Source organism: Nodularia sp. LEGE 04288, assembly GCF_963896525.1.
GTDB lineage: Bacteria > Cyanobacteriota > Cyanobacteriia > Cyanobacteriales > Nostocaceae > Nodularia.
Window position 1 is genome coordinate 56,556 of record NZ_CAWQOY010000160.1, and the last position, 53,369, is coordinate 109,924.

Sequence of the window (53,369 nt, forward strand, 5' to 3'; positions counted from 1 at the left end):
ACACATCGGCCGATCTGATTCTTCGTCTTCCAGATTAATGCCAGTATTCCCTAATTCCGGATAGGTAAAAATGACAATCTGACCACAATAACTAGGGTCAGTCAGGACTTCTTGATATCCAGTCATGCCGGTGTTGAAGACCACTTCCCCGATTTTGGTTCCCGTTGCACCAAAAGACCAACCGTGATATGTGGTTCCATCGGCCAAGACAAGTAGAGCAGGTATTGAGTCAGACAGAGGCATAGGTGATTAAAACAAAAGAATGAGGTTTAAATATTAAACATAGGGCATAATCGCGGTTTCAAAGGAGGCAATTCCTTGATCCACACCCACGTTAGCGGAGGAGGGTGTTAGCCCAGTGTAGCAAAGCTTGACTTTGGGTATAGTGGAAGAGTCATTGTTGTGATTGTTGACCTGGATTTATTTAGCCGTCAGCAGTTAAGAGTTAATAGTCAGCAGTCTTTAGCCCCCAATTTAGCTAATACTGTCAAAATTAATTATCCCATGTGACACTCTACACTTGATAGATTTGCAGTCCCTTACGTATGTAAAATTGAAGTTAATTATGCTTCAGTCATTTTTATCTCGTGCAACCCTGATTTTTCTCTCCAGCACTCTCGCAGTTTTGGGTGTTGCCTGTAATGAAAAAAAAGACACTTCTGGGACTATTAGCAAGGAAATTTCTGTAGGAACTGACAATTTGGCACTGTCGCCTCCTGTTGAACTGCTCGCACCACCAGCGCAGCCAGCACCGAAAGCACTACCACCGTCAGAACCGGAAATAAATTTTTTTGAACTGGGTTTAAATAAAGCTGTGGGAGCCTGGAGCATCAGTCAATCGGCACAATCGCCAGATGATTGGAAATTGGTAGCGAGTCAGTACCAAGATGCGATCGCGCTCATGGAAAAAGTGCCGCAACAAAGCCCAGAATTTGCCACAGCCCAAGGTAAAATTTCCGAATACCGAGGCCAAGTCAAAACTGCCCGACAAAAAGCGACTCCTCTCTCCGTCCCCTCAGCACAGGCGGATAATCAGCGCATCGTAGTGGCTGTTCCCCAACCTCAAACTCAGCCCTCGATTCCGATCTTAACTCCCCCACTATCCCCAAAACAGCCATCAGTCAAACCCGTTGCGCCGAAATCAGCATTTCTCACCCCAGAAAAACCAGTATTTACTGCTCCTATCAAACGACGCATGGGTGGAACGCCAATTGTCGAAGTCACCTTCAACAACCAGCAGAAATTTGACATGATTATTGATACAGGAGCCAGTGGCACAGTCATCACCCAAGAAATGGCCAAAACCTTGGGAGTGGTACAAGTGGGAACAGTCAAGGCAAATACTGCCAGTGCCAGAACAGTAGAATTTCCCATTGGTTATGTTGATTCCATGGCCGTGGCTGGGGTGATGATCAATAAAGTAACAGTGGCGATCGCCGGGGCAGAACTAGAAACGGGATTATTAGGACACGACTTTTTTGGCAACTATGATGTCACCATTAGACGGGATGTTGTCGAATTTAGCCCGCAATCACGCTTAGAAGTTAATTCTGTAGAAACTGGACAAGTTGTGCCAATTTTTCCCATGCAGAACCACTCTGAAGAATTTCCCTAGACACACTGACACCTTGAGCATGGTCTAACAATGGAATGGCCCCCGCTACTTGCAGTGCCAAAGAAGCATTTAATGCCACAGCGTCCTGTTGTGCTTGAGTTCCCTTTCCTTGTAACACTGCCTTGAGAATCACGGCATTTTCTTGGACATCCCCACCCCGGAGTGCCGCAATGGGAGCAGAAGTTACACCCACTTCTTGGGGATTGAGAGTAGTTAACTGCACTGCACCCTCTGATAAAACTGCCAAATCAGTGATATCTCCTAACCCAGCCTCATCAAGTCTTTCTCGCCCATGCAAGACTATTGCTTTTTGTTTGCCCAAATTATGTAACGCTTGGGCAACAGTAGTTAAAAGTGTGGGAGTAAATAGCCCTACTACTTGCCCATTAGGATACAAAGGATTTACTAATGGCCCCAGTAAATTAAATACTGTTCGGACTTTGAGAGTCCGTCGCAAAGAACCAACAGCTTTGAGCGCCGGATGCCACCCAGGGGCAAACAAGAAAGTGATTCCTACCTCTTGTACTGCTGCTTGCACCTTTTCAGGGTCAGCACTCAGATTGACTCCCAATGCTTCCAAGACATCGGCGCTGCCTGTGAGACTGGAGGCGGAGCGATTGCCATGTTTAGCAACGGGTATACCATAAGCAGCCGCCACAAAAGCCACGGCTGTGGAAATATTAAAAGTTGACGACCCGTCGCCACCAGTACCACAGGTATCGATGAGAGTGGGAATTGGGGATTGAGTCGATTCTTGCCCAGTCCCCAGTCTTGATTGAGATTGTAATACTTCAGCCATTCCCGTCAATTCTTCGGCGGAAATGCCTTTAAAGTTGAGCGCTGTTAAAATTGCCCCCGATAACTCTGGGGGAACAGCTTCAGTTAACCACCCTTGCATCAACTCAGCAGCTTGAATGCGAGTCAATGATTGACTATCCATTAATTGTTGCAGGAGGAGATGCCAGTTACCAGAGATTGGGGAAGTTGTCATAGTATTACTTTCTTGTCGGTATAGCTCAGTTGAGGATAGGAGCTATCCTACCGAAAAATTGGAACCTAGCAGTCAAAAAAGAGGAAAGGGGCAGGGTGCAGGGTGCAGGGGAGAGGAGGAAAGGCAGGGGGACAATGCATGATTTAAACCAAATTTAGTTAAGAAAAGGTTATAAAGTACACAAATTTTAAGTAAAATAAAATAATTATCGGATCTCACTCATATAATTTCATTCTGAAAATGCAGAATTTATAGGAGCAATTTTGTATACCTCAAAGAGCGTTCAAGTCGGGGATAAAGTTTTGATACTACGTCCAGCATACGTAATTGGAAAAGTTGGCGTAGTTTGTGGATTCGAGTCAAACTCGGACAGTCAAGCTAGCAGGCGTTGCATTATTCAAATAGAATCGGAAAATATCGTGGTGTCACTCACCCCGGATGAGTTTCAGGGACTAAGCCCGGAATTTAAATAATTTTAGGGTGTTGTCGGTGGTTCTAGTTTGTTAGCAATGTTCAGTTGTTTTTTGCTGCGTTTCAACTGTTTCCACAGAATTTTAATTTTTTTATACGCTTGTTGGGGAGTCAGTTTCCCAGATGTTTCCAAATTGGAGATGTAGCCGACTCTTTGAGCAAATTCTTGGAGATTGGCATTAAATACTAAATGTTCTGGCTGAAATTGACCATAGTAACGACTGCGGGGGTAAATAAATTTGTTTTTATCTTCCTGATTCGGCTCTGCCATCAGTTAACACCCTATTAATTACTTTTTATGAATAATTCACTAATGTAACAACTGCCGTGACGAATGGTGTGCCAATTTGTCAAAAGTTTTTGTCTCTCAGCTGAACTTCTGTCTAATCGTTGCTGAATCGATGTCACTTTACCAGTTTGGGGTTGCATGAACTCGCGTCAGTGTACTTTTAGCTTTTTTGAATCGGAAAATTCTTCTCCAGGTTAAGCGATCGCACTTGCTCAGGTGTTATGAGTTAATGATGGAATAGTTGTTGTCAAATTTTGAATCGGAAAGAGAGAATATTAGCAAAAAGCTGACCCCATGCCCAAAAAGTTCCGTAGTTCTGCAACTAACGATATATTTTTAAAATCTAACCCAGACAAAATCACTGTTTTTTGTTGAATCTATGAAGTCTTATTTAGCCGCCGCTATTCAAATGACCAGTGTATCCAATGTACACAAAAATTTAGTCCAGGCAGAAGAACTAATTGACCTGGCTGTGCGTCGAGGTGCTGAATTAGTTGGGTTACCAGAAAATTTTTCTTTTATGGGAGAGGAGAAAGACAAACTCGCACAAGCAGCCGAGATTTATCGTGAATCTGCCCAATTTCTCAAAAAAATGGCGCAGCGCTACCAAATTACCATCTTGGGCGGCAGTTTTCCAGTTCCTGTAGAGAATACAGGCAAAGTTTATAACACTACAATCCTCATTGACCCCAGTGGTGAAGAACTCACCCGCTACTATAAAGTACATCTATTTGATGTTAATGTCCCCGACGGCAACACCTATCGAGAATCTAGCACCGTTGTAGCTGGTAAAGAACTCCCCGCAGTTTATTTCTCTGAACAACTCGGTAATATCGGACTTTCTGTTTGCTACGATGTCCGCTTTCCGGAATTGTACCGACATTTGTCAGACAAAGGAGCGGATATCATGTTTGTCCCGGCTGCTTTCACTGCCTTCACTGGCAAAGACCACTGGCAAGTATTATTACAAGCAAGAGCCATTGAAAATACTGCCTACGTGATCGCCCCGGCTCAAACTGGCAATAACTACGACCTGCGCCACACCCACGGTCACGCCGTGATTATTGACCCTTGGGGTGTAATTTTAGCTGATGCTGGTGAACAACCGGGAATTGCGATCGCCGAAATCAAACCTTCTCGCTTAGAACAAGTTCGCCGTCAAATGCCCTCCCTAGAACATCGAGTATTCTAAGTGCTGAGTAGAGACGTGATCCATCGCGTCTCTATCAAAGTGCAGGTAGTAACTTCAGCCGCGTCTGCATTCAAAAACTTTTGTTAAAATTTATAAAAAATAATTGCATTTCAACATGAAGCTGCCAAAAACTATCAAACTCTCGTTGATTAGTCTTAGCCTCATGGGGCTTGTATCTTGCAACGGTACACCAACCGAACCGATAAGTGCCAATGATAGAGAAGAAACCACATCACCAGTTAATGCCACAGATGTGTCTTCAGAAACTCCAGCCTGTAAATTTGTCGCAGACGGTGTTGGTTCTCCCGGAAAGGTGAAAGTACGAGCTGAGGAAGTAGTCACAGGTTTAGAGGTTCCTTGGGGAATTGCCTTTTTACCGAATAACAAAATGCTGGTGACGGAAAGACCAGGGCGGGTGAGACTGGTAGAGAATGGAGAATTAAAGCCGCCTGTTGCTAATCTCAAGATTACAGCCTCCGGTGAGGGTGGGTTGCTGGGAATTGCGGCACACCCAGATTTTGCCACTAACCGATTTTTTTATTTATACTACACCACCGATAAAAATGGCTCGCCAGTCAACCGAGTTGAACGTTGGCAATTATCCTCAGATGGATTGACTGCATCATCAGAGCGAATGATTATTGATGATATTCCAGCTGCTCTTTATCATAATGGCGGTCGTTTGCGCTTTGGCCCCGATGGAATGCTTTATATTGGGACTGGTGATGCTAGAGAACCGCAAATTTCCCAAAATGTTGATAGTTTAGCGGGTAAAATTCTGCGCTTAACTCCAGAGGGAGAAATTCCCCCAGATAATCCCTTTCCAGATAATCCCGTTTTCATTACTGGTATTCGCAACACCCAAGGTTTTGATTGGTACAATCCATCGACGTTGTTTGTGACAGACCACGGCCCTAGTGGAGAATTAGGCAGAAGAGGTGAAGACAAAGTTTCTGTACTCCAAGCTGGTGAGAATATGGGCTGGCCGGCTGTGGAAAACTGTGAAGCTGAAAAACAATTCGTGCGTCCCTCACTGGTTTGGCGTGAAGCTGCACCTCCAGGCGGAGCGGCAATTTATACTGGAGATTCTATTCCAGAGTGGAAAGGTAATTTAATTATTGGTACTTTGGGTTCCCGACATCTGCATAGAGTTGTATTTGACTCAGCTAACCCTAGACAAGTGCAAACTCATGAAGTTTACTTTCAGGGAAATTCCCCAGATGGTTTTGGGCGAATTAGGGATGTGATTATGGGTAAAGATGGTGAGTTATACATCACTACCAGTAATTGTGATGGTCGTGGTAATTGTCCCCAAGGTCAGGATAAAATTATCCGCATCACTCAATAAAATTGCCTATCTTGCATCAAGTTAAGGCTCAGGATTTAGCTGTAATTGGCTACTACTATTGAGTTTAATAAAACTATCAAAGGCATACCAAGCCAAGACATACCAGGGAATAATTTCCAGTTGCAAACCCTGGACTATAACTTGTCTAACAGCCCAAAGACTCAATCCTAGAGGAAAAAGAAAGCGCAAATCAACTTCTCCACTTGTCGCCTGCTCCAATCGTTTATTTAAGTTGATAATTGTGCTTTTCATATCTTCTGCTGCTTCCGAATTACCTTCAGTAATATCAGCAAAAGTCACTCCTAAATCCAATAGAGTAGTCAATACATTTTCTAATGTGCCATCTTTACCATCATGATTGATGATGATACTACCGTGACTAATATTTGTTCGTACTTGACTGATATGAGATTGTGCTTTGAGTACATGAGCAATGCGTTGGATTTCTCTAGGGTGACGATGAGCTTGAGAAATCCTCAACCTTAGTCTTCCTGGAGTATCACTGATGATTTTAGTAGATATAGGTTTGGGTGTGGTTTTGAAGCTGGCTTTCTCAATGGTTTTAGCTAGCTTTGTAAGATTACCATGACTATTTGTTAACACACTATAGCCCTCCTGAATTATATTTCTGCTCGTAGTGAGGACTTACGCCAGATGATGAAATTATCCACCTCAAATGAGAGTTTTAGGGAGTTCCGGCGTTAGTCCTATTTATTTTGAGGACTGAAGTCCTCACTACAAACTTTTAATCGCGTTTAGGGAACACCAAAAAATAAATTACCCAAAAATTGTAGGGTGGATATAGGGAGGCATGGCTTTGCTAAAGCACAGGGTAACCCACTATAAACTTAAGTATAATGGTGGGTTACGGACTATCGTCCTAACCCACCCTACGTCCTAACCAACCTGACAACTCACTACAAACTTTTAATCGCTTTTATCCGCCATGTTGAACTGTGTTGTCAGCAGATGCTTCAAATGTTGGTGTTTCTCTATCTTCGGCAATTTCAGCTTTGGCTTCGGCGATGATGTCTTCCCAGGTTTCGCCTATTTCTGCAAATGCGCCACGGCTTTTTTCATAGGCGACAATTCCACCTTTGACTAGTGACTTGGCTATGGGTTTACCAATTCCCGCAACTACAGGAATGAGGACAGGTGCTAGTAATATTGCTCCTATGCCGGCGATAATTCCAGGAGCGCCAGCATCTTCAACGAAATCAGTAATTTTAGGTGCCATAATTAATTAACTCTATTAGATGTAAGTAAGCCTTTTAGCTTAATCTGCGTGGGATTGTCTTCTCATCTTGCTGATGGTAGAGTTTGATGAGACGCTGGTTTGAGGATAGGGCGCAAACCGTTGACTCCGGCAATGATGGTTGAACCGTTGTTAATTACAGTTGCGGCTAAGGGGTTCAAACCAAATAAAACTGCGATCGCCATTGCTGCTAAGTTAGGAATAGCCACGATGTTGGTGTTTTGCTGAATTAGTTGCTTTGTCTGACGCGCGATCGCGATCGCTTGTAGTAAACTATGTAAATCGTTCTGCATTAACACCACGTCTGCTGTCTCACGGGCAATTTCTGAACCATCACCAAAGGACACTGACACATCAGCGTAGGCTAAAGCTGGCGAATCATTAATTCCATCACCGACAAATGCAACTGTTTTTCCTTGTTCATGCAGCTGACTGACAATTGCGGCTTTTTCTTCAGGAAAGGCTTCGGCGTGAGTATGAGTTGGGGGAATACCTAAATCAGCAGCTACAGCTTGAGCTGTGCGCCTGTTATCTCCGGTCAGCAGATGAACTTCTACGCTTTCAACTGTCAACAAGCTGTTAATTACTTCCCGACTTTCTGGGCGCAGAACATCACTATATTTAATTATACCTTGGAGTTGACCGTTACTAGCGACATAAATCACCGAACTTGCTGATTTTTGTTCTCCATCTAGTGACTCCATATTAATGCCTTGCTGACGCAAAAAGCGATCGCTTCCTACATACACAATTTCGCCTTCAATCTCGGCTTCAACCCCTAAACCAAGTTCATAGTTCCACTGACTGCGGCTGGGAATTTCCACTGACTGGGCTTGGGCGTAACGAATTATCGCCTCGGCGACTGGGTGTGTCAAGCGCTGTTCAGCTGCGGCCGCTAGTGCGAGAACTCGCAAGCTGGAAAGGTGGGGATTTCGACTTTCCACTTCAATTACAGTGACTTCGCCTTTGGTCAGCGTCCCGGTTTTATCAAAGACAATGGTATCAACTGCTGCTAGTTGTTCTAAAGCTCTACCACTACGAATGAGAATACCTTGGCGGGCGGCGTAGGAGAGTGCCGCTAAAACTGATGTGGGAATAGATACGCGAATCCCTGTACATAAGTCTAGAGTGAGGACGCTGGCTACCCTGGCTGGGTTACGTGTTGCGGCAAATACTGCCCCACCTAGTAACAAAGTAGGCATCACAGCAAGTTCGGCAATTTTAATTGCCTGGTTTTCCATGCGGGTATCATGGACTGGGGCGGCTTGGATTAACTGAATACTCTGTCCAGCACGCGTGTTATTACCTACCCGCTCTGCTAAAATATAAACTCGTCCTTCCCGGACTAAGGTGGAAGCAAAAACAGTTTGTCCTTGATTTTTTAAGACTGGGATAGATTCGCCAGTGAGTTTCTGTTCATCGAATAAGGCTTTACCCCGAAGAATTTTGCCATCGATGGGGACTTGTTCACCAGGATAGACAATGACTATATCGCCTGGTTGTACATCTTGGATGGGAATTTGTTGCTTTTCCCCATCGCGTTCTACCCAAACAAATTGTCCTAGAGAGTTGAGTAAATCCAGGGTTTGCAGTTGCGAAGACCGAGCGGTGCGATCGCGAATATTTTCCCCAATTTCAATTAAACTCAACATCAGAGCTGGTGTGAGAAATCGTCCTTGGAATGTGGTGATGGCGATCGCAATCAAATCCAAAAAGTCAATATTCAGTTTTCGCTGTGTTATGATTCCAACCAGCGCTCTTTGCAATACGGGAAATGTGGCTAGAGCAATGCTTCCCATTACCATAATTGGCGGTATGGGTAATCCTAAAGTTCCTTGTAGAACAGCTAAACTGGTAGCCATCACAGACAACTGCATCCCAGGCCAAGAGTCAGTGTTTGCAAGTGCAGTTGATGACTTTTGAGCATCTGTGATCACTATTCCCGCTGGAATCGCTGCTAAAATTAAACAGCTTAAACGCGATCGCATTTTGCTATCTGTAACTGCACTGGATTTATAAGTTACAACCAGTGAAGCCGCCGCAGACTTGATTCTCACACTTGTGACGAGCGGATCTGATGTTAGTAAACTTTGCAGGCGATCGGCATAATCTGCATCATAGCGTAACCGAGGCACACGTAACCGCACTCTTCCCCGAATTGTATGAATCACATTGAAGGAAACTTGGGAAATTTCCCTCTGGGAGTCTCTATGATTTTCAACTGTCTCTACAGTCTTTTCCAGATGTGGCGTTAAAGGAATTTCTCCATTTTGTTCCTCTACAGTCTCCTGAAGAATTTCTACTGAAGGCGAAGCTATTTGAACGGTAACTTGTGTCATTCCTTCTCACTCAAGGTTGATCAACTTGTTGATTAACGGTGAAAATTAGATAGCTGATTGCAGATTTGCGGTGATTTGATATTGTGGCGTTGCTGAATCAAAGTATGAAATGCCAAAATTACCTTTCTTTTTCTTCGTTCCTTTGCGCCTTTGCGCCTACTCTACGAGAACGCCTAGCGGCGAATGCGTGAAACAAATTCATATTCTCAATCAGCAATGACGTGTTATAAACCTTACATCATAACTCTCTAAAACACTCATTTCTCAGTGTACTCTGTGCCTCTGTGGTAGCCTGCGGCAAGCCGCTAGCGCGTCTACCTTATTTCCATCTACAATGAAAACTTCGCCATATAACCCAGAGAAAAAGACATCCCAGAAGACTTCATCTCAGCCCATCGGCTGGATGTATTTTGCTGAATCACTTCAGTTGATTGACTAGACACGTTCACAGAATTTGCATCTGGGTGAGTTTCCCCAGCCAATTCCATTAAACTCACCCAATGAGTTACAGCCACTGTAGCAGGTTGATAGGCGATCGCAATTGATCCTGCATGATCATTAACCCGCACGTTCACCACTTGGGGATCTCCTTGCAATAACTCTTTCAGTCGCCGCCCATAGGCGCTATCTTGGACGAGTCGAGGTAAATGAAATCTGATTCGTCCAGGTATGGCATGAACCACAGTATAAGCAAGGGTGGGATGATCAGATAATGGCGTTTCCAGAGAAGATTCGGTAACTTTTTCGACATCTGACTTTGAAACTTTTGGTTCCAAATAGTCAATTACCCGACGAGTCGCATCAGCGGTAATCATATATACTGGAATCGAGGCTAAACCACTGATTCCCAATCCTCCCGTCACCGCCAACCCTGTGAGCAAGGGAATCAACGAAACAGATTGCTCTTGCCAAAAATCCGCAGATTTCCACGCAGCGAAGGCATCTACATTACTGACTGGGACTTGTTGAATGTCAAACTCTTGCAGTATACTCAGCATTTGTGGCATTGACAGCAGCGTGGGATCAAACGTCACGACCAAACTACCTGTTTGCTGATCAGGAGAAACTTGTCTCACTCCTTCATACGTCCGTAAATCTTCAGCTATAGTCTTTAACTTTGGGTGAAAACTAGCGTCAGTAGCGCGGATGCGGACGCGCCCGTTCGTTGCATGAACAATTTTTAACCCGCCCGAAACAACTTGCGTTTGTGGCTGTACAACTTCTTGGCTGATATTTTGATTTATCTGCGAATCACACCCACTACTACTGATATTCCTGCTCATTTAATCAATCAAATACACTCAAGACTAAGGTTAACAATAGGTTAAATATAACCATAGGCTTCAGTGTCCAGTCTCTTCCCTGAGAGATATCTTAATTTAAGTATGATTCATTACTTTTTTTTGGTATTCATCCTCGCTGATCATCTCCAAAGAGTTTTCCACACGATCTACAAACAGCACACCATCGAGATGATCATATTCATGTTGAAAAATCCGAGCCACAAAATCAGTTAATTTTTGCTTTTGTAACTTGCCATTGCGGTCAGTATATGCAACTTCCACTGCTTGATATCTTGGCACTAAACCTCTAATACCAGGCACACTTAAACAACCTTCCCAACCTTTGACAATTTCAGTAGAATGAGCGATGATTCGCGGATTAATCATGGCGGTAGGCTCCATAACCGGGGCGTGGGGATACCTCAGATTCGGGCGGGAAGCCACAATAAATAAACGATAGTTTGTGGCTACTTGAGGCGCAGCAATGCCCACACCGTTAGCTTTGGCAACTGTTACCATCAAGTCGTCAATGAGCTTTTGAATGTGTTGATCTTGAATATTCTCAACCCAAGTGGCTTTTTGGCGCAGTTTAGGATCGCCCAATTGGATGATAGGGATTAATTCAGCCATGTTCAGGAAACTTAGCCTTCTGTTCGCGGTGGTAAAGGTGCAGGACTCACAGCTACTGCGATAACTTGGCCATTGCGTTCCACTTGTATTTGTAAAGGGATACCAATTTGGCTCTTTTCTACCAGTTTTTGTACTTCTTCAATTTTAGTCACAGGTTGGTTATTAATGCTTTGAATCAGATCACCAAATCTGAGTCCAGCCACAGATGCGGGCGAGCGAGGTACAATATCAACCAATAAAACACCCTGATCTGCCCGAAGATTCAAGCGATTGCGTGTATCTTTATTGATTGTGGCTTTCACTTCTGGGGTCAGTGTCATCATTTGAATACCTAAGTAAGGATGATCGACTCTGCCTTTAGTGATTAATTCCTGAGAAATTCTTTGGACTGTATTAATGGGAATGGCAAATCCTAACCCTTGTGCGCCGCGAATAATGGCTGTATTCATCCCAATTACCTGACCACGGGAATTGAGTAATGGCCCCCCAGAGTTACCAGGGTTAATGGCTGCATCTGTTTGAATATAGTCAACGCGTTTGTCGCTTACCCCAATATCACTACTAGAACGTCCCGTCGCGCTGAGTATCCCAGAGGTAACGGTATTATTCAACCCTAAAGGATTACCAATGGCAATTACTGCTTCTCCTGGTTGCAAGGTATCAGAGTTACCGATGGGTAAAATTGGCAGATTATTAGCCTCAATTTCGATTAAAGCCACATCTGTGACCGGATCTTCCCCCAGCACTCTACCATCAAAAGTTCTGCCATCCTTGAGAGTCACAATTACAGAATCAGCACCGTCTACAACATGGGAATTAGTCAAAATTTGACCAGAGGAATTGATAATAAATCCAGAACCGCTACCCTGTTCTACTCGCTGTCTAGGCTGTGATGACTCGGAATTGCCAAACCGCCGCAGAAATGGATCGGTTGGTACACTTCGAGATTGTACGGTTCTAGACGCATCAATCCGAACTACTGCATCTCCCACTTTTTGTACAACTGCGACGACAAAGTTAGGATCTGTAGCAGATGAGGAGCTAATTTCTGGGATAGTCACAGCCGGACTTTGATTATTTGTATTTTGAGTCACCACCTGAGACTGAGGCTCATTTTTCTGACTCTCAAAGATTTTGGCTGGTAAAAACGAGCAGCTTCCCAGGGACACCACTGTTACCCCACTCAGCATCAACTTGATCATACTGCTTGATTTCCTCCTGTGGGGCAAACCCCAGATATTGATACCTGGGTCTTTCAAGTTATGCTCTGTTTTTTTCATGTTTCTTTGCTTCTCCGTGCTAGTCAGTGGGTGGTAGGATATTGCCTACCGGGTATATCCTGTGAATGATCACAACTCAAAAGCTGGTTTCAGGTCTAGAACTTATCAATACTAAATTAGTCCCTTCCGACATCTTCTATTGTGACGATTAGTCGCAAAGGTGGTAAATAATGGAAATTCCCATTGACAATCTGTGGAGTCAGGTGCTGAAACGCTTACAGCTAGAATTATCCCGTCCCACTTTTGAAACTTGGATAAAAACTGCTCACGCCGAGCGATTAGAAAATAATTGCTTGGTAATCATTACTCCTAATCCTTTTGCTCGTAATTGGTTACAAAAATATTACATCAACACCATTGCTAATGTAGTCCAAGATATTTTGGGTCATCCTCTGGAAATCTACATTACAGTTGCTCAGGGTGATGAGGTGACTAATTTGGGGGAACCGGAAGTTACTTGGGACTTACCTAGCCCCAAGCTGAATGATGCAAGTGTGACGCAAAAAAAGCAACCCATTACAGACTTAAACTCTAAATATGTATTTTCGCGATTTGTTGTCGGTGCTAACAATCGCATGGCTCACGCCGCTGCTTTGGCTGTTGCAGAATCGCCAGGGAAAGAGTTCAATCCCTTATTTTTATGCGGTGGTGTGGGTTTGGGAAAAACTCACCTGATGCAAGCTATTGCTCATTATCGCTCTCGAATTTGCCCAGATTCTAAAATCTTTTATGTATCTACAGAGCAATTTACTAATGACTTAATTACAGCTATCCGTAATGATCGGATGCAAAATTTTCGGGAGCATTATCGGGCGGCTGATGTTTTGTTAGTCGATGATATTCAGTTTATTGAGGGTAAGGAGTATACTCAAGAAGAATTTTTTCATACTTTTAATACGTTACATGAAGCTGGGAAGCAAGTGGTGATCGCTTCTGACCGTCCGCCTCACCATATTTCTCAGCTGCAAGAACGTCTGTGTTCGCGGTTTTCTATGGGTTTAATTGCTGATGTGCAAACTCCAGATTTAGAAACTAGGATGGCAATTCTCCAAAAAAAGGCTGAATACGAAAATATTCGCCTCCCCAAAGATGTAGTTGAGTATATTGCTGCTAACTATACGAATAATATTCGCGAGTTGGAAGGAGCTTTAATTCGAGCGCTGGCTTATATTTCTATTTGGGGTTTACCGATGACGGTGGAAAATATTACACCTGTTTTAGAAAGAGAAAGCCAGAAAGTAGCAGCTACCCCGGAGGTGATATTATCAGTTATTGGTGATACTTTTGCGATCTCAATTGAAGACCTGAAAAGTAACTCTCGGCGACGAGAAATTAGTTGGGCGCGTCAAATAGGAATGTATCTCATGCGCCAACACACGGCTTTGAGTTTACCGAGAATTGGTGAAGAGTTCGGTGGTAAAGACCATACAACGGTGATTTATAGTTGTGATAAGATTGCCCAACTCTTGCAAAGCGATCGCGGTTTAGCACAAACCCTTGGTCAATTGAGCGATCGCATCAACATGAATAGCAGACAACAGCGCAAATAAATTACTTTAGCCTAGAGGCGCTAGCTGCTCCCCCAAATCCTCTGGAGAGCAAAAAATTGTTTTCCACAACCATCACTGCCATAATTGTTGAGCGGTTCACAAAAAATATTAAGGAAAGTATAAAAACTGATTAAATTTAAATTTATCTGTGGAAAAATCATTGTTTGTTGGGGAAAACTTCGTGAAATATGATCAAACTGTGGAAAAACTAGTAAAGTTTTCCACAAGTTTTCCACAGATAGTAACTTAGTCAAGCATTTTTTCCAGTGACTTGTGGGGAGTTTTCCACAATTTCCACAATTGCTCTATTGATGATTTAATCACCAACAATTGACGACTCTATTTAATTGCATCTCTACCTACTTCCTTATGAAATTAGTTTGCACCCAAAGCGATCTCAGTACCAACCTTTCACTCGTCAGCCGAGCCGTACCCTCACGCCCCACTCATCCAGTACTGGCTAATGTGCTGCTACAAGCAGATGCGGAAACGAACCAAGTCAGCTTAACCGCCTTTGATCTGAGTTTGGGTATTCGTACCAGTTTTAATGCTGAGGTATTAGAAGCCGGTGCGATCGCACTCCCAGCTAAACTACTTGTAGACATCACCTCACGCCTCCAAGAAGGAGAAGTGACTCTAGACGATGAATCAGCCCTAGACTCGGACACAGCCACAGGGGAAGGTTTAATTGTCACCCTCACACCCAAGAGTGGACATTATCAAGTCCGAGCCATGAGCGCTGAAGAATTTCCCGAACTCCCAATAATTGAAAATACTGAACCCATTCAACTCACCACAGCCGCATTAATTGAAGGATTACGCGGTTCATTATTTGCTACCAGTGGCGATGAAACCAAGCAAGTCCTGACGGGAGTGCATTTAACAGTTAAACAAGACACCCTAGAATTTGCGGCTACCGATGGACACCGCCTCGCTGTAGTGGAAACGACTAACGAGCGTCCCTTGGGGGATAGTAATCAACTAGAAGTGACTGTTCCAGCCAGAGCCTTACGGGAACTACAAAGGATGTTGGCTCATAATGCTGCCGCCGATGAAGCGATCGCCTTATATTTAGATCAAGGTCAAGTCGTATTTGCGTGGCAAAATCAACGCTTAACCAGCCGCACCTTAGATGGTCAATATCCTGCCTATCGCCAACTAATCCCCCGCCAATTTGAGCGCCAATTGACAATTGAGCGCAAACAATTGATTAGCACTTTGGAGCGCATCGCCGTCTTAGCCGACCAGAAGAATAATATTGTCAAAGTCAGCATTAACAACGCCGCACAGGAAATTACCTTATCCTGTGAAGCTCAAGATGTGGGAAGCGGTAGAGAATCAATACCTGCACAAATATCTGGGGAAGATATCGAAATTGCTTTTAACATTAAATATTTAATGGAAGGTTTGAAAGAACTACCATCTTCAGAAATTCAAATCCACCTCAATCAAGCCCTAACTCCAGTAATTTTTACCCCCTTGGGAGGTTTGAAAATGACCTATTTAGCTATGCCAGTACAACTGAGAAGTTAGCCTGATTTTGACAAGCCTAAAATAGTGTAAGCATAAATATTGTGGGGTGGGCTTCTAGTCCCCCCAGAACAGGCAAGACTTGTACTGAGCTTGTCGTAAAGCCTACGGCATAGCTGCGCTTACCGCGTAGCGTGGCGTTAGCCATAGTATGCCTGTTCCACAAGAGAAACATAATGCAATACAGTTCAGTTAAGCAATTTTTTCCAACTCTTTCTGATTTCTCTGTGTCCTCTGCGCCTCTGCGGTTAGTAAAAAAAATGACTTTGACAAAAAGTGTGGTTCCTTAACTGAACCGTATTGAAACATATAGCACTATTTTAAGCTTGTCACGCCACTAGTACCGCAAGGCGGAAGTCAAAAGTCAAAAGTCAAAAGTCAAAAGACAAAAAGCTTATAAAATGGGCTTTTCATGGATTTTGAATGGTCTGTTTATTTACGCCAACTTGTACTAGTAATAATTTATTTTAATTCAAAGACACTGACCGATAGTTGCTTAATGGTACAATCCTTTGGATTTATTAGTGAGTCGAACCAAAATCTAAAATCTAAAATCTAAAATCTAAAATTGTTTCACTGAGTAATTCGATGACAAATGGGAATTTCAATCCAGAATTCTGTCCCTAAATTTGGTTGAGAATTACATTTAAAGATGCCGCGGTGCTTATCCACAACAATTTGATAACTAATAGATAACCCCAAACCAGTACCTTTTCCGACTGGTTTAGTTGTAAAAAATGGGTCAAATACTCTTTTTTGCACAGATTCGGGGATTCCTTCGCCATTGTCGGTAATACGAATCACCACACTTTTAACTTTGTGATCAAGTTCATTCACAGCAGTATGGATCATAATTTGACCAGGATGATGCTCTGATTTATGCTTTTTTCGATATTCTATAGCATCAATGGCATTGCTCAAAACATTCATAAATACTTGATTAATTTGTCCGGCATAGCATTCTACCAGTGGCAAATTACCGTATTCTTTGATTAACTGAATATTGGGGATTTCCGGTAATGCTTTCAAACGATGCTGTAAAATTAGTAGGGTGCTATCAATGCCTTCGTGAATATCCACAGCTTTCATTTCTGCCTCATCGAGTCGAGAGAAATTTCGTAAAGACATGACAATCTGACGGATACGATCAACGCCGATTTTCATCGAAGATAAAGTTTTGGGGAAATCCTCGGTGACAAATTCTAAGTCAATCTCTTGCGCCCGATTAATAATGTCCTGACTGGGGTGGGGACAGTGCTGCTGATAGAGCGCTAACATACTAGCTAAGTCTTCAGCATATTGACTGACATGGGCTAAATTGCCATAGATGAAATTGACTGGGTTGTTGATTTCGTGAGCTACACCCGCAACCAATTGACCCAAACTAGACATTTTCTCAGTCTGGATGAGTTGGGTTTGAGTTTGTTGTAAATTCCGCATAGCTTGCACTAGCTGTTCTGACTGCTCTTGGCTCTGTTTCAGCAATTCAGCTTGTTGGAGTGCTACCCCCAGCTGCAACGCAATTTGAGCCAGGAACTGAATTTCTGAGGCTGACCAGTGGCGGGGTGCAGAGTTTTGGTATGCTGCCAGCAAGCCCCAAAGTTTTTGCCCAATAAAAATTGGCGCGATCGCATAAGCTTTCGCCTGGAATTGCTCCAACAATGCAAGATGACATTCAGAGTAGCCAGCTTGATAAATATCATCCACCGCCAAGGTTTCATTGTGGCGATATCGCCCGCCTTCCGTTTCTTGCAAATAGGAATCTTCCCAAATTGTATTCATATCCACAGTTACCAGCTTCATCCATTCCTCACCGACAAACTCAGCGATAAACTCGCCACTCCAATCAGGTTCAAAGCGGTAGACAGCCACGCGATCTGCTTGCAGAGAGTGACAAATTTCCTGAGTCGTAGTCTGAAAAATAGCTTTTAGATCCAGAGATTCCCGGATTTTGGCCACAACTTCAAACAATACCCGTTGTTGTTCAGATGTCCGTTGCAGTTCCAGAGTCCGCTTTTGGACTTCATTTTCTAAGTTGGCATTGAAGGCTTGTACCTGTTGGTATAATTCACGTTGCTGAATCGACGATGCGAAAATATGACCAATGTCTGTAGCTAGTTCAATTTCTGTGAGCTTCCATGTCTGAGCTTGTGCCTTTTTACATTCCCGCCAAACTTCAAAGGACAGCCGGGGATATACTTGTCTTTTATCGAGGTCAAATTGACCAGCCCACAGGGTTTCTGTGTCTATTTCCTGGCGAAAAATACTGAGATAGCCGACTAACTGCTGACGATATTCCAGGGGAATCATCAAGATGCTGCGAATTTTAGTTGGTTGAAACGCAGGTTGCAAGCTTCGTAAGTAGGGCATTTTATAGATGTCGGTAATTGCCCAAACATCGTATTTACCAGACTTGTAATGTTCGTGCCAAACACTGTACTGCTCCATGAGTGGATATATACTTTGTGCTGGGATGAGGGGTTGTTCTCCACAGGTATAAACTTTGACGCAATCATTTCCAGGCATTAAGCATTCTGTTAAACTGGCAAGTTGGTCATTTTGGAGATTAAAAGCTTGATTTTTCATACAAAGCCTACCACCACAGCCATCAAAGGCCGCAACAGCTGCTTCTAATGCTGGTTGGAAGATAATTGTGGGCAGTGAATGCAGTAGAGTAGAAATTCGGTTAATAATCGTTTCCCGTTCGGCTTTTTCACGAGCCTGAGTCAAAAGGTTACTTTGAGCGATCGCGATCGATAGCTGATCTACTACCATCTGGATCAGTGTGAATTCACCTTCGGAAATTGCCCGTGACTCAGAATGATGAGAAGCCAATAGCCCCCACATTTCATCTTGATAAAAAATAGGCGCGACTAAAGAAGACTTCACCCCCATTGCCGTTAAGTATTCCAGATGGCAGGGATCTACAAGGCGATAACGGATATCCTCAGCTAAATTTTCGCCATTTTCCCCCACGTGCAGGGGACTTTGACCAATCACTTGTTTTTCCACATTGACAACAGAGCGCACCCTTAATTTCATCAATAATTCACGGGCGTAGGGGGGAATGTCATCAGCTGGAAAATTTAGCCCCTTTAATGAGGGTAATCGCTGCTCATGAATCGACTCAGCAATAACTTGACCACTACCATCGGCCTGAAATTTATAAATCATTACTCGGTCAGTTCCTAGTAATGAACAGACTTCCGCCGTTGTCGTTGTGATAATTTCTTCTAGTTCTAAGGTTTGGCGGATACAATTGGTAATGCGTCTTAGTACACTTTCTTGATCAATGCTTGCCCGCAAATTTGGTTGAGATACGTCTGACATTGCTGTTAATTAAATAAATTTCCGAAAAATTAATAATGAGACTACCCATAAATATAAAAACATTTTGTATTTTATCTAATTACTTTGTCCACAGTTTGACACTCCCCGGCGTGAACGCACGGGGATTCTTGGATCTAAGACATAACTTGCTCATGCAGGTTTTCACCAACAAGAGTAGAGGTTTCATCTCCCCAAGCGTTGCTTGCGTCTAGCGCAAAGGTTCCGGTATGCCCTACCGTACCCAACCCTCGACTAAGGATGATCCTAGCTGCGTTTTCATCCCTATCCATCACACAGCCACATTTACAAACGTGTGTCCTAGTGGATAGTGTTTTCTTCACAACTTCACCGCAGCTAGAGCATTCCTGGCTACTGTATTGCGGATTAACCGCCACCGTGACCCGTTTAAATACCTTGCCAAAATATTCAATCCAGACACGGAACTGATACCAAGATGCGTCATTAATAGACTTAGCAAGACAATGGTTTTTCACCAGATTTTTAATCCTCAAATCTTCATAGGCTATCAAGTCGTGAGACTGAACTACGCACCGTGCTAACTTCACAGCATGGTCTTTACGTTGCCTACTTATTTTGAGGTGGCGTTTTCCTAAAACAAGTCTTGCCTTGCCTCTGTTCTTTGAACCTTTTACCTTTCTGGAAACACGACGTTGTGAGCGCTTGAGAACTTTTTCACCAACACGAAGAAACTTAGGGTTTTCAACCATCGTGCCATCAGAGTCAGTGTAGTATTCTTTCAGCCCAACGTCTAACCCAACCGTATTACCCGTAGGTTCTATGTTCTGGGAACGGTTTACATCAATGCAAAACTGAACATACACACCATCTGCACGTCTGACCAATCTTACCCGTTTAATTTGGTTGATCTGGTAAAAGTGCAAATTACGAGTACCTTTGAGTTTTAAGCGCCCAATGCCTTTCTTGTCGGTGAAAGTTATTGATTTACGGTCATCGGCAATCCGCCATCCTGAAGTTTTGTACTCAACCGAGCGGCACTCCTTCTGGAATTGAGGATATCCTTTTAACCCTGGAATACCCTTTTTGCAGTTGTCATAAAACCGAGAGATAGAAGACCAAGCTCTTTCCGCAGAAGCTTGACGAGCCATTGAGTTGAGTTCATTAGCAAAGGGAAAGTTCGCCGCCAGTACAGCACAATATTTCTGCAAGTCGTTTTTACCCATGCCTTTAACATCCATCCATAGCCGAATACAGCTATTACGAATGAACTTGGCAGTACGAATTGCTTCATCTACCGCAATGAATTGTGCTGGCTTTCCATAAGCTTTGAACTCAAAAACAAGCATCTTTCTACCTCCTGTCTTATACTACCACGTTTGGTATAAGATTAATTAAAATACCATAAAAAGCCGTCGTATAACGACGGGGCTTTAAACCCATTTCTTCGGTAAGTAGGTGGGCGTAAATAAACTTAACTGGCGGGTGTCGTCATTTGTCTTTTGTCATTGGTAAAGGTTTTATGGGTGTTTACGATTCGTAATATAGTTTGGTTTTTCCGAGTCCCAACTAATTAACTACGGGCAAAATATTGCTTAAATAATTTATTTTTTAATAAAAATTTACATGGCAAAATCAAAAATCAGCCATTGCTAAAAATCAAGTATTTTTTTGATCAAGCTTTCCCTAAATTATAACTCAAATCTTAGCATAATTAGAGATATTCCAGGTCAAAAGTAGAGTTTCTCAGCTAATTCAGTCTCTACTTTTGACCATTTATCTGTGAGTTAAGCTATCCGCAAAATTCAACTTTTACATTGTCGTAAAGGAAATTTTCAGATAGTCTTCTTCCATCTTGGCTCCACCTGGTTGTAGTGCTGCCAAAGCTTGTGGCAATACTAAATTACGGCGATGATTACCAATAGTAATATTTAATTCATCTCCATTTTTACTCAGTTGAATTTGGTTTTTGGGAATCCCAGGCAAGTAGATTTCCAAACTATATTGGTTCTGCACTTGCACAACTCTCATAGTTGTTTCTTTGTAATATATTTGAGTTGGATCTTCATCTTTGTAGAGAGTTTCTTTCAGACGTTCCAAGGCAGCTAAACCACACATTTCTTCAGAAAAAAGTGGCACTTCTTTTACAGGTAGAGGCAGAAAGTTGTCATGTATTTCCTGGCGATATTGCTCCTGGCTTTCCTTCCAACGTTGGAAAAATGGGTCTTGGACTTCCTGGGGAATGATCCGATTAGCAATCACTAAGTCTGTGGCTACATTATATAAACTTAGATAAGCATGGGCGCGCAGAGATTCTTTCAGCACCATTTTTTCGGGATTAGTGACCAGACGCACTGAGGTTTGAGTATTATCAGTTAATACTTTTTCCAGAGCTTCAATTTGCTCATAAAACTCATAAGGTGCATCCATCACTTCTTTATCTGGGAGAGAAAAACCGACAATTGGTTTAAAGAAAGGTTCCACCAACGGTCGAAGCGCCACTGAGATATTTTGAAATGGCTTGTAAAAACGGCGCATATACCAGCCACCAACTTCAGGTAAACTCAGCAGGCGTAATGCTGTGCCGGTAGGGGCTGAGTCGATAATCAAAACATCAAATTCGCCTTCGTCGTAGTGGCGTTTCATCCTGACTAAGCCAAAAATCTCATCCATACCTGGTAAGATGGCTAATTCTTCGGCTTGCACCCCTTCTAGGCCTCTGGCTTGTAACACTTGGGTGATATAACGCTTCACCGCACCCCAATTTCCCTCTAGTTCTTGCAGCGCATCGAGTTCTGCACCCCACAAATTCGGGCGAATTTCTCGCGGTGCGTGTCCCATTTCTAAGTCAAAACTGTCTGCCAAAGAGTGAGCTGGGTCTGTACTCAAAACCAGTGTGCGGTAGCCTAGTTCTGCACAACGCAGACCAGTAGCGGCAGCAACGGAGGTTTTGCCTACGCCGCCTTTGCCTGTCATCAAAATTACACGCATGGATGATTACGTCCTATCTCAGCATTATTTACATTTATTTACATTATCAACTGTTTAAAGAAAATAAATACTGTTCGCGCAAGACATGGAAAAAGAGGCAGGGGGCAGGGGGCAGGGGGGATAATTCCACCTGAATAGTTCATTTTGTTTATTTTGTAATTAATAATGCAATTGCCCTGACTAACTCTTCGGGTTCGATGGGTTTGGAAATATGCTTGTGAAATCCGGCTTGGAGTGCTTGTTGTTGGTTAATTTCACCCGCATAAGCAGAAAGTGCGATCGCCGGAATAGTTCCTCCCTCTGGGGGTGAGTATTTTCTAATTTGCCGAATCAGAGAATAGCCATCCATTTCTGGCATCCCGATGTCAGACAACAGCAAGTCAGGGATAGATTGATTTAAGAGGGTCAATGCCTGTAATGCTGAAGCGGCTGTACTCACTTGTGCGCCAGCTTGTACCAGGATGAATTCTACTAACTCACGCATATCTGGGTCATCATCCACAACCAATATCTGAATACCTGTGAGGTCGATTAAAGTTTCTAAATGACTATGATCAGAAGATAGCTGCTGTTCAGCAAGGTTTAACGGCAACCTGACTATGAATGTTGTTCCTAAATTCTGCCCCGGACTATCTGCGTGAACGGTTCCTCCATGCAGTTCCGTTAAATTGCGGACAATTGCCAGCCCCAATCCTAATCCCCCGAATTTTCTGGTGGTTGCGCCATCTTCTTGGCGGAAGTATTCAAACACATAAGGTAAAAACTCTGGAGTGATACCTTTACCAGTGTCTTTGACTTGGATTTGAGCATACATCCCCACCTGCTCTAGTTGCACTTCTACTCGCCCTCCCGATGGTGTGAACTTGACGGCGTTAGAGAACAGATTCCAGAAAACCTGTTGTAAGCGGTTGCTATCGCCGGAAACGTTTCCAGAAGTCAGGTTGAATTGGGTGTGGATGTGAATATTTTTGACTTCTGCTGCTAGTTGGACTGTTTCTAAGGCGGCTTTAATGGTTGTAGCTAAATTAACTGGCGCGACGTTTAAGGTGATTTTGCCTTGGAGGATGCGTGAAACATCTAACAAGTCTTCAATTAATTGCGCTTGCAACTTGGCATTGCGTTCGATAGTTTCTAAGGCTTGTGTGGTTTTGGCGGCATCTAAACGCTTTGTTCGCAGGATTTTTGTCCAACCCAGAATGGGATTGAGAGGCGATCGCAATTCGTGGGAAAGTACTGCCAAAAACTCATCTTTGATGCGGTTCGCTTGTTCCGCCTCGGCTCTAGCTTGGCTTTCTGCTTCATACAATTGCGATCGGGCAATCGCTTGAGCGCATTGACGACATAATGCCAATATAAATTCGCGGTCGTCCTGACTTAGGTGCTTTAATTCTCGAAAATTCAGCGATATTCCGCCCACAGACCGTCCCTCAGTCACGAGAGGCAGCGATACCCATGATTGGAAATCGTATTGATCGTAAACTTCAGCTAAGTGAGGATAACTAGCAATTCTCTCTGCTGAGGTTTCTAACCATATAGGTGCTTCAGTTCTAATGGCTTCTGCTAAGGGGGTAGCGGAATTAATGGAAAATTTGTGCCAGGATTCCAGTAAATCGGGATTGTAACCGACGGCTTTGATTATTTCTAATTCTTGTCTATCTTTGCTCACCAAAACTACCATTGCCGAAGTCGCTGCCAAAACTGTCATACTTTGTTCGACAATTACCTCTGCAACTTGCAAGGGTGTGAGAGATTCGCAAAGGGCTGCTGTGACGGTTTGCAACCTAGCAGTGAGGTCTGCGGCTTTTTCGGCGGCTTGCCTTGCTAGCTGTGCTTCATGATAAAGATAAGCATTATCAATGGCGTTTGCAGCTCTACGAGCTAAATCTTCAGCCAAAGTCAAATCAGTCATGCTGTAGTGGCGATGAGACTCGGCAAAGATAAAGGAAATGCTGCCAAAAACTCGTTCCCGTGCTTTTAACGGCACAATAATGCACGATTTTAAGCTCAGTTCGCGTAAGAGTTGCAAGTATTGAGGATCTTGAATGGTCGCTACTAACTGCTCATCCGTAATTTCTACTACAATTTGACTTTGCCCAGTTTTCATCACCTGAGAAATGCCATAGCCATCATCCAAATAATTGGGATAGAGTTGGATCACTTCCCATCCTAATCCCACCTTTTCCGCATCAGCATGAGCAACAGCAACACGGCTAATGGCGAGATCATCATTGAGCAAATCAACACAACACCAGTCGGCAAAGTAGGGTACAACTAAATTAGCAACGCTTTGAAGAGTTTGTTGATAATCTAACGAAGATGCCAGCACAGCACTGATTTCTGCTAAAAAAGACGATTGTTGGTGTGCCACTTCTACGACTGCAAGAGCTACTTGCTCCCGCGCCAGTTGCACTCGTTTTGCCTCAGCTTGTTTGCGTTCGGTAATGTCGATTAATGTTCCTGAAGTCCCCAGGATTGTACCATCGTCGTCTAAGTTCAAGTGGGCAAATACCTCAATCCAACGAAACCCTCCAGTTTTCGTCAGGTAACGAATTTCATGATGGCAATCATCTTTTTCTCTTTGCATTAAAGATTGAAAGAGTTCTAAATTATGCTGCCGATCATCGGGATATACGTAGTTTAAAAAATGAGTACAGATACTTTCATCAACTGAAAATCCAGTAATTTCCGTCCAAGCCGGGTTGAGAAATGTCCATACCCCTACGGCATCGATTTGGAAGATGACTTCTTTAACATGATCCACTACTGAGCGGTAACGTTGCTCAGTTTTGCGGAGCGCTTCCTCAGCTTGCTTGCGTTCGGTGATATCGTGCATGACTACCACTGCACCCTGTTTTTCACCATGCCAATCGACAATTGCTTGACCTTTGGCGCTGAGGATGCGTGTGACTCCTTGCTTGGGCATAATGATCATTTCGACATTATCAACCTGCTGCCCTTGTAATGCCTGAAACAAGGGAATGTCGGCTGTTTCCATGAGCGTTTTGCCATCCGGCAGATACAAATCATAATGTTCTGCCCATTCTTCTGGAAAAAGCGGTTTTTCAGACAATCCATGCAATGATTGCGCTGTTTTGTTAAATAACTGTAATCTTCCCTCCGCATCGCAGGCGACAATGCCGGCTTGAACGTTATCCAGCAGGACTGTGAGAAAATCTTGTTTTTGACGCAGTGTTATTTCTAATTCTTTTCGTTCTGTAATATCGAGAAAATATGTTAATAGACTATTTCCACTCGGACAAAGCCGCACCTTCAACCATCGATTTAACGCCGGATAGAACTCCTCAAATTCAACGCATATTTTTTCGACAATTACTTGATGACACTGTTGATAAAACTGAGTTGTCGCCTCTACGGGAAATACATCCCACAACAGTTTGCTGCATAAATCGTCTGTGTTTTTATTTAAAAGCTGTGTTGCTTGATGATTCGCAGAAGTAACACGCCACGCTGTGTCAATCTCCATAAATGCTTCAGCCATATTTTCCAAAATGGCTGTTAGCCTTTCTTCTACAGATTTATCACCTACAGGGAATACTTCTGAAGCCACTTCAGAAAACTCTTTTTGTAAATTAGATAGTTCTGGGGGATCGCTGTTCAGATAAACCTCCTTAATTTACAGGCTGTTTTGCCACAATATTCTGAAGTGTTTTGTTTAACTTGGACAAACTTCGTACCATTCTGTGAATCATATCATTTTGACAAAATCTCTGCCTAAAGGCGATCGCCTCAGCATCTCTCTAGAGAGGGGATTCTAACTTCACAGCCGAATGTAAAATTAAGTATTTTTTTATACTAATGAATAGGGTAAAAATGCTGTTTAATTACGTCTAGGCGTGAACAGTGCCAATAATCGATGTGGGAAATAATTAAACCAGCAGAGTTTAACCCTAATTCACTCCACCCGGAGATAGAAATGCGGGGTTTCCAAGGGATGGGTGTATTCCAGCTAAGTGTCCACTCTGTTTTGATGGTGTCTCCTAAATTTTGAAGATCATGTACGTCCATCTGGGGATTGATAAACCATGTCTGGATGAATTTTATCATCTGCTGATAGCGTTTAACACCCCGAAATTTAGTTAATGGGTCTTGAAAATAAACGTTTTCGGCGTAAATGCTGTATGTTTGATTTTCCGGAAATCTTTGATAGTCTTGTTTGAGGATTTCAATAATATCCATAAGTTGGCTGGCATGAGGTATGTTGACAAGTTGTCATATAGTTTGGTTTATTCGGTGCTTATCTACTTAAATTGAAATTTTATTCAACTTTAATGTCGATTTCATTCCATAAGCGTTCTAATTGACGCTGCCAAGCTGTTAATACTTGTTCTCTGGTTTCTGCGGTTTGGTCAATTTCACCCAACAATCCTTCTGCATAAAAACGTTCTAGATTTTGCATGGTTGCTGCGAGAGATTGTCCTTGCTGTTTTGCTGTCTGGATAATTTGCCGGATGCGACTTTCAATCAGACGATTGAAGACATGATCTAACCCGGCTTCGGACAAAGATACCAGTCGGGCGATCGCACTGGCAAAGTCTGCGCTAACCAAAGTCTCGCTATTGTGTTGATACACTGCCCAAACTACACCATCAAACAAAGCATAACGGACTTCTTGCGTCTCATCAAAGTTGGCTTCTAAAAACTGTGCTAAAAACGGTTGGGCTTCTTGGATGGGGACAATAGGCAGGAGAATCCGTAACCAAGTATTATCTTCAGATAGCAGTACCAACAGCCGAAAACTAGAGGTGTCCACTTGCCACGATCCAGGGGCGATCGCGTTTACTTCTGTTGTATCAAATAATTTTGTGAGCGTACCTGCAATTTCTTCTGGTATCATTGTCTGTTTTGAGTTTCTAGGATCTAGGGTAACGCTTTGCGGTCTGTTGCCGGCGATGATTGCTTTAGAGACTTCTAATGAATAAAATCCCCAATTTTTAGTCGGGGTTAGGACGATACTCCGTAACCCACCAATATCCTAAATTCTTCTGTCTACTGGCTAAAATTGTCTAGATGCAGGTGAGCAGTCAATTATTTTTTGAGAGTTGCATATATGAAAGCAGGATTTTTTAGCAAAGAATAAATATTTTCTCACATTTAAATCAAGACAAAATACATGAAGATATGTCTATTTTAATTTTTTTCCGCCTTGATTTTTTTATATTTTATGACTAAAACTAGCAGTAACAGTTCAGCAAAAGATAGCTTAATTGTTTACCAAGTTAATCAACGCGCAACATATAATCGAGGAGCTAATGATATGGCAACTATCAATCTTTACGAACTAAACGCTACTGGTTCTGAATTGTTTCAAGATTCTGAAAGTTTTCTCAATGAATTCCAAGATGTAGATTTTATCTCTGGTGGAGACAGTTCTACAGCCTCTACAGATGCTAGCGTTGCCCCTGCTATTAGCGATCTCTCAACACTGAATAAGCTGGCTGAGGCATTTGTCGCCACCTATGCAATTGGTCATATTACCGTGCTAGCTAAGTCATTCAGTTATGAATACTAAGGGCTTCATGTAAACATAGTAATTTTCCATAATTGCTAAACAACTAGATTCCCGATTTCTTGAGAAGTCGGGAATTTGAACTGATTATATAATCAGGATTTGTTGAATTTAAATTAGCAAATAAGAGGGAATTGTCTGAGCAATAATCCTAAATTAAATATTTTCTAAACTCAAGAATCATTAACACCTAAATTACCGCAGAAGTAAATTATAACGAGAAACGACGATTAAATCAGTGCGCCTGGTGATCGACAAACCTAATTTGGGAATACTCAAATCAGTAGGTGTGAGGATAGCATAGTGGAAGAAGAAAGAGCATATTGGCTAGCTTGGACGCGAATTTCTGGGGTTGGCCCGGTGTTACTGCGACGACTACACCAGCATTTTGGCACGCTAGCCACTGCTTGGAATGCTACCAAAGCCCAGTTAGGAGAAGTTCCAGGTTTTGGGTTTCAGACATTAGGGAAAATAGATGAACAGCGATCGCGTCTGCATCCAAAACAATTACTGATCCAACACCAGCAAGAAAACCCCCATTTCTGGACACCAGGCGACGCAGATTATCCCCGGTTGTTGCTGGAAACGCCCAGCCCACCGCCAATGTTGTACTATCGCGGTGAAGTTGAACTACAAGAAAATTTGGGACAAAAACCCCTGGTGGGGATTGTCGGGACACGCAAACCTTCAGATTATGGTATTCGTTGGACGCGCCAGATTAGCACAGCTTTAGCTAAAAATGGCTTTACAGTTGTATCTGGGATGGCGGAGGGAATCGATACAGAAAGCCATCTAGCCACAATGAAAGCCGGGGGAAGAACAATCGCCGTGTTAGGGACTGGTGTCGATGTGATTTACCCACCCAAAAACCGGGATTTGTACAAACAGATTTTGAGTCAAGGCTTAGTCGTGAGTGAATATCCCAGCAAAACCCCACCCGATCGCACACACTTTCCTCGCCGTAATCGGATCATTGCCGGTTTAAGCCGTGCGATTTTGGTCATGGAAGCGCCTGTGAAGTCTGGGGCGTTAATTACGGCTACTTATGCGAATGAATTTGGCAGAGATGTTTATGCATTACCTGGAAGAATAGATGATTATCCATCTCAAGGGTGTTTAAAATTACTCAATCAAGGTGCTTCTTTCGTTCTCAGGGAATTAGACGAACTGCTAAAAATGCTGGGAGCCATCCCTAAAATTGATTCAATTGACACATTGCCAATTCCAGAACAGTTAAAGTTGCCGGATTTATCACCAGAACTGCAACAAGTCATGGATGCGATCGCCTGTGATGTTTCGCCCTTTGATTATCTTGTGCAAAAAACCGGGATGAATACTGGCTCAGTTTCAAGTGCATTATTACAGTTAGAACTTATGGGTTTAGTTTCGCAACTTCCCGGAATGCGATATCAGAAGTGTTAAAAAACAAGTGATTTACCAAAACTTATCTAGAGGGGAAACTTTGTGGAGTCGAGAATGGGACTGGAGTCACATTCGGCGGCATAGTGTTACCTATATTGGGAGGTGTGGGGGTATTGATCATGGGATTGGGTGCAATACTCTGGCTAAATTGTTTGTAAGCAGCGCTAGAAATCGAGCTAATCAGTTTTTCGGCTCCAGGGTCATTATTGGGGCGTTGTACCATGACAACAGCGATGTAGCGCTTGCCAGTAGGGATATCAATTAAACCCACATCACCCAGCATGGTGGCAATGTCACCCGTTTTATGGTGAATTCTTGCACCTGCGCCTAAACCAGAAGGTAACAGATGATTTCGCTCTGTGCGGCGCATAATATCCAGAATTAGATCGCGCGATCGCATACTGACTAAATTACCCTGATTGACCATAGCCAGCAAACTTCCCAATTCTCTGGGGCTAGTGGTATTTGTTCCGGCTAAATCTGGCAGAGGATTACGAATTGCTGTAGCTGACAATCCCCAGCTTTGGAAACGTTGATTCAGCGCCTCCATACCTCCTAGTCTGGCAATCACCATATTGGTAGCTGTGTTATCGCTGCTTGTACTCATGAGAGTTGCAAGTTCCAAGGCGCTGTACTGGGTTCCCACTTTTTGGTATTGCAGATTGCCCGAACCACCAGCCACCATCTCTTTTCCCATCGTCAGCATTTCATCCAGGCGGACTTTACCGGCATCCACATCTTGGAAAAAGGCGATTAGAATCGGCACTTTGATTGTACTAGCCGCAGAGAAACTGGCGGAGCTATTCACATCTACGTAGCCACCAGTCTCTAAATCCACAAAGAAAACGCCAGGTGTCAGAATCGGGTTTGCCGTTGCCAAAGTTTGGACGGCATCTTTCAAGGGGGTAATTTCTTGGGATAAGTATAAACCACCAGCCGGATTGGGGGTAAGTTGTGGCTGATTAGTCCCCAGATTCCCAGATGATGCTGCCGAATTACTGGGCATACGAGTAGCAGGGTCTAAGACTGATAAAATCGTACCCACAATGGCACCAATACCGACTCCCACAATCAACAATCTTAGAGCGTATAACATGGTTCTAGCCATTGGCTTTAACCGCGTTTTGCGCGATGCGCGTCTGCCCATTTTGGGCATTGCTGGCTTCTGTACCCGCACGGTCTTGTACTTGACTGTGTTGGGATAAAAGGGTGCTGTCGTCCCCACATACCCAATGGGTTTCACCGCTGCTGGCATCACTAGCCCTGGTTTTGACTTCCTGACCACAGTAGCACTAGGAGGCGGCAGCATATTATGGTTCAGCCGTGTTAAAGCTACTTCTTTTTTGGCAGGACGTTGCTGCGGATTGGGTACTTTAACTTTTTTCTTGCCCACTTTTTCGCCTTCATGCTGACGCGGGCGGCGGTTTGTGGGTTGTCGCCGCGAGAAATTTCTGCGTTTGTCACTTGACTCAGACACTGTTACTCCTTGTGACCCACTCGAATGTTTTCCAGCAGACTCCCGACCCACAACTCACTTCTGAAGCAGCTGGATGCGGAAATCACTCAGTAGCCTTTTTGTGTTTAGCTTAGGCCATATTAACTATTTTTGGGGGAATTAATTCCAGAGATTTTCCCGGATGAATCACAAGTTTTCCTGATTACTCTGATTTTTAAGCGCCCATTCTATTTGTCGTAAAATCCCTCGCAGCATAGCTACTTCCTTTGTTTGGAGGTGAGCGCGATTATACAATTGTCGGAATTTGGCCATGCGTGTCAGGGCTGTATGGGGATATAAATAACCAATATCTAGTAGTAAAGATTCTAATTGTTGGTAGTAGGTTTCGACAATATCCAAAGATGCTAGTTCAGTTTGGCTGGGGGGTGGTGTGGTCGGTGCTGTATATTGTGCCAGTTCATAGCAGCAGATAGCCACGGCTGAAGCTAAATTCAGGGATGAATAATTTTCACTTGTGGGTATGCGAACAAATCGCTGGGCATAATTTAATTCTTCGTTACTTAAACCCCGGTCTTCCCTGCCAAAAATCAGTGCGGCTGGTGACTCTGGTGACTCTAGTAGCCAAGGTAGGGCTATGCGGGGATTTTCTAAGGGTGTTTCCCAATCACGCACACGAGCTGTGGTGGCGATCGCTCGGACACATCCGTGCAATGCTTCTGGTAATGTGGTCACCAATACCGCAGATTCTAAAATCTCCTTGGCATGAACTGCCATTTTTAAAGCTTCTTCCCCAACAGGATCGCATTGGGGATTGACTAATACTAAATTATGTAAACCAAAATTTTTCATCACCCTAGCGATTGACCCTACATTAATCGGGCCAGCTGGTTCCACCAACACAATTCTTAACCCAGCCAAACCCATTTTTTCCCTCCCTCTATAGCTAGCGCTGACTTGTAAGTTACCATCTGTGAATAGTTGATGCGGATGGAAGTAGCATCAGGACATATCCCCAAAGTTACCAGATGCCATACTGGCATGGCAATCTGCCCAGAATTTTTCCTGTGGGAAAATGGTGTGTAACATCAGGAAAGAGTATTCAGCGCATAAAAGAGGTAAAGATCAGGTGTTGAAAACACTTTTAGTGATTACCGTGGGTTTGTTACCGTCCTTGATTTCCCTGTGGGTCATCCGTAAAACCCATTCGCGGACACGCCTCCGGATGAGACAAGCAGCTACGAATTTGTCAGGGAGACGCATCCGAGATCATATCAGACCTGTTGAAGGCGATCGCTATTATTTGGAAGGCGTGGGTTACCTCATTGGCGATATCAGTTGCAAATTTAATGCTCGGTCTGGCTATATGCGCTGTGCTGTTAACCCCAGTGGCCCCTGTCAGAATTGCCGTCACTATGAACCCAGAGAATTGGTGAAGCGTGATCAACCATTTTAAAGCAGTCTTGGCACTAGTAACGCTAGGCGATATACAACAGCACTTTGCAAGTTAATCAACTCCACATTTTAATATGATAAATTTTGTGGGGGAGGGCAAAGATGCCCGCCCTTATATATCTGGAGGCTTGTACCATTCAGGAACTATTGCTCATCTGCCAAGCAAGTGTATTTGAGAACTTGTCAAAATTAAATTATTCATTTTCTGCCTCTATAATAAATTAGCTGTATACAGTGCCAAATCATCCCATAAAAAAATTGTGGGTATTCTAATATTTTTAATTACCTTATTTGAGTTATTACTTAATAACCTTTTCTTAACCTTTGGCATTTGTTAAATAAAAGGATCAGTTGGTAAAAACAGCTAACAAATCAGAGTTTTCAGCGAAATTTATGGAAGATTAATTATATTTTTAAGTAATTTCACCGTAGTAGTTAGAAATAAAAAATATTATTGTAATATGACTTATAATAAAAACTGCCGAAGTGCAATTATGAAAATTCCTCATATTTATGAAAAGGCGTAAATTAGTTTTTAATTTTATCCTGTTCATTGGCGGTTGTACAACAGGAATTAGCCAGAACAATCATAACTCTAATAAATCCTTAATATATTCATCAGAAAAACTAAAATTTGCCGTAGCAGATGCTACTGGTATTGAAGATTTACAGCGGAATTATGGAGCTTTTCGCAGTACCTTAGAAGCAGTTTTGGGCATAGCTATTGAATTTTTTCCCGTGGAAAATCGCACAGCAGCAGCACCAGCATTGCAATCTGGTCAAGTAGATATTGTCTTAGCAGGGCCATCAGAATACGTAGTTTTAAGTTCTCGCGCTAAAGCTATACCGCTTCTTGCTATCCAACGCCTTAACTATTATCCCATTATTGTTGTCCGTGCCGATAGCAAAATTCAATCATTAGCTCAACTAAAAGGCAAAACAATTGCCATGCGAACAACTGGTTCGACTTCTGGACATTTGGCTCCGATAAAGATGCTGATAGATGCTGGATTAGATCCCAATACTGATGTCAAAATTCTCATGTTAGGTGATGAGGGAATAGAGGCTTTAAGAAAAGGCAAAGTAGATGCTTGGACAATTGCATCTGATAGATACAACACAGCCCTGAAGTCTGGAGGTTTGTCTGAGAAAGAATTTTCTGTAATCGCTAAAGGCGCACTGCTACCTAGTGATTTATTCGTCATTAATAACCAGTTTGCACCTAGCTTTATAGAAGATGTGCGATCGCGTATGCTGAAACATCAAGATAAACTACTGAAAAGTCTGCTGGTTGCGACAGTAAACCAACCTTATCAAGGCTCAAAACTGATCCCAATCAATGATGCTGAATACAACATAATTCGTGAAGTTTATCAAAAAATAGGACAGGGTAATTTTATCTAATTAAGTTCAACATAAATGAATGATTAAAGATTATCAAAATCTATTCAAACAAAAGTTAAGCTGGCTAACAAACTTAAGTAATCGTTGGAATATTGCCCAGAAAATTAGTTATGGCTACACTGTGGCAATTGGCATTTCTTTTATCGGGACAATAAGTGGTTTGCTACTTGCATACAACAACGAAATATATGCCCATAAACAATTAGATATTGCTTATCAACAGCAATCTCTGTTAAAAGATTTAGAAAATGCAGTCGCACGAATCAGACTACATCCACAACGTTTAGCTCCTGTTTTAGATAATTCAATTTGGTTTGAATTTGAAAAAAATCAATTTGAAAATCAACTAATTACAGTAAATAAACATTTAGAGGAAATTCAAATATTTATTAATACTTATTCCAATGATTTAGTCATAAGTCAAATAGAATTTGAGCAGCTTTTAGATGATTATAATTTTACGACAAGACTATATACTGAAACAGTAAAAGCTTTCTGGGAACAAGTCGAAAAAAATAACTTGTCTGAAGAAAAAGTCAAGCTTAATTATACAGAATTAATGATTTTACTTCAGGAAAAACAGCAAGTTAATATCAATCTAAGATTCGATCAACTTTCCGACGAATTAATTCTAGTTATCCGTCAGGCGAATAGTCAAAAACAAAAAGCACATACTCACTTTGAAAAAGCTCAACAACTGCGAATCACAGTTATTCTTGGTAGTATGCTGTTCTCCGGTGCGATCGCCGCAGCACTAGCAATATATAGCAGTAGGTTAATTGCTCGTCCTTTAGAATTAGTTACTAACGTTGCTAGAAGAATTACGCAAGAATCCAACTTTAAACTTAGAGCTAATATCAACAGTAATGATGAAGTTGGGACTTTAGCTACTTCCTTAAATCAATTAGTCGAGTGGGTAGGTGATTATACACAAGAATTAGAACTTGCACGTGACAATTTAGAGCAACGGGTAGAAGAACGCACTCAGGAATTGGAATTAGCACGCCAAAATTTAGAGCAACGGGTAGAAGAACGCACTCAGGAACTGCAAAAAATTCTCCAAGATTTGAAAGAAACCCAAGGACAATTAATCCAAACCGAAAAAATGTCTTCTCTGGGAGAAATGGTAGCAGGTATAGCTCATGAAGTAAATAATCCAGTTAATTTCATTAATGGTAATATCGAGTGTGCCAATGAGTATATTCAAGATTTATTAATTTTAATAGATTTATATCAGCAAGAGTACCCAGAACCAAGCTGGATTATTGCCGAAAAAATCGCACAAATAGATTTAAATTTTATCACTAAAGATTTATCCAGCCTACTTACTTCTATGAAAATGGGCGCTCAACGTATTCGGGAAATTGTCTTATCTTTACGTAATTTTTCCCGCCTCGATGAATCAGCTATAAAAAAAGTGAACATTCACGAAGGAATTGACAACACCCTATTAATTCTAAATCACAAAATTAACCAGGAAATAGCAGTAATTAAAAACTATGGAGTTTTACCTTTAATTGAATGTTATCCATCTCAACTAAATCAAGTATTTATGAATATCTTAAGTAACGCTATAGATGCGTTAATGGAACAAAAAGCTAACAGAGAAAAACAAATTACTATAGAAACTTCAAAATTAGATGCTGATTATATCAAAGTAGGAATTAAAGATAACGGTTTGGGAATTCCACCAGAAATTATCAATAAGTTATTTAATCCTTTTTTCACAACTAAACCAGTAGGTAAAGGCACTGGCTTAGGTTTAAGTATCTCTTATCAGATAATCGACAAACACAAAGGGAAAATAGAAGTAATCTCCGAGTTAGGACAGGGAACAGAATTTATCATTCTCTTACCAATTCAAACACAACTAAACTAGCGAAATATAGTTAACTAATATTTCTTTAAAAAATCATGACAATCTATTTTTACAGTGCGCGCGAACAATATGGCTGCTTCTCCAACTTTTCCCCCCACGGCTTTGAGTTGGATAATTTGTATTGGTCTACCAGTGAACACTATTTTCAAGCCCAAAAATTTATGGGGACATTCCATGTAGAACAAATACGCTTAGTCAAAACTCCTAAAGATGCTGCAAAAATGGGACGTGAAAGAAGCCGTCCTTTACGCCAAGACTGGGAAAAGGTTAAAGATGATGTGATGCGAAAAGCGGTACTGCGTAAATTTGAAACACATCAGGATATTAGGCAAATATTACTAGCCACAGATAATCAAGAAATCGTGGAAAACTCACCTATTGATTACTATTGGGGTTGTGGATCTGATGGTAGTGGTAAAAATATGTTGGGCATCATTTTAATGGAAGTGCGAGAGATACTGCGCTATAATAATGGCCTACAGGTTGAGAATATTAAGGTAAAATAAGATTATTGTTGTTAATGCTTGTTCTTGCAGATGTCTCCAACAATTATTGAGAGCAAAGCATTCTCAAAGTCTGAAACTAATCTTCATAGTCATCGAGTTCTGATAGTGCGTTACCTTGTAAGAGCATTTTGCTGCACTTAACTTTTCAAGGGATGCTCGTCTAGACATACGAAAAGCATATTCTCATAGAGTAGCTTGAAAGTAAAAATCCCTTATAGGAGTCAATAAATTATGTCTCTATCAAGAAAGTTAAAGCAATATTGTAAATGGTTCTGGGATGAATCTCTTGGCGGCGAATATGATACTTGGGGTACAAGTACCTATTTTATGGAAGTGGGCCATGATTTATGCGCTGTCAGACAAATAGAAGTTTACGAAAATGGCAACGTATTATTTTACGATGGTAGCCACTTTACAGATAATCATGGAATGTTATGTGATAAACCTTTAGGTGAAGCAGATATTCAAGAGTTTGGGATTACCAAAGCCGAATTTGAGCAGGTTTGGAGTAGCAAAACACCAATGAATAGATAAAACTTCGGAGTAGAACAGCAAGGTGCGTCAAGCAGCAGGTTAGGTAAAAACGCACCTAATTATTTCTTTTCGTTAGCAAGTCCAGGATCTTTCAATCGTCCAATGGCGATACCTACGGTAAGCTACGCTAACGCAGCTAAATTAATGGCCACAATTTGCCATTGAGGACACATTTGGCAGATTAACACCGGAATTCGACCAGTTCCAGTCCCAGCATCTAAGACTAAACTAGCTTGTTTTGGCCCCAAGGCGATCGCCTCTGACGCAAAAGCCGTATTTACTTCAGTGAAATCCATTGCATCATACTCAATGGCTTCTTCCCAGGTATCCATCACTTCTGGTTCTAGGATTCTTTGCATTAGACATCTCCCGATTATTTCACCGATGAAAGTCAAACTGTGGTTTTGGGAACACTAGATTTATCACAAGATTCAACAGGAATTGGTCGATGTGCAACGGTGAAGTTAACGACAGTATAAAAAATAGTTTGGAACAAATCAAGCCGAATACTATTACACATAAATTTGACCAGAGTACCTTGGGGGAAATGGTACTTCCACAGGAAAGAGATCACCAGTTATTGGAAGCATCCAATTTACTGGATCTAGGAGTTGAACAGCAACAAGCTGGTGAATTAATCGCAGCGTTAAAGTCATTACAACAAGCGCTACAGATGTTTCGGGCTGTTGGTAATATACAACAACAGAAACAAGTACTTTCTTTTTTAGCACTTGTAACCTATACATCAGGTGATTATCAAAGCACAATTTCTTATTCCCAGCAGTGTCTAGCTTTGGAACAGACTAGCCCAGATTTATTGAGCGAGATGCAAGCACTTTCTCTTTTGGGTAATGCTTACCGTCACCTGAAGGACTATAAACGAGCAATAAAGTATTTGCAACGGGGGTTAAAAATTACCCTTCAGATGTCAAATAAGCGGAGTCAGGTTGCAGCATTAAATAATTTGGGATTGGTTTATAAAGCTGCTGGTAAATTTGCTCAAGCGATTGAATATCAAAAACAAAGTTTAGCACTTGTTGAAGAACTCGACGACAATTGGGGTATGGAACAGGTACTTAACAATATAGGTAATACTTATTACGCGTTGGACAATTACCCGGAAGCGATCGCTTACTATGAAAGATGTGTGAGAATAGCCCGCCTATTCAGCCATATTCGCCATGCTTCCAATGTACTGAGGAACTTGGGTAAAGCTTGCTGTGCTACAGGCAATTATGGTAAAGCAATCCTCTATTATGAGGAGCGTTTACAATTAGCTAAAGACCTCAAAGATACACGTATTCAAGAACAATCTCTGAGAAATTTAGGAGTTACTTGTGAAGCATTGGGTGACTATAAGCAAGCAATTAAATATTACGAAGAACGTTTGCTTTTAGGGAGACAAATTAGAGATGCTCAAATTGAAAAGCAATCTTTGGCAAGTTTGAAGTTTACTTGTGAAGCCTTGGGTGATTACGCCAAAGTTATTGAATACGAGGAGGGATAATCTCATAATTTGTAATTTATATATATAAATGATTCCGAAAAATTGCAACTACTGTATCTTTTCCCTCACCCAAGCGCGAAAGGATTTTAATAAAGAAATTTCGCCGATGTTTTTACTCTGCTGAATAAATCGACTGATATCACTAACTGAAATTAGGGTAAAAGCCAGACTAAAGTTACACTCAATATATTCTCCTTCTACCAACTGGTAAAATTTTAAATCTTCCCCGTTATATCGCCACAATTCAGTCACACCCAGCGCTGCATAAATACCCAGTTTATTAACTGAACTACTGGTAATATCAATTTCAATGGCTAAATCAGGGGGAGGATCTATTTCTAAATTTAGTGTTTCCTGACCTCTAATAGCTGGCTCATTTTGAATATAATAGCAATTATCTGGCTCTATACCTCTATTTGCTAATCGCCGCTTCAGTGTTGTGGAACCAGCACTTTTAATTTCAATATCTAATTCTTCAGCTAAAGCAATAATAAAATTGCCAAAATTACTTTTAGCGTTTTCATGTTCAAAAAGTGGGGTCATGATTTCTAAAATACCGCAGTCATAAGCAAGCCGAGAACCTCTATCCTCACCTGTATCTCTCAGCAAGGCTTCAAATGTTTCCCAACTGATGTTATGTAAAACCGTTCTTTGTTCAGCAAGCGTTGACTGGACAAGCATATTACAATACCTATTCCATGACAATATTAGATTTTTTAAAATTTGTCATTAACTAAATCGGATAACTATAGTTTTGATTTAGCGCGAAACATCAAAAAGGTGGGAATTACCCACCTCGTACTTAAGCAAGGAAACCAGCAAAAAACTCCAGAGTTTCTTTCAGCGCTTTGATAAAAATATCAATTTCTTCGCGGGTATTATAGAAAGATAAACTTACCCGTGCGGTTCCCGGTAGACCTAAGTAACGATGTAATGGTTGAGTGCAGTGATGTCCAGAACGAATCGCTACGCCTTCTTGGTCTAATAATGTCGATAAGTCGTTGGGGTGGACATCTGCGGCTGTAAATGCAGCTAATGCAGCCCTTCCTTCCCCTTTGGCGTTGGGTTTGGGTCCGTAGATTGTGATTTGGGGTATTTGCTCTAATTGTTGGAACAAATAAGCGGTGAGTTCGGCTTCGTAGGCGTGGATTTTATCCATCCCAATGTTACTAAGATAATCTACCGCCGCTCCCAATGCGATCGCCTCCGCAATTGCTGGAGTACCCGCTTCAAATTTATGCGGTAATTCTGCGTAGGTAGAATGATCTAAATACACATCTGCAATCATCTCACCCCCACCAAAAAATGGCGGCATTGATTCTAACAGTTCCAATTTACCATACAAAAATCCGATGCCAGTGGGGGCGCACATTTTATGACCGGAAGCCACCAACCAATCACAGTCGATTTGTTGCACATCCACAGGCATATGCGGTATACTTTGGCAACCATCAACTAATAATTTTGCACCGTATTTGTGAGTAATTTTCGCAATTTCTGCTACTGGATTAATACAACCCAAAGTATTAGAAACATGACTCACAGCGACTAATTTAGTTTTGTCAGAAATCAGGTTTTTAAACTGTTCTAAATCAAAACTGCCTTCTGGTGTCAATTCCACAAACTTTAACACCGCACCCGTTTTTTGTGATACAAGTTGCCAAGGAACAATATTACTGTGGTGTTCCATCACCGACATAATAATTTCGTCCCCTGTTTGCAAATTGTTCATCCCCCAGCTGTAGGCTACCAGGTTAATGGCTTCACTGGCGTTGCGAGTGTAGATGATTTCCTGACGTGATGCAGCATTAATAAATTTTGCTACTTTATCTCGCGCACCTTCATAAGCATCAGTGGCTTTAGCACTCAGAGTATGAGCGCCACGATGCACATTCGCATTATATTGTTCGTAATAATCCCGCAGAATATTTAACACGAACAAAGGTTTTTGGGAAGTAGCTGCATTATCCAGATAAACCAACGGTTTCCCGTTAACTTCCTGATGCAATATCGGGAAATCAGCGCGAACTTGATCAGCTAGGGTTTTGGTAGGGGTGAAAGTCATACAATTTTAGATTTTAGATTTTAGATTTTGGATTGACTCCACAGATAAATCTATAGGTTTGAGGATTTGGGATTTGGGATTGATTCCCCAGATTTATCTGGGGGTTTGTACTAGCATTAAGGAAATTTTTGTCATTAGTCATTAGTCAAAGACTTGAGACTATTAACTGTGTTGAATAGGACTGCTTGCAGAGATTTGACTGGGATTTGGTTGATAATTTCCGCAGCAAAGGCATTAATTAACAACTTACGCGCCTCATTTTCGTTAATTCCCCGACTTTGGAGATAAAAGATTTCATCGTCTTCCAATTGGCTGACGGTAGCACCATGAGCGCATTTAACGTTATCGGCGGTAATTTCTAACTGGGGCTTAGTATCAACTCTGGCCTTTGATGATAACAATAAATTGCGATTTAACTGACCAGCATTTGTTAACTGCGCTGCTTTCGGCACAAACACCTTACCATTGAATACTGCATGAGCGCGATCGCCTACAATACATTTATGTAACTGTGTGCTGGTACTATGGGGATGATTAAGTGCGATCGCACTGTGAGTATCACCCACCTGTCTACCAGAAATCATCGTCAAACCGTTGAGAGTCGTTTCAGTTTGTTCACCAGTTTGCAAAATTTCTAAATTGTGGCGCGATAACTTCCCACCAAAACTCAAAGCATGACAAGTATATCGACTATCACGAGCTTGGGTAACAGCAGTCTTCCCCACATGAAAAGCCTCTGCACCTTCCCGCTCAATCCTAGTATGACTTACCTGAGCATTTTCACCCAGCCAAATTTCCGTAACCGCATTAGTGAGGTAAACCCCCTCATTCTCTGCGTCTGTGCGGTTAGTAAAATCTTCCACCACAGTCACACTACCACCAGTTTCAGCCACCACCAAACAACGAGGCTGAGAAATCGTCGCTTGTTCACCAGCAACCGCAATAAACAACAGATGAATAGGCGTTTCCAGAATGACATTCTTAGTCACCCAAACCACCGCCGCATCACATATTCCAGCAGTATTGAGAGCAGTAAAAACTTCCTGTGAACCCTCAGCTTGTGCTAAAAACTGTTTAACACGCTCCTGCTGAGACCTGGAAAAATCAGCCAAATTACCGACCACAACCCCAGAAGGTAAATCTGCAACGGCGGATAAATCCGGCGCATAAACACCATTAACAAACACCAAACGACTATTAACAGCCTCTGGTAAAGTTAAAGCCGAGATATCAACTGATTTTAATTGTGTTTCCACATGAAACTGCACTTGACGTAGCGCCGACAAATCAGTAAACCGCCATTCCTCCTCACGGGTAGTAGGGATACTGGAATGACGTACCCAATTAGCAGCACCTTGGCGTAATTCCTGGAAACAATCTGCTGCGGTTGCTGCGGTTACTTCATCTAACAACCCAGTCAGATAAGTATCTTTATTTAACAGAGTAGAAATCAAACTCACAGGATTCGAGTTAGGAACCGGACTAGGAGAAACTTGAATAGTCATTACACACCCACCTCAGCACCTTCCAGAACCCAGTCATAACCGCGCTCTTCCAATTCCAGCGCCAAATCCTTACCACCACTCATCAGAATGCGACCATTTGCCATCACATGGACAAAATCCGGCACAATATAATTCAGCAAACGTTGATAGTGAGTAATCATAATCGTGGCATTTTCTGGACTAGCCAATTGATTCACACCATCAGCCACAATTCTCAGAGCATCAATATCCAAACCCGAATCAGTCTCATCCAGAATACCCAACTTTGGTTCCAGCAGAGCCATTTGCAGAATTTCATTCCGCTTCTTCTCACCACCAGAAAACCCTTCATTCAGACTGCGATTAAGAAAAGAAGGATTCATTTTTACAACTTCCAACTTTTCCTCAATCAAATCATCAAAATCAAAAGCGTCCAACTCCTCCAAACCCTGAGCCTTCCGCCGAGAATTGTAAGCAACCCGTAAGAAATCCAGATTACTCACACCCGGAATTTCCAAAGGATATTGAAACGCCAAAAACACACCGCTTCTAGCCCGTTCCTCCGGTTCCATTTCCAGTAAATTCTTACCTTGGAAAATCACTTCACCACCAGTCACCTCATAAGCCGGGTGTCCAGCCAAAACCTTAGAAAAAGTACTCTTACCAGAACCATTCGGTCCCATAATCGCATGAATTTCCCCAGCCCGAACCTCAAGATTCAAACCCTTCAGAATCGGAGTCCCATCAACACTAGCCGTCAAATCCCTAACCGACAGCACAACATCACTATTTTCAATAATCATCTTCTCTTCTCTTATCTTCTCTTACTCTGCGCTCTCTGCGTCTCTGTGGTTCGTTAATCCAAAACCAACCAACTACCCAACACTACCTTCCAACTTCATACTCAAAAGCTTGTCAGCTTCCACAGCAAACTCCATAGGTAGCTGATTAAAAACATCCTTACAGAAACCGCTAATCATCATCGAAATAGCGTCCTCCTGAGAAATACCCCGTTGAGCAAAATAAAACAATTGGTCCTCACCAATCTTAGAAGTAGAAGCCTCATGCTCCACCTTACTAGCGTTATTCTGCACCTGAATATAAGGGAAAGTATTAGCATGGGCATTATCCCCAATCAGCATCGAGTCACACTGAGAATAATTTCTCGCACCCTTAGCCGTGGGATTCACCTTCACCAAACCGCGATAACTATTACTAGAATTACCCGCCGATATCCCCTTAGAAATAATCGTACTGCGAGTATTCTTACCAACGTGAATCATCTTCGTCCCCGTATCAGCTTGCTGCATATTATTTGTCAGCGCCACCGAGTAAAATTCACCCACAGAGTTATCACCAACCAACACACAGCTAGGATACTTCCAAGTAATCGCCGAACCAGTTTCTACTTGAGTCCAGGAAATCTTAGAATTGACACCTTGACATAAACCGCGCTTGGTCACGAAATTATAAATTCCACCTTTACCCTTTTCATCCCCGGCGTACCAGTTCTGCACAGTGGAATATTTAATTTCCGCGTTATCCAGGGCGACAAGTTCCACCACAGCCGCGTGTAATTGGTTCGTGTCATACATTGGCGCAGTACAACCTTCTAGGTAGGAAACATAGCTACCTTCTTCAGCCACAATCAAAGTCCGTTCAAACTGTCCTGTATCACCGGAGTTGATGCGGAAATATGTAGATAATTCCATTGGGCATTTTACGCCTTTAGGAATATAGACAAAAGAACCGTCACTGAATACAGCACCATTTAAAGCGGCAAAATAATTGTCGGCTGGAGGAACGACGCTACCCAGATACTTCCGCACAAGTTCGGGATGTTCTTGTAAGGCTTCCGAAATTGAGCAGAAGATAACGCCATCTTCGGCGAGTTTGTCCTTAAATGTCGTAGCAACAGAAACGCTATCGAAAATCGCATCCACAGCTACATTGGCTAGGCGCTTCTGTTCATTTAGGGAAATACCCAATTTCTCAAAAGTTTCCAGCAAGGTAGGATCTACCTCATCTAAGCTGTTGAGTTTGGCTTTCTTCTTCTTGGGCGCAGAGTAGTAGATAATATTCTGATAGTCGATAGCTGGATACTTGACACTCGGCCAAGTTGGTTCCGTCATTTTTAGCCACTGGCGATAACATTTGAGGCGAAAATCTAACATGAACTGTGGCTCGTTCTTCTTGGAGGAGATCAAGCGAACAACGTCCTCATTTAGTCCACGCGGGATAGTGTCGGCTTCGATATCTGTGATAAAGCCGTACTTGTAGGGTTGGTTGACTAAGGTTTTGACAGTGGCACTCATCGGTATTAATCTCTTGTGTTCAGAACTGGAATCGTGGAATCTGTTTACGAAAATCTCTTTAAGGATGGGAGACGGGCTGTTTGAGCCTCTTCCCTTCTCGTGTTTCCCAGTGGCTACACGGCTGTTAAAATAGGACTTAGGGAGTAAAACAACATATTCGTTGTTTAATTTATTTTCATTTTACGCTAAATTAACAACAAGAATGTTGTTAAAGTCAAATTTTCTAAAAAAAATATTTGGGGACGTTCATGCAGCGTCTTGTAGAGCAAATGGAGACTATTCACCAGACCTCAACCAAGCAAGATATTTTGGAGTATCTGCTTAAGCGCTCACAAGCAACTGCTTTTGAGTTAGCCGAAGTTTTAGATGTCAGCAAGCAAGCAATTCGTCGTCATCTCAAAGATTTGGAGACGGAAGACCTAGTTTTGTATTCATCTGTACAAATAGGTATGGGACGACCGCAGCATATCTATAGATTAAGTCGCCGGGGACGCGATCGCCTGCAACGGAGTTTAAACAATCATCAAAGCGATCGCTACGGTGAATTTGCTGTTTCACTGCTGGATACTTTAGCAGAAACCGTAGGCCGTGACCAAGTTAGGTCAATTTTACAAAAACAGTGGGAGCGTAAAGCTCAAGAATATCGCGATCGCTTGGGTAATGGATCACTAGAAGAGCGTGTAGCTAATTTAGTGGATCTGAGAAAAGCGGAAGGTTTCATGGCAGAATATCACTCTGTGGAATCCTCACAGGAGAATAGCTTTATCTTCATGGAGCATAACTGTGCCATTTCTAATGTCGCTGAATCTTTCCCTAGTATCTGCGGTCATGAATTAGAAATGTTTGCGGCGGTGCTACCAGATTGTCAGGTAGAGCGTACCCATTGGATCATCGATGGTGAACATCGTTGCGGCTATTTGGTGCAAGCTCGACAAACACAATCACATTCAGTTTAAATCATGGCTGATAGTTGAGTGGTAAAGCTTTTTACCAATCCAGAATTACCCATTGTCCATTAATCAACATTTAACTAGGTTTAAAAACTAAATATATGGATATACCACCTCAGCAACCGACAACCCAATTTCTCACCTTAGAAGAATCAGCAAAAGTAGATGCAGCTTTGTTGTCTTCTTCAGAAAAGTTTTTAACCAGATTAACAATTTCATCCCTTAAAGTCTTAAAGCATATTGCCCAAGAGTACGGTGTTGCTATGGAAGATTTAACCACACAGCAACTAATTGCCTGGTTTGAAAAGGATGCCAAAATCAAGCGCGAACAAGGAATTGAAGCTTCATATTTGAAGTGGTAAAAGGCAACTTTCAGAAAAATACTATTTTCCACAATAAAAAGCACCTTAAAAAAAGGTACTTTCAGGGATGAATTGTTTTTAATTGTACCAAAAATATTTAAGTCCGATAATTGTTAGTTCTAGGACTGCGAGCGCCCACAACAGCACCCATGAGAGCCGCAGCTAAACTCAACAAAGAACCCAAGACAAACCACCACAAAGCTCTGGAAGTAGCCGCAGCAATTTGGCGAGCTTGTTCAGCAGTTACAGTAGTTGGCGGTACGGGAGCGCCTGGTTGAACTGCTTCGGGGGGTATAGCTACTGCAACATTAGGAGCCACAACACCGAAAGTACCCCAGACTCCACTGGCCAAGAGCCAAGAACTCAGGGCGATAGTAGTAGCCCAAAGGATTGCGCCATTGAGCAGAGCTGTATTCCGGTTCATTGGACCACAAGCACGAGTCGTCACCCAACCACCAACGAATAGGGAAATTAACAAAGCCAGGGTTGACCAAATTCCCACATTAGCAGCAATATCAGGTGTGATGGTTCTGGGCGCTCCTGAACCGGCAATTGTACCTGCGCCGATAGCACCAAACAAGGAACTCAAGATTAATTGAGTAGCTAAAGCCACCAATACACCAGCAATTATTGGCCCCCAGCGGACGCGATCATGATATTCAGCTACTCTACCTGCTACTGCGGGTTCATTAATAACATCATCGCCTACGCGATTTATGTATGACATAGTTTATTTTCTCCATTGCTTTGTCAGCAAAGTTTTTTCTCAGTTATATTGATTTGATGATTCATGCTTATGCTTAAAATTAAATTGCCAGATATGATTTTTAATATCTATCAATAGAAGGAGTTAATTACTCTATCTTCAGCAGGATTAACTAAAATTACTTAATAAATCTCAATTAAATTTATTGATTCTTTATGTCTGATCTTTTTGACGTTTTCATTGGCATATTTAGATATAGTATTAAATATTTGGGTAAGTTATTGTCAATTAGTTTGTATTGAGACAAAAAACAATATTAGTCCTCTCTGTCCTGAGTAAGGAAAGAGTTGATGTGAGATTCTTTTATGGCTTGCTCAAATAAATCAGATCCTTTCTTTTAGTTAGGCTCAAAAAATACTAATGGGTAATTATAACTAAGCCATTACCCATTAGCTAGGAACATCATAAAATTAACAAACTAACGCATTTTCACAGCAGTACCTGTGGCTGTAATCAGTAACAAAACTCCGGTCTGATCAATATTGATTGTGCCAGTATCAAATTCAATCCCAATTACAGCATCTGCACCCAGACGCTGGGCGCGTAGTTCTAATTCCTCTATGGCTCGGCGCTGTCCCTGCTCAAATAGACGCTCATAGCTAGCAGTCCGACCACCGATAACATCTCGAATGCTGGCAAAAAAATCTCTGATGAAATTGCTGCCGTAGACGACTTCGGCCGTCACAATGCCTAAATATGATTCAATCACAGCACCTTGAATCACATCAGTCGTAGTTACAATCATAAATTAAATTAGCCCCTGCACTCAATTTTGGATTTTAGATTTTGGATTTTAGATTTTAGATTGACCTCATATATCAATGTAGTTGCTTGAAACCCTTTTGGTAGGTGAGTTCCAAATCCCCCAGATCCCTGCTCCCTGCTCCGGGGCCTCTTTGTGGCATCATAGCAAGGCAAGATACCTTGCATTTGTATAGCAAGAAGGCCACAGGAAAAGCACTCACAATAAAAGGCATTTTGTCCACAGACAAATTCATTGGTGGGATATACTGAATACTTTATAATAATCAATCTGTCCTTTAATATAAGCTCAGGAGGTTTTGTGCTGTGAAAAGTATCTGAATTGACAATTTATTTAACTTTGGTGAAGGGAAATAATTACAGTTTTCAAAACTCAAAATTTTTGTTTTAATGTACAAAAAAAAGTCCCCTAGAATTTCAGGAATTTGACTGTGTACAAACGCATATCACTTGTAGTTGGTGTTCTGTGCTTAGGATTTAGTGCCGTTAGCATCCCCTCGGTGGCTCAGGCTCAGGTACTCATAGCGCAAACCACAAACCCCCAATTAAAGAGACTCTTCGAGGAAGGAGAGCGGCTGGTGGCAGCTAACGACTATAATGGGGCGATCGCCATTTATCAACAAGCGGCTAACATTGAGCCAAGAAACGCTAAAATTCATTCTGGTATTGGTTATCTCTATGCCAAACAAGGAAATTTCCCACCAGCTCTAGCTTCTTATCGTCGGGCGATCGCTATTAACGGTAATAATAGTGATTTTCATTACGCTGTGGGTTACATCAAAGTTAATATGGGTGATACGAATGGAGCGAAAGAATCTTACCGTCGTGCCATCCAGCTCAACCGTAACCATTTGAATGCTTATTTGGGATTAGGTATCACTCAAGCCCGGATGGGAGACTTTACAGCCGCTAATTGGGCTTACGGAGAAGCAATTAAACTTGATCCCAATAATGCCCAAACTTATGAGTTTATGGCTGCGATGTATAAACAGCGACGACAAACCGCACAAGCAAACAACGTGCTTCGGAAAGCTCGCGACTTGTATCAACGGCGAAATGACTCGGCGGGAGTGAACAGGATAGAAGGGATGTTGCGGGAGTTAGGTGGTTAAAATCCCCACTGGTAAAACAATTACAGATTTTTCCCAAAACATTTGATTTGCGCTTAGGCATCTTGTTCGTCGCCGCCGACTAATGTCGGGCTGGGGATGCTTTGAGTCTGATAGGCATTTTTAACAGCCGCCCAATTACTGGCAATTGGCATTCGCCAACCAGTACCAAAGGCGCGATCAGTAATTTTTAATCCTGGGGGTGCTTGTCGGCGTTTAAATTCCGCACGCGCCACCATCTGAATGACTCGGTTGACAATTACCGGATCATGTCCTGCGGCTACAATTTGGGCGGCTGATTGGTGGTTATGGATGAGGCGTTGCAAGATGTCGTCTAAAATTTCGTAGTCGGGTAGAGAATCTTGATCAACTTGGCCGGGTTTAAGTTCAGCGCTGGGTGGTTTGGTGAGAATATTTTGGGGAATGATTTCGCGATTGCGATTTAACCAATGACACAGTGAATAAACACGGGTTTTAGGCACATCAGTGATCGCAGCCAACCCGCCATTCATATCTCCATAAAGGGTGCAGTAACCTACTGCCATTTCCGACTTGTTGCCAGTAGATAACAGCAGATAACCAAATTTATTCGCGATCGCCATTAATAAATTACCGCGAATCCGGGACTGGATATTTTCCTCAGCAATACCAAATTCAGTCCCAGCAAACAAATCAGCTAGGGTGTGATCAAACCCTGCCATTAATTCTCCGATCTTTAAAATAGTGGTTTGGATACCCAGATTTTCTGCCAATGCCAAAGCATCGCTGACAGAATGTGACGAACTGTAGGGAGAAGGCATGAGAACACCGAGGACATTTTCTTTACCAAGGGCTACAGATGCGATCGCCGCTACTAATGCCGAATCAATTCCCCCACTTAAACCCAGCACCACTTTAGAAAAATGACACTTCTGGGCATAGTCTCGGACTCCCAAGACTAAAGCCTGCCAAATTTCCTCCTCATCTGACTGATATGCAGGTACTACAGAAGCCAACTGTAAATCTCGCTGCGCCTGATCAAATTCAACTATGACTAAATCAGTGGCAAAACCATTAGCACGACAGACAATTTCACCTTGACGATTTAAAGCAAAACTGCGCCCATCAAAAATTAAATCGTCATTTCCCCCAACTTGATTAGCATAAATCATTGGTTGGTCAAAACGGATGGCACTATGCTTCAGCAGAGATTCTCGATACTGCTGCTTACCAAGACTGTAAGGTGAGGCAGATAAATTCACAATTAGATCAACACGCAAAATCGCTAAATCAGCAATGGGATTTACGGCATAACTGCGTTTACCTAAAAAGTCTTCATCGTTCCATAAATCTTCGCAAATAGTTACACCAATATCAAGATTATCTAGGGTGAAATAACTAGCTTGTAACCCTGGTTCAAAATAACGATTTTCATCAAATACATCATATGTAGGTAAAAGCCGCTTATGAAAAACTTGTTTTACCTTGCCATTTTCTAACAAAGCAATGCTATTAAATAAACATTTACCGCCAGTAGTATGCGCTTTTAAATTTGGGGAAACAGTTCCTACCAACACAGCTAAATTAGGCGGTAAATCAGGGGCTAGCTGTTGCAATGTCATGCCCATCGCTGCCACAAAACTAGGATTTAGTAATAAATCTCTGGGGGGATAGCCACACAAAGAAAGTTCTGGTGTTAATAATAAACGCGCACCTTGGGCGGCTGCTTGTTGGGCTGCTTCCACAATTTTCTGAGCATTTCCGGGCAAATCTCCAATTATGGGATTTAGTTGAGCGATCGCAATTTTCATTTTTGATTTGGGTTTTGGGATTATACAAAAGAGATTAATTGAGCTTTTAGCCTTCAGCAACAATCAATTGACCGATAAGTAGGTCAACATAATTAAACATAAAACCTTGACGATATAGATCCCCGACTTCTTCGAGAAGTCGGGGATCTGGGTATTACGTTTTTTAAGTTTGAGCTACTTAACTGATGCAATTAACGGTTTCCCTGTTTCTATTTATTGATTTCTATATTACTTACTTAGAACGCCAATTTTTTAATTCTTCATCAATAAAATAACTCACCAAATCTCGATATAAATTTTCAATTACATCTGGATTTAAACCTGATGCTTCTGCCCAAAGTCTTCTTTGCTGTAACATCGCATTAAATCTTTCTGGGGCTTTCACACTTGTTTCATTAGTTTTGAATTTTGCTGCTGCTTTCACATATTCAAAACGTTGACCAAAAGCCGTGATTATCTCATGATCAATTCTATCAATTTCAATCCGAATCTCTTGCATATCCGCACATTCTGCTGCTGCTTTCATAAATTGATGTCCTGAAATTGGGGTAGTCAAATAAAAACTAAAGGTTTATCTTTTAAAGGTGCGAAAGCATCAGCATCAAACTTATATAAACTAGCCGGACGACCAGCACCCCGTGAAACCTTGATTCCGGTATCGGATAAAAAACCTAACTTGAGTAGCCGCGCCCGGAAGTTAGAATAATCGGCGAAGTTGTCGCCTAAAACTGTGGTGTATAACTGATACAAATCATTCAAAGTAAAGCTAGCTGGCAAAACATCAAAAGCCACCGGACTATACTCTAACTTATTTCGTAAACGTCTGTGTCCATAAGCCAAAACTTGATTATGATCAAAGGCTAATTGTGGTACATCTTTAACTGGATACCAAGCAATCCCAGTGGCTTTATCAGCAATTAATTCGGCTTCTTCAAACCGCACCAGAGCAAAGTAACTAACTGATAGATAACGGACACCATAACTACCTGTAGCTTCTCTTGGGTCGCGATTGGGTCCGCCAAAGGTGTATAACTGTTCTAAATAGAGATTATTCACCCTAATTTTCTCTGCCATAATGCGATAGGCAGCATCTTCTAAAGATTCTCCTTGACGTACCAAAGTACCGGGAAGACTCCAAGAATTTAAAAATGGTTCCTGCTGTCGCATGATTAAGAGAACTAGCAGCCGATTTTGGGCAGTATCTACAGAAAAAATCACATTATCAACACCAACCTTAAAATCGGCTAAAGGTTGCTGAACGGAGCCGAAGCAAGGTGGCTGATTTAGTGGAGTTGGTAACTTTTTGTGGTTGCGTCCTGGCATTTGTACAAATGCTCTTGATGAATATAAGCGACAATTGGGGGAGTCAGGGCTTGAGTATCTCCATGTTCACGATAGGCGCTGGAAGAAACATCTATACCAGTTAAACTAGCGATCGCAATTTGACCGCCCAGATTTTGCACCGCCTCCAAGTTATACTCATCTATGGCATATCCTGGTCTTGGCACAATTAGGAGTTGCACTTGCTGTAACAAATCTTCAATACGATACCAGCGCGGTAACTGATGTAATAAATCAGAACCAATCACCAAGGTAAACTCAGTATCCTCCCCCCAGCGAGACTTAGCTTTTTCCAGAGTTTCCAGAGTTCTGAAACTACTCAAATCCTGTTCCAAAGCAATATTCTGCCGTGGCGTATGGTTGTTGAGCGTAGTCGAAACATGGTTACTGAGCGGAGTCGAAGTATCAATATCCGTAATCAACAATCTCAGCATTGTAGCCCGATGTTCTAAAGGTGTTTGATGAGACTTAAAAGGATTATCAGCCGCCCAAACTGCTACCCAATCATAACCCTCAGATAACCATCTGAGAATCTTTTGATGTCCAGCCGTCGGCGGGTCAGCACTAGTACCAAACAAAGCAATTCTCATCTCTGTGTCCTCTGCGCCTCTGCGGTTCGATTCTTGGTCTTCAAAATCAACTTCTGCAAACCAGCAGAAATTTCCATCTCCACCCCCACCGGATCATCCAAACGCCGAGTTTCCTGGGGTAAACTAACCACATTAGATGCAGTCCGTTGGCGAATCTCCTGTAAACTTTCTGGCGGATACAAGCGTTCACCATTCTTGAGTACCAATTGCAACAAAGGTGATCCTAAGACATTGCTTTCATCTACTAATGCCAACTTATCGGCTTTTACCTTACCTCCCACAAACGAGCGAAAAATTTGCTTGCGTCCGGGATAAGTCACCTTGCTAGGAGACTGTTTCATTACCGGGATACCATCGATTTCCACGAGTTTATAAACTCCATTCACAGGCGCACCCGTAACTAACCGAGTTCCCAACCCATAGCCATCGATTTGGGCATCAGCAGCTTTGAGTCTGGCAATTTCCCACTCATCTAAATCGCCGCTAGCAAAAATTGATATATTAGGAAGCAGCGATCGCACTTGTTTTGACAAAGTAACCAAATCTCCAGAATCCAACCTCACCCCAGTTAATTCCATTTCGCCAGCATTGACTTTAGCCGCTAACTGCTTTGCCGCAGCGATCGTATCGTAAGTATCAATCAACAATGGCGCACCGGGAAAATATCGATGAAAGGCAGTAAAAGCCCGCTCTTCACTACCTGTCATTGCTGAAAGTGCCATAACTAAAGCGTGAGCCATCGTACCACTTGGCTGTTCTCCCAGTTGTAGCGCTGCTAACACATTGGAAGTCGAGTTTAATCCCCCAGCCAAACCAGCCCGCGCCGCCCACAAAGAGGCTTGGGGACTAAATGCCCTTCTCGTGCCAAATTCCAACAGTGTGGCTGCTTCCCCTGCCACATCCCGGATGCGTGCAGCCCTTGTGGCAATCAAGGTTTGATAATTAATCGTATTCAGTAAATAAGTTTCCACCAGCTGTGCTTGCCAAAGAGGTGCTTCCACCCGCAATAAAGGCTGATTAGCAAATACGGCTGTTCCTTCCGGTACTGCCCAGACATTACCAGTGAAACACCCCTCAGCTAAAAGTGACCAAAAGCTTTCGGTTGCATGAGCAAAAATTCCCGTTGCCTGTAAAGCCTTTATCTGAGATGGGCTAAAGCGAAAGTTTGCTAAATATGCCAAAACCTGCTCTAGTCCCATAGCTATTAAATAGCCAAAATTTTCTGGTAAGCGTCTGACAAATAATTCAAAGCTCGCCCGTCGTTGTTCTACACCTTCGCCTGTATAACAAGCTGCCATCGTTAGCTGGTAAAGGTCAGTTAGCAGGCTGTAATCAGCCGCACACAGAGTCAGTTCGCCGTCCCAGTCTGGAAAAGTTGCCATGCAAGAGCGTCCTTAGAAGAATGCTGCTTCTATTATGGTAGATTTTACTATAAATAATGTCAACTATAAAACTCATAAAGTTATAGACTGCGGTCATTCAGGATAAATAACAGAGGTTAATCCTAAAATATCCGATTATTTAATATATTGTAATAGTGATTTTCAACAATATTGCTGGACAAAATTTGGCTCAGATGAGAGGATGATGAATAATTTAGAATCAAAAGTAAAACTGAGACTTAGGCATTAGCTAAAGTATTGCAAAGATACCCGAAGAAGTATTGCAGATGTTTTCAATATATTGAGATTTCAACTAAGTTGAGAATATCAGAACTAGAGTAGAGAAATAACAACCGACGCGACTCAAGAAAGGAGTCTCATATGGCTATTTTAAAGTTACTTGATAGCATAACGCAGTATATTTCTGAAGCTGTAGTGCGGATTTTTAGCCCTACGGATGATGCTTATCCGATGATTGGTGTCCAGCCATTTACAGGTGAACTTTATAAAGGACGCACAGCCAACGGTTGGTAGTTTTCACCAAGAGGAATTACCAAAACTAATCAAATCCCTCCTCCCCGCTTACGGGGAGAAAATGATCAATCACCAGGAAAATTCCCATCCCCCCTCTTCGCGGCAAAGAGAAAATGATCAATCACCAAAACCAATCAAATCCCCCCTCCTCGCTTGCGGGGA

At 42.2% G+C, this 53,369-nt stretch carries 48 protein-coding genes and 1 pseudogene (1 of these 49 only partly in view); 17 read left to right on the forward strand and 32 right to left on the reverse strand.

Features of this window, described 5'->3' with window-relative positions:
• Positions 1-243 carry the 5' end (the start) of a glutamine-hydrolyzing carbamoyl-phosphate synthase small subunit gene (carA, locus tag AACX33_RS23460; RefSeq protein WP_193997903.1) on the reverse strand. 924 nt of this gene lie to the left of the window's left edge, so only the first 243 of its 1,167 coding nucleotides appear in the window; the start codon lies at positions 241-243; its stop codon lies off the left edge, out of view.
• A 322-nt stretch (positions 244-565) separates the two neighbouring features.
• Here carA and AACX33_RS23465 point away from each other — a divergent pair, with 322 nt between their 5' ends.
• Positions 566-1,615, forward strand: a complete 1,050-nt coding sequence (locus AACX33_RS23465) for a retropepsin-like aspartic protease family protein (RefSeq protein ID WP_193997902.1) — start codon at positions 566-568, stop codon at positions 1,613-1,615.
• On the opposite strand, the gene trpD is transcribed toward AACX33_RS23465, so the two are convergent.
• Both trpD and AACX33_RS23475 read right to left on the reverse strand, forming a co-directional pair.
• Entirely contained in the window at positions 1,545-2,606 is a 1,062-nt protein-coding gene (gene trpD, locus AACX33_RS23470) for an anthranilate phosphoribosyltransferase (protein ID WP_193997901.1), read from the reverse strand. The genes AACX33_RS23465 and trpD overlap by 71 nt on opposite strands.
• A 475-nt stretch (positions 2,607-3,081) precedes the next feature.
• The gene (locus AACX33_RS23475) at positions 3,082-3,348 is read right to left on the reverse strand and encodes a DUF7219 family protein (protein WP_193997900.1); all 267 of its coding nucleotides are present in this window, start codon (positions 3,346-3,348) and stop codon (positions 3,082-3,084) included.
• Positions 3,349-3,745: 397 nt separating this feature from the next.
• Here AACX33_RS23475 and AACX33_RS23480 point away from each other — a divergent pair, with 397 nt between their 5' ends.
• Together AACX33_RS23480 and AACX33_RS23485 are read left to right on the forward strand one after the other, a co-directional pair.
• On the forward strand, positions 3,746-4,558 hold the full coding sequence (locus tag AACX33_RS23480) for a carbon-nitrogen hydrolase family protein (protein ID WP_193997899.1): 813 nt from the start codon (positions 3,746-3,748) through the stop codon (positions 4,556-4,558).
• A 115-nt stretch (positions 4,559-4,673) separates the two neighbouring features.
• Positions 4,674-5,906 (forward strand): PQQ-dependent sugar dehydrogenase, encoded by a 1,233-nt coding sequence (locus tag AACX33_RS23485; RefSeq protein WP_193997898.1) that lies wholly within the window; start codon positions 4,674-4,676, stop codon positions 5,904-5,906.
• 21 nt (positions 5,907-5,927) lie between these two features.
• Here AACX33_RS23485 and AACX33_RS23490 read toward each other — a convergent pair whose 3' ends face one another.
• The 6 genes from AACX33_RS23490 to AACX33_RS23515 form a co-directional block, all read right to left on the reverse strand.
• A complete protein-coding gene (locus AACX33_RS23490) occupies positions 5,928-6,509 on the reverse strand; it encodes an HMA2 domain-containing protein (RefSeq protein ID WP_193997897.1) in 582 nt (193 codons plus the stop codon).
• A gap of 334 nt (positions 6,510-6,843) precedes the next feature.
• Positions 6,844-7,143, reverse strand: coding sequence for a DUF5132 domain-containing protein (locus AACX33_RS23495; RefSeq protein WP_193997896.1), 300 nt, complete (start codon positions 7,141-7,143; stop codon positions 6,844-6,846).
• 62 nt (positions 7,144-7,205) lie between these two features.
• Positions 7,206-9,500, reverse strand: coding sequence for a heavy metal translocating P-type ATPase (locus AACX33_RS23500; protein WP_193997895.1), 2,295 nt, complete (start codon positions 9,498-9,500; stop codon positions 7,206-7,208).
• Positions 9,501-9,829: 329 nt separating this feature from the next.
• Positions 9,830-10,783 carry an HMA2 domain-containing protein gene (locus AACX33_RS23505; protein WP_193997894.1) on the reverse strand — a complete coding sequence of 318 codons (954 nt, stop codon included), beginning with the start codon at positions 10,781-10,783 and terminating at the stop codon, positions 9,830-9,832.
• Positions 10,784-10,879: 96 nt separating this feature from the next.
• A complete protein-coding gene (def, locus tag AACX33_RS23510) occupies positions 10,880-11,413 on the reverse strand; it encodes a peptide deformylase (RefSeq protein ID WP_193997893.1) in 534 nt (177 codons plus the stop codon).
• An 11-nt stretch (positions 11,414-11,424) separates the two neighbouring features.
• Positions 11,425-12,693: an HhoA/HhoB/HtrA family serine endopeptidase gene (locus AACX33_RS23515; RefSeq protein WP_193997892.1), complete on the reverse strand. Its 1,269-nt coding sequence runs from the start codon at positions 12,691-12,693 to the stop codon at positions 11,425-11,427.
• 170 nt (positions 12,694-12,863) lie between these two features.
• On the opposite strand from AACX33_RS23515, the gene dnaA reads away from it, so the two are divergent.
• Complete coding sequence (gene dnaA, locus AACX33_RS23520) at positions 12,864-14,243, forward strand: chromosomal replication initiator protein DnaA (RefSeq protein ID WP_193997891.1); 1,380 nt, start codon at positions 12,864-12,866, stop codon at positions 14,241-14,243.
• A gap of 369 nt (positions 14,244-14,612) precedes the next feature.
• Entirely contained in the window at positions 14,613-15,776 is a 1,164-nt protein-coding gene (gene dnaN, locus AACX33_RS23525; protein WP_193997890.1) for a DNA polymerase III subunit beta, read from the forward strand.
• Positions 15,777-15,792: 16 nt separating this feature from the next.
• On the opposite strand, the gene AACX33_RS23530 is transcribed toward dnaN, so the two are convergent.
• The 7 genes from AACX33_RS23530 to AACX33_RS23560 all read right to left on the reverse strand — a co-directional run bounded on the left by AACX33_RS23530 (position 15,793) and on the right by AACX33_RS23560 (position 26,925).
• A complete protein-coding gene (locus AACX33_RS23530; protein ID WP_265338624.1) occupies positions 15,793-15,921 on the reverse strand; it encodes a hypothetical protein in 129 nt (42 codons plus the stop codon).
• A gap of 425 nt (positions 15,922-16,346) precedes the next feature.
• Positions 16,347-19,103 carry a GAF domain-containing protein gene (locus AACX33_RS23535; protein ID WP_193997889.1) on the reverse strand — a complete coding sequence of 919 codons (2,757 nt, stop codon included), beginning with the start codon at positions 19,101-19,103 and terminating at the stop codon, positions 16,347-16,349.
• A gap of 134 nt (positions 19,104-19,237) precedes the next feature.
• Positions 19,238-20,428, reverse strand: coding sequence for an RNA-guided endonuclease InsQ/TnpB family protein (locus tag AACX33_RS23540; RefSeq protein ID WP_193997888.1), 1,191 nt, complete (start codon positions 20,426-20,428; stop codon positions 19,238-19,240).
• Between the two features lie 463 nt (positions 20,429-20,891).
• Complete coding sequence (locus tag AACX33_RS23545; RefSeq protein WP_193997887.1) at positions 20,892-22,070, reverse strand: TRC40/GET3/ArsA family transport-energizing ATPase; 1,179 nt, start codon at positions 22,068-22,070, stop codon at positions 20,892-20,894.
• 148 nt (positions 22,071-22,218) lie between these two features.
• On the reverse strand, positions 22,219-25,638 hold the full coding sequence (locus AACX33_RS23550; RefSeq protein WP_227788814.1) for a PAS domain S-box protein: 3,420 nt from the start codon (positions 25,636-25,638) through the stop codon (positions 22,219-22,221).
• A gap of 245 nt (positions 25,639-25,883) precedes the next feature.
• Complete coding sequence (locus AACX33_RS23555; RefSeq protein WP_193997886.1) at positions 25,884-26,267, reverse strand: DUF2358 domain-containing protein; 384 nt, start codon at positions 26,265-26,267, stop codon at positions 25,884-25,886.
• Positions 26,268-26,346: 79 nt separating this feature from the next.
• Positions 26,347-26,925, reverse strand: a complete 579-nt coding sequence (locus tag AACX33_RS23560; protein WP_193997885.1) for a hypothetical protein — start codon at positions 26,923-26,925, stop codon at positions 26,347-26,349.
• A gap of 420 nt (positions 26,926-27,345) precedes the next feature.
• Here AACX33_RS23560 and AACX33_RS23565 point away from each other — a divergent pair, with 420 nt between their 5' ends.
• Positions 27,346-27,600 carry a hypothetical protein gene (locus AACX33_RS23565; RefSeq protein WP_193998042.1) on the forward strand — a complete coding sequence of 85 codons (255 nt, stop codon included), beginning with the start codon at positions 27,346-27,348 and terminating at the stop codon, positions 27,598-27,600.
• Positions 27,601-27,900: 300 nt separating this feature from the next.
• Positions 27,901-29,019, forward strand: a complete 1,119-nt coding sequence (dprA, locus tag AACX33_RS23570; protein ID WP_193997884.1) for a DNA-processing protein DprA — start codon at positions 27,901-27,903, stop codon at positions 29,017-29,019.
• A 22-nt stretch (positions 29,020-29,041) separates the two neighbouring features.
• Here dprA and AACX33_RS23575 read toward each other — a convergent pair whose 3' ends face one another.
• The 3 genes from AACX33_RS23575 to AACX33_RS23585 all read right to left on the reverse strand — a co-directional run bounded on the left by AACX33_RS23575 (position 29,042) and on the right by AACX33_RS23585 (position 31,515).
• The gene (locus tag AACX33_RS23575; RefSeq protein WP_227788815.1) at positions 29,042-30,496 is read right to left on the reverse strand and encodes a serine hydrolase; all 1,455 of its coding nucleotides are present in this window, start codon (positions 30,494-30,496) and stop codon (positions 29,042-29,044) included.
• Between the two features lie 165 nt (positions 30,497-30,661).
• Positions 30,662-31,399, reverse strand: a complete 738-nt coding sequence (locus tag AACX33_RS23580; RefSeq protein WP_193997882.1) for an RNA methyltransferase — start codon at positions 31,397-31,399, stop codon at positions 30,662-30,664.
• Entirely contained in the window at positions 31,381-31,515 is a 135-nt protein-coding gene (locus AACX33_RS23585; protein ID WP_265338625.1) for a hypothetical protein, read from the reverse strand. Before AACX33_RS23585 ends, AACX33_RS23580 begins: the two co-directional genes overlap by 19 nt.
• Positions 31,516-31,601: 86 nt before the next feature.
• Between AACX33_RS23585 and AACX33_RS23590 the strand changes: the two genes are divergently transcribed.
• The 5 genes from AACX33_RS23590 to AACX33_RS23610 all read left to right on the forward strand — a co-directional run bounded on the left by AACX33_RS23590 (position 31,602) and on the right by AACX33_RS23610 (position 36,250).
• The gene (locus AACX33_RS23590) at positions 31,602-31,928 is read left to right on the forward strand and encodes a DUF6464 family protein (RefSeq protein ID WP_193997881.1); all 327 of its coding nucleotides are present in this window, start codon (positions 31,602-31,604) and stop codon (positions 31,926-31,928) included.
• Positions 31,929-32,440: 512 nt separating this feature from the next.
• Positions 32,441-33,331, forward strand: coding sequence for a phosphate/phosphite/phosphonate ABC transporter substrate-binding protein (locus AACX33_RS23595; protein WP_193997880.1), 891 nt, complete (start codon positions 32,441-32,443; stop codon positions 33,329-33,331).
• A 19-nt stretch (positions 33,332-33,350) separates the two neighbouring features.
• Complete coding sequence (locus AACX33_RS23600) at positions 33,351-35,210, forward strand: sensor histidine kinase (protein ID WP_193997879.1); 1,860 nt, start codon at positions 33,351-33,353, stop codon at positions 35,208-35,210.
• 35 nt (positions 35,211-35,245) lie between these two features.
• Positions 35,246-35,716: an NADAR family protein gene (locus tag AACX33_RS23605; protein WP_193997878.1), complete on the forward strand. Its 471-nt coding sequence runs from the start codon at positions 35,246-35,248 to the stop codon at positions 35,714-35,716.
• Positions 35,717-35,947: 231 nt separating this feature from the next.
• Positions 35,948-36,250, forward strand: a complete 303-nt coding sequence (locus AACX33_RS23610) for a hypothetical protein (RefSeq protein ID WP_193997877.1) — start codon at positions 35,948-35,950, stop codon at positions 36,248-36,250.
• A gap of 134 nt (positions 36,251-36,384) precedes the next feature.
• On the opposite strand, the pseudogene AACX33_RS23615 reads toward AACX33_RS23610, so the two are convergent.
• A pseudogene (locus AACX33_RS23615) lies at positions 36,385-36,609 on the reverse strand (SAM-dependent methyltransferase); the annotation flags it as partial.
• Positions 36,610-36,698: 89 nt separating this feature from the next.
• Between AACX33_RS23615 and AACX33_RS23620 the strand changes: the two are divergent.
• The gene (locus AACX33_RS23620; protein WP_193997876.1) at positions 36,699-37,757 is read left to right on the forward strand and encodes a tetratricopeptide repeat protein; all 1,059 of its coding nucleotides are present in this window, start codon (positions 36,699-36,701) and stop codon (positions 37,755-37,757) included.
• A 48-nt stretch (positions 37,758-37,805) separates the two neighbouring features.
• On the opposite strand, the gene AACX33_RS23625 is transcribed toward AACX33_RS23620, so the two are convergent.
• From AACX33_RS23625 to sufB, 5 genes are all read right to left on the reverse strand, one after another.
• Positions 37,806-38,438: a Uma2 family endonuclease gene (locus AACX33_RS23625; protein ID WP_193997875.1), complete on the reverse strand. Its 633-nt coding sequence runs from the start codon at positions 38,436-38,438 to the stop codon at positions 37,806-37,808.
• A 121-nt stretch (positions 38,439-38,559) separates the two neighbouring features.
• Positions 38,560-39,822, reverse strand: coding sequence for a SufS family cysteine desulfurase (locus AACX33_RS23630; protein ID WP_193997874.1), 1,263 nt, complete (start codon positions 39,820-39,822; stop codon positions 38,560-38,562).
• A gap of 134 nt (positions 39,823-39,956) precedes the next feature.
• The gene (gene sufD / locus AACX33_RS23635; RefSeq protein WP_193997873.1) at positions 39,957-41,327 is read right to left on the reverse strand and encodes a Fe-S cluster assembly protein SufD; all 1,371 of its coding nucleotides are present in this window, start codon (positions 41,325-41,327) and stop codon (positions 39,957-39,959) included.
• Entirely contained in the window at positions 41,327-42,109 is a 783-nt protein-coding gene (sufC, locus tag AACX33_RS23640) for a Fe-S cluster assembly ATPase SufC (RefSeq protein WP_193997872.1), read from the reverse strand. Before sufC ends, sufD begins: the two co-directional genes overlap by 1 nt.
• Positions 42,110-42,181: 72 nt before the next feature.
• A complete protein-coding gene (sufB, locus tag AACX33_RS23645) occupies positions 42,182-43,621 on the reverse strand; it encodes a Fe-S cluster assembly protein SufB (RefSeq protein WP_089093160.1) in 1,440 nt (479 codons plus the stop codon).
• Positions 43,622-43,890: 269 nt separating this feature from the next.
• Between sufB and sufR the strand changes: the two genes are divergently transcribed.
• Both sufR and AACX33_RS23655 read left to right on the forward strand, forming a co-directional pair.
• Positions 43,891-44,577 (forward strand): iron-sulfur cluster biosynthesis transcriptional regulator SufR, encoded by a 687-nt coding sequence (sufR, locus tag AACX33_RS23650; RefSeq protein WP_193998041.1) that lies wholly within the window; start codon positions 43,891-43,893, stop codon positions 44,575-44,577.
• A gap of 95 nt (positions 44,578-44,672) precedes the next feature.
• Positions 44,673-44,933, forward strand: a complete 261-nt coding sequence (locus AACX33_RS23655) for a hypothetical protein (RefSeq protein WP_193997871.1) — start codon at positions 44,673-44,675, stop codon at positions 44,931-44,933.
• 97 nt (positions 44,934-45,030) lie between these two features.
• On the opposite strand, the gene AACX33_RS23660 is transcribed toward AACX33_RS23655, so the two are convergent.
• Both AACX33_RS23660 and AACX33_RS23665 read right to left on the reverse strand, forming a co-directional pair.
• Positions 45,031-45,660 (reverse strand): hypothetical protein, encoded by a 630-nt coding sequence (locus tag AACX33_RS23660; protein ID WP_193997870.1) that lies wholly within the window; start codon positions 45,658-45,660, stop codon positions 45,031-45,033.
• A gap of 457 nt (positions 45,661-46,117) precedes the next feature.
• Positions 46,118-46,444, reverse strand: a complete 327-nt coding sequence (locus tag AACX33_RS23665; protein ID WP_193997869.1) for a YbjQ family protein — start codon at positions 46,442-46,444, stop codon at positions 46,118-46,120.
• Between the two features lie 448 nt (positions 46,445-46,892).
• Here AACX33_RS23665 and AACX33_RS23670 point away from each other — a divergent pair, with 448 nt between their 5' ends.
• Positions 46,893-47,573, forward strand: coding sequence for a tetratricopeptide repeat protein (locus tag AACX33_RS23670; protein WP_193997868.1), 681 nt, complete (start codon positions 46,893-46,895; stop codon positions 47,571-47,573).
• A 53-nt stretch (positions 47,574-47,626) separates the two neighbouring features.
• Here AACX33_RS23670 and AACX33_RS23675 read toward each other — a convergent pair whose 3' ends face one another.
• The 5 genes from AACX33_RS23675 to AACX33_RS23695 all read right to left on the reverse strand — a co-directional run bounded on the left by AACX33_RS23675 (position 47,627) and on the right by AACX33_RS23695 (position 52,673).
• Positions 47,627-49,360: an NAD+ synthase gene (locus tag AACX33_RS23675; RefSeq protein WP_193997867.1), complete on the reverse strand. Its 1,734-nt coding sequence runs from the start codon at positions 49,358-49,360 to the stop codon at positions 47,627-47,629.
• Positions 49,361-49,592: 232 nt separating this feature from the next.
• A complete protein-coding gene (locus AACX33_RS23680) occupies positions 49,593-49,886 on the reverse strand; it encodes an isochorismate lyase (protein ID WP_193997866.1) in 294 nt (97 codons plus the stop codon).
• Between the two features lie 26 nt (positions 49,887-49,912).
• Positions 49,913-50,683, reverse strand: coding sequence for an NUDIX hydrolase (locus tag AACX33_RS23685; protein ID WP_193997865.1), 771 nt, complete (start codon positions 50,681-50,683; stop codon positions 49,913-49,915).
• Positions 50,644-51,291, reverse strand: coding sequence for a nicotinate-nucleotide adenylyltransferase (locus AACX33_RS23690; RefSeq protein WP_193997864.1), 648 nt, complete (start codon positions 51,289-51,291; stop codon positions 50,644-50,646). The genes AACX33_RS23685 and AACX33_RS23690 overlap by 40 nt, the downstream gene beginning before the upstream one ends.
• On the reverse strand, positions 51,288-52,673 hold the full coding sequence (locus tag AACX33_RS23695; RefSeq protein ID WP_193997863.1) for a nicotinate phosphoribosyltransferase: 1,386 nt from the start codon (positions 52,671-52,673) through the stop codon (positions 51,288-51,290). The genes AACX33_RS23690 and AACX33_RS23695 overlap by 4 nt, the downstream gene beginning before the upstream one ends.
• A 381-nt stretch (positions 52,674-53,054) precedes the next feature.
• Between AACX33_RS23695 and AACX33_RS23700 the strand changes: the two genes are divergently transcribed.
• Entirely contained in the window at positions 53,055-53,207 is a 153-nt protein-coding gene (locus tag AACX33_RS23700; protein ID WP_193997862.1) for a nicotinate phosphoribosyltransferase, read from the forward strand.
• The last annotated feature ends 162 nt before the right edge of the window (positions 53,208-53,369 follow it).

Excerpts from the sequence above, each read along its gene's own strand:
- AACX33_RS23465 (WP_193997902.1), top strand. The coding sequence starts at position 566 with ATGCTTCAGTCATTTTTATCTCGTGCAACCCTGATTTTTCTCTCCAGC.
- trpD (WP_193997901.1), bottom strand. The coding sequence starts at position 2,606 with ATGACAACTTCCCCAATCTCTGGTAACTGGCATCTCCTCCTGCAACAA.
- AACX33_RS23475 (WP_193997900.1), bottom strand. The coding sequence starts at position 3,348 with ATGGCAGAGCCGAATCAGGAAGATAAAAACAAATTTATTTACCCCCGC.
- AACX33_RS23480 (WP_193997899.1), top strand. The coding sequence starts at position 3,746 with ATGAAGTCTTATTTAGCCGCCGCTATTCAAATGACCAGTGTATCCAAT.
- AACX33_RS23485 (WP_193997898.1), top strand. The coding sequence starts at position 4,674 with ATGAAGCTGCCAAAAACTATCAAACTCTCGTTGATTAGTCTTAGCCTC.
- AACX33_RS23495 (WP_193997896.1), bottom strand. The coding sequence starts at position 7,143 with ATGGCACCTAAAATTACTGATTTCGTTGAAGATGCTGGCGCTCCTGGA.
- AACX33_RS23500 (WP_193997895.1), bottom strand. The coding sequence starts at position 9,500 with ATGACACAAGTTACCGTTCAAATAGCTTCGCCTTCAGTAGAAATTCTT.
- AACX33_RS23505 (WP_193997894.1), bottom strand. The coding sequence starts at position 10,783 with ATGAGCAGGAATATCAGTAGTAGTGGGTGTGATTCGCAGATAAATCAA.
- def (WP_193997893.1), bottom strand. The coding sequence starts at position 11,413 with ATGGCTGAATTAATCCCTATCATCCAATTGGGCGATCCTAAACTGCGC.
- AACX33_RS23515 (WP_193997892.1), bottom strand. The coding sequence starts at position 12,693 with ATGAAAAAAACAGAGCATAACTTGAAAGACCCAGGTATCAATATCTGG.
- dnaA (WP_193997891.1), top strand. The coding sequence starts at position 12,864 with ATGGAAATTCCCATTGACAATCTGTGGAGTCAGGTGCTGAAACGCTTA.
- dnaN (WP_193997890.1), top strand. The coding sequence starts at position 14,613 with ATGAAATTAGTTTGCACCCAAAGCGATCTCAGTACCAACCTTTCACTC.
- AACX33_RS23530 (WP_265338624.1), bottom strand. The coding sequence starts at position 15,921 with ATGGCTAACGCCACGCTACGCGGTAAGCGCAGCTATGCCGTAGGCTTT.
- AACX33_RS23535 (WP_193997889.1), bottom strand. The coding sequence starts at position 19,103 with ATGTCAGACGTATCTCAACCAAATTTGCGGGCAAGCATTGATCAAGAA.
- AACX33_RS23540 (WP_193997888.1), bottom strand. The coding sequence starts at position 20,428 with ATGCTTGTTTTTGAGTTCAAAGCTTATGGAAAGCCAGCACAATTCATT.
- AACX33_RS23545 (WP_193997887.1), bottom strand. The coding sequence starts at position 22,070 with ATGCGTGTAATTTTGATGACAGGCAAAGGCGGCGTAGGCAAAACCTCC.
- AACX33_RS23555 (WP_193997886.1), bottom strand. The coding sequence starts at position 26,267 with ATGGATATTATTGAAATCCTCAAACAAGACTATCAAAGATTTCCGGAA.
- AACX33_RS23560 (WP_193997885.1), bottom strand. The coding sequence starts at position 26,925 with ATGATACCAGAAGAAATTGCAGGTACGCTCACAAAATTATTTGATACA.
- AACX33_RS23565 (WP_193998042.1), top strand. The coding sequence starts at position 27,346 with ATGGCAACTATCAATCTTTACGAACTAAACGCTACTGGTTCTGAATTG.
- AACX33_RS23580 (WP_193997882.1), bottom strand. The coding sequence starts at position 31,399 with ATGGGTTTGGCTGGGTTAAGAATTGTGTTGGTGGAACCAGCTGGCCCG.
- AACX33_RS23585 (WP_265338625.1), bottom strand. The coding sequence starts at position 31,515 with ATGCCAGTATGGCATCTGGTAACTTTGGGGATATGTCCTGATGCTACT.
- AACX33_RS23595 (WP_193997880.1), top strand. The coding sequence starts at position 32,441 with ATGAAAAGGCGTAAATTAGTTTTTAATTTTATCCTGTTCATTGGCGGT.
- AACX33_RS23600 (WP_193997879.1), top strand. The coding sequence starts at position 33,351 with ATGATTAAAGATTATCAAAATCTATTCAAACAAAAGTTAAGCTGGCTA.
- AACX33_RS23605 (WP_193997878.1), top strand. The coding sequence starts at position 35,246 with ATGACAATCTATTTTTACAGTGCGCGCGAACAATATGGCTGCTTCTCC.
- AACX33_RS23610 (WP_193997877.1), top strand. The coding sequence starts at position 35,948 with ATGTCTCTATCAAGAAAGTTAAAGCAATATTGTAAATGGTTCTGGGAT.
- AACX33_RS23620 (WP_193997876.1), top strand. The coding sequence starts at position 36,699 with ATGTGCAACGGTGAAGTTAACGACAGTATAAAAAATAGTTTGGAACAA.
- AACX33_RS23625 (WP_193997875.1), bottom strand. The coding sequence starts at position 38,438 with ATGCTTGTCCAGTCAACGCTTGCTGAACAAAGAACGGTTTTACATAAC.
- AACX33_RS23630 (WP_193997874.1), bottom strand. The coding sequence starts at position 39,822 with ATGACTTTCACCCCTACCAAAACCCTAGCTGATCAAGTTCGCGCTGAT.
- sufD (WP_193997873.1), bottom strand. The coding sequence starts at position 41,327 with ATGACTATTCAAGTTTCTCCTAGTCCGGTTCCTAACTCGAATCCTGTG.
- sufC (WP_193997872.1), bottom strand. The coding sequence starts at position 42,109 with ATGATTATTGAAAATAGTGATGTTGTGCTGTCGGTTAGGGATTTGACG.
- sufB (WP_089093160.1), bottom strand. The coding sequence starts at position 43,621 with ATGAGTGCCACTGTCAAAACCTTAGTCAACCAACCCTACAAGTACGGC.
- sufR (WP_193998041.1), top strand. The coding sequence starts at position 43,891 with ATGGAGACTATTCACCAGACCTCAACCAAGCAAGATATTTTGGAGTAT.
- AACX33_RS23655 (WP_193997871.1), top strand. The coding sequence starts at position 44,673 with ATGGATATACCACCTCAGCAACCGACAACCCAATTTCTCACCTTAGAA.
- AACX33_RS23660 (WP_193997870.1), bottom strand. The coding sequence starts at position 45,660 with ATGTCATACATAAATCGCGTAGGCGATGATGTTATTAATGAACCCGCA.
- AACX33_RS23665 (WP_193997869.1), bottom strand. The coding sequence starts at position 46,444 with ATGATTGTAACTACGACTGATGTGATTCAAGGTGCTGTGATTGAATCA.
- AACX33_RS23675 (WP_193997867.1), bottom strand. The coding sequence starts at position 49,360 with ATGAAAATTGCGATCGCTCAACTAAATCCCATAATTGGAGATTTGCCC.
- AACX33_RS23680 (WP_193997866.1), bottom strand. The coding sequence starts at position 49,886 with ATGAAAGCAGCAGCAGAATGTGCGGATATGCAAGAGATTCGGATTGAA.
- AACX33_RS23685 (WP_193997865.1), bottom strand. The coding sequence starts at position 50,683 with ATGCCAGGACGCAACCACAAAAAGTTACCAACTCCACTAAATCAGCCA.
- AACX33_RS23690 (WP_193997864.1), bottom strand. The coding sequence starts at position 51,291 with ATGAGAATTGCTTTGTTTGGTACTAGTGCTGACCCGCCGACGGCTGGA.
- AACX33_RS23695 (WP_193997863.1), bottom strand. The coding sequence starts at position 52,673 with ATGGCAACTTTTCCAGACTGGGACGGCGAACTGACTCTGTGTGCGGCT.
- AACX33_RS23700 (WP_193997862.1), top strand. The coding sequence starts at position 53,055 with ATGGCTATTTTAAAGTTACTTGATAGCATAACGCAGTATATTTCTGAA.